The 55,430-nt window shown below is 70.2% G+C and carries 56 protein-coding genes (1 of these 56 running past the window's edge); 25 read left to right on the top strand and 31 right to left on the bottom strand.

The genetic code is table 11. The features are described from left to right. The 3 genes in view from menC to ACWEV3_RS11445 are tightly spaced (at most 14 nt apart) and all read left to right on the top strand, a layout consistent with a single transcriptional unit that may run on beyond the window. Positions 1 to 601: the 3' portion of an o-succinylbenzoate synthase gene (gene menC, locus ACWEV3_RS11455; RefSeq protein WP_452613761.1), read on the top strand. 518 nt of this gene lie to the left of the window's left edge; 601 of the gene's 1,119 nt are visible here — the last part of the coding sequence; the start codon falls outside the window, past its left edge; it ends in the stop codon at positions 599 to 601. Beyond that, positions 598 to 2,031 (top strand): Na+/H+ antiporter NhaC family protein, encoded by a 1,434-nt coding sequence (locus ACWEV3_RS11450; RefSeq protein ID WP_452613760.1) that lies wholly within the window; start codon positions 598 to 600, stop codon positions 2,029 to 2,031. The genes menC and ACWEV3_RS11450 overlap by 4 nt, the downstream gene beginning before the upstream one ends. Before the next feature lie 14 nt (positions 2,032 to 2,045). Further along, positions 2,046 to 3,608: an N-acyl-D-amino-acid deacylase family protein gene (locus ACWEV3_RS11445; RefSeq protein WP_452613759.1), complete on the top strand. Its 1,563-nt coding sequence runs from the start codon at positions 2,046 to 2,048 to the stop codon at positions 3,606 to 3,608. On the opposite strand, the gene ACWEV3_RS11440 is transcribed toward ACWEV3_RS11445, so the two are convergent. From ACWEV3_RS11440 to ACWEV3_RS11430, 3 genes are all read right to left on the bottom strand, one after another. Next, positions 3,609 to 4,418: an SAM-dependent methyltransferase gene (locus tag ACWEV3_RS11440; protein ID WP_452613758.1), complete on the bottom strand. Its 810-nt coding sequence runs from the start codon at positions 4,416 to 4,418 to the stop codon at positions 3,609 to 3,611. Between the two features lie 94 nt (positions 4,419 to 4,512). Next, the gene (locus tag ACWEV3_RS11435; protein WP_452613757.1) at positions 4,513 to 5,724 is read right to left on the bottom strand and encodes a multidrug effflux MFS transporter; all 1,212 of its coding nucleotides are present in this window, start codon (positions 5,722 to 5,724) and stop codon (positions 4,513 to 4,515) included. A 390-nt stretch (positions 5,725 to 6,114) separates the two neighbouring features. Next, entirely contained in the window at positions 6,115 to 6,399 is a 285-nt protein-coding gene (locus ACWEV3_RS11430; protein ID WP_452613756.1) for a WhiB family transcriptional regulator, read from the bottom strand. Positions 6,400 to 6,622: 223 nt separating this feature from the next. On the opposite strand from ACWEV3_RS11430, the gene ACWEV3_RS11425 reads away from it, so the two are divergent. Further along, the gene (locus ACWEV3_RS11425) at positions 6,623 to 6,904 is read left to right on the top strand and encodes a metal-sensitive transcriptional regulator (protein ID WP_093259932.1); all 282 of its coding nucleotides are present in this window, start codon (positions 6,623 to 6,625) and stop codon (positions 6,902 to 6,904) included. 82 nt (positions 6,905 to 6,986) lie between these two features. Here ACWEV3_RS11425 and ACWEV3_RS11420 read toward each other — a convergent pair whose 3' ends face one another. The 4 genes from ACWEV3_RS11420 to ACWEV3_RS11405 all read right to left on the bottom strand — a co-directional run bounded on the left by ACWEV3_RS11420 (position 6,987) and on the right by ACWEV3_RS11405 (position 8,655). Next, the gene (locus tag ACWEV3_RS11420) at positions 6,987 to 7,607 is read right to left on the bottom strand and encodes a DUF305 domain-containing protein (protein WP_452613755.1); all 621 of its coding nucleotides are present in this window, start codon (positions 7,605 to 7,607) and stop codon (positions 6,987 to 6,989) included. A 79-nt stretch (positions 7,608 to 7,686) separates the two neighbouring features. After that, positions 7,687 to 8,046, bottom strand: coding sequence for a hypothetical protein (locus ACWEV3_RS11415; RefSeq protein ID WP_452613754.1), 360 nt, complete (start codon positions 8,044 to 8,046; stop codon positions 7,687 to 7,689). Between the two features lie 26 nt (positions 8,047 to 8,072). After that, the gene (locus ACWEV3_RS11410) at positions 8,073 to 8,354 is read right to left on the bottom strand and encodes a metal-sensitive transcriptional regulator (RefSeq protein WP_093259926.1); all 282 of its coding nucleotides are present in this window, start codon (positions 8,352 to 8,354) and stop codon (positions 8,073 to 8,075) included. A 70-nt stretch (positions 8,355 to 8,424) separates the two neighbouring features. Further along, entirely contained in the window at positions 8,425 to 8,655 is a 231-nt protein-coding gene (locus tag ACWEV3_RS11405; RefSeq protein ID WP_452613753.1) for a hypothetical protein, read from the bottom strand. Between the two features lie 190 nt (positions 8,656 to 8,845). Between ACWEV3_RS11405 and ACWEV3_RS11400 the strand changes: the two genes are divergently transcribed. Continuing rightward, the gene (locus ACWEV3_RS11400; protein WP_452613752.1) at positions 8,846 to 9,199 is read left to right on the top strand and encodes an SAV_915 family protein; all 354 of its coding nucleotides are present in this window, start codon (positions 8,846 to 8,848) and stop codon (positions 9,197 to 9,199) included. Positions 9,200 to 9,264: 65 nt separating this feature from the next. Here ACWEV3_RS11400 and ACWEV3_RS11395 read toward each other — a convergent pair whose 3' ends face one another. Both ACWEV3_RS11395 and ACWEV3_RS11390 read right to left on the bottom strand, forming a co-directional pair. After that, entirely contained in the window at positions 9,265 to 10,023 is a 759-nt protein-coding gene (locus ACWEV3_RS11395) for an SDR family NAD(P)-dependent oxidoreductase (protein ID WP_452613751.1), read from the bottom strand. Positions 10,024 to 10,090: 67 nt separating this feature from the next. After that, positions 10,091 to 10,666, bottom strand: coding sequence for a TetR/AcrR family transcriptional regulator (locus ACWEV3_RS11390; RefSeq protein ID WP_452613750.1), 576 nt, complete (start codon positions 10,664 to 10,666; stop codon positions 10,091 to 10,093). 134 nt (positions 10,667 to 10,800) lie between these two features. On the opposite strand from ACWEV3_RS11390, the gene ACWEV3_RS11385 reads away from it, so the two are divergent. Both ACWEV3_RS11385 and ACWEV3_RS11380 read left to right on the top strand, forming a co-directional pair. Beyond that, entirely contained in the window at positions 10,801 to 11,724 is a 924-nt protein-coding gene (locus ACWEV3_RS11385) for an oxygenase MpaB family protein (protein WP_452613749.1), read from the top strand. 92 nt (positions 11,725 to 11,816) lie between these two features. Further along, a complete protein-coding gene (locus ACWEV3_RS11380; RefSeq protein ID WP_452613748.1) occupies positions 11,817 to 12,839 on the top strand; it encodes a PQQ-dependent sugar dehydrogenase in 1,023 nt (340 codons plus the stop codon). Positions 12,840 to 12,897: 58 nt separating this feature from the next. Here ACWEV3_RS11380 and ACWEV3_RS11375 read toward each other — a convergent pair whose 3' ends face one another. From ACWEV3_RS11375 to ACWEV3_RS11350, 6 genes are all read right to left on the bottom strand, one after another. After that, on the bottom strand, positions 12,898 to 13,641 hold the full coding sequence (locus ACWEV3_RS11375; protein WP_452613747.1) for a ThuA domain-containing protein: 744 nt from the start codon (positions 13,639 to 13,641) through the stop codon (positions 12,898 to 12,900). After that, complete coding sequence (locus tag ACWEV3_RS11370) at positions 13,638 to 14,723, bottom strand: Gfo/Idh/MocA family protein (RefSeq protein WP_452613746.1); 1,086 nt, start codon at positions 14,721 to 14,723, stop codon at positions 13,638 to 13,640. Before ACWEV3_RS11370 ends, ACWEV3_RS11375 begins: the two co-directional genes overlap by 4 nt. A gap of 29 nt (positions 14,724 to 14,752) precedes the next feature. Beyond that, positions 14,753 to 15,550 (bottom strand): carbohydrate ABC transporter permease, encoded by a 798-nt coding sequence (locus ACWEV3_RS11365; RefSeq protein WP_452613942.1) that lies wholly within the window; start codon positions 15,548 to 15,550, stop codon positions 14,753 to 14,755. A 95-nt stretch (positions 15,551 to 15,645) separates the two neighbouring features. Then, on the bottom strand, positions 15,646 to 16,566 hold the full coding sequence (locus ACWEV3_RS11360) for a carbohydrate ABC transporter permease (protein ID WP_452613745.1): 921 nt from the start codon (positions 16,564 to 16,566) through the stop codon (positions 15,646 to 15,648). 214 nt (positions 16,567 to 16,780) lie between these two features. Next, a complete protein-coding gene (locus tag ACWEV3_RS11355) occupies positions 16,781 to 18,064 on the bottom strand; it encodes an ABC transporter substrate-binding protein (RefSeq protein WP_452613744.1) in 1,284 nt (427 codons plus the stop codon). A gap of 95 nt (positions 18,065 to 18,159) precedes the next feature. Next, positions 18,160 to 19,395 carry an ROK family protein gene (locus tag ACWEV3_RS11350; RefSeq protein ID WP_452613743.1) on the bottom strand — a complete coding sequence of 412 codons (1,236 nt, stop codon included), beginning with the start codon at positions 19,393 to 19,395 and terminating at the stop codon, positions 18,160 to 18,162. 160 nt (positions 19,396 to 19,555) lie between these two features. On the opposite strand from ACWEV3_RS11350, the gene ACWEV3_RS11345 reads away from it, so the two are divergent. From ACWEV3_RS11345 to ACWEV3_RS11335, 3 genes are read left to right on the top strand one after another with little or no spacing between them, the layout of a single operon-like run. Further along, entirely contained in the window at positions 19,556 to 20,686 is a 1,131-nt protein-coding gene (locus ACWEV3_RS11345) for a Gfo/Idh/MocA family protein (RefSeq protein ID WP_452613742.1), read from the top strand. A gap of 2 nt (positions 20,687 to 20,688) precedes the next feature. Further along, a complete protein-coding gene (locus ACWEV3_RS11340; protein WP_452613741.1) occupies positions 20,689 to 21,609 on the top strand; it encodes a sugar phosphate isomerase/epimerase family protein in 921 nt (306 codons plus the stop codon). A 7-nt stretch (positions 21,610 to 21,616) separates the two neighbouring features. Next, entirely contained in the window at positions 21,617 to 22,405 is a 789-nt protein-coding gene (locus ACWEV3_RS11335; RefSeq protein ID WP_452613740.1) for a sugar phosphate isomerase/epimerase family protein, read from the top strand. A 122-nt stretch (positions 22,406 to 22,527) separates the two neighbouring features. On the opposite strand, the gene ACWEV3_RS11330 is transcribed toward ACWEV3_RS11335, so the two are convergent. Genes ACWEV3_RS11330 through ACWEV3_RS11320 form a run of 3 tightly spaced genes read right to left on the bottom strand, consistent with a single transcriptional unit; the run spans position 22,528 to position 24,684 of the window. After that, a complete protein-coding gene (locus ACWEV3_RS11330; RefSeq protein WP_452613739.1) occupies positions 22,528 to 24,144 on the bottom strand; it encodes an MFS transporter in 1,617 nt (538 codons plus the stop codon). Then, entirely contained in the window at positions 24,141 to 24,503 is a 363-nt protein-coding gene (locus tag ACWEV3_RS11325) for a VOC family protein (RefSeq protein ID WP_452613738.1), read from the bottom strand. The genes ACWEV3_RS11330 and ACWEV3_RS11325 overlap by 4 nt, the downstream gene beginning before the upstream one ends. 1 nt (position 24,504) lies before the next feature. After that, complete coding sequence (locus tag ACWEV3_RS11320; protein ID WP_452613737.1) at positions 24,505 to 24,684, bottom strand: ribbon-helix-helix domain-containing protein; 180 nt, start codon at positions 24,682 to 24,684, stop codon at positions 24,505 to 24,507. A 58-nt stretch (positions 24,685 to 24,742) separates the two neighbouring features. Between ACWEV3_RS11320 and ACWEV3_RS11315 the strand changes: the two genes are divergently transcribed. Then, complete coding sequence (locus ACWEV3_RS11315; protein ID WP_452613736.1) at positions 24,743 to 25,216, top strand: cupin domain-containing protein; 474 nt, start codon at positions 24,743 to 24,745, stop codon at positions 25,214 to 25,216. Between the two features lie 145 nt (positions 25,217 to 25,361). Here ACWEV3_RS11315 and ACWEV3_RS11310 read toward each other — a convergent pair whose 3' ends face one another. Together ACWEV3_RS11310 and ACWEV3_RS11305 are read right to left on the bottom strand one after the other, a co-directional pair. Then, entirely contained in the window at positions 25,362 to 26,519 is a 1,158-nt protein-coding gene (locus tag ACWEV3_RS11310) for a M20 family metallopeptidase (protein ID WP_452613735.1), read from the bottom strand. Between the two features lie 29 nt (positions 26,520 to 26,548). Then, positions 26,549 to 28,051 (bottom strand): AbgT family transporter, encoded by a 1,503-nt coding sequence (locus ACWEV3_RS11305; protein ID WP_452613941.1) that lies wholly within the window; start codon positions 28,049 to 28,051, stop codon positions 26,549 to 26,551. A 158-nt stretch (positions 28,052 to 28,209) separates the two neighbouring features. On the opposite strand from ACWEV3_RS11305, the gene ACWEV3_RS11300 reads away from it, so the two are divergent. Next, entirely contained in the window at positions 28,210 to 29,229 is a 1,020-nt protein-coding gene (locus tag ACWEV3_RS11300) for an Lrp/AsnC family transcriptional regulator (protein ID WP_452613734.1), read from the top strand. Positions 29,230 to 29,328: 99 nt separating this feature from the next. Further along, positions 29,329 to 29,988: a hypothetical protein gene (locus ACWEV3_RS11295; RefSeq protein ID WP_452613733.1), complete on the top strand. Its 660-nt coding sequence runs from the start codon at positions 29,329 to 29,331 to the stop codon at positions 29,986 to 29,988. 57 nt (positions 29,989 to 30,045) lie between these two features. Here ACWEV3_RS11295 and ACWEV3_RS11290 read toward each other — a convergent pair whose 3' ends face one another. Continuing rightward, the gene (locus ACWEV3_RS11290; protein WP_452613732.1) at positions 30,046 to 30,810 is read right to left on the bottom strand and encodes an SDR family NAD(P)-dependent oxidoreductase; all 765 of its coding nucleotides are present in this window, start codon (positions 30,808 to 30,810) and stop codon (positions 30,046 to 30,048) included. 60 nt (positions 30,811 to 30,870) lie between these two features. After that, positions 30,871 to 32,409, bottom strand: a complete 1,539-nt coding sequence (locus tag ACWEV3_RS11285; protein ID WP_452613731.1) for a PucR family transcriptional regulator — start codon at positions 32,407 to 32,409, stop codon at positions 30,871 to 30,873. Between the two features lie 133 nt (positions 32,410 to 32,542). Here ACWEV3_RS11285 and ACWEV3_RS11280 point away from each other — a divergent pair, with 133 nt between their 5' ends. From ACWEV3_RS11280 to ACWEV3_RS11270, 3 genes are read left to right on the top strand one after another with little or no spacing between them, the layout of a single operon-like run. Next, positions 32,543 to 33,850, top strand: coding sequence for an MFS transporter (locus tag ACWEV3_RS11280; RefSeq protein ID WP_452613730.1), 1,308 nt, complete (start codon positions 32,543 to 32,545; stop codon positions 33,848 to 33,850). 28 nt (positions 33,851 to 33,878) lie between these two features. Continuing rightward, a complete protein-coding gene (locus ACWEV3_RS11275; protein ID WP_452613729.1) occupies positions 33,879 to 35,492 on the top strand; it encodes an amidohydrolase in 1,614 nt (537 codons plus the stop codon). Then, a complete protein-coding gene (locus ACWEV3_RS11270; protein ID WP_452613728.1) occupies positions 35,489 to 37,042 on the top strand; it encodes a hypothetical protein in 1,554 nt (517 codons plus the stop codon). Before ACWEV3_RS11275 ends, ACWEV3_RS11270 begins: the two co-directional genes overlap by 4 nt. Positions 37,043 to 37,047: 5 nt before the next feature. On the opposite strand, the gene ACWEV3_RS11265 is transcribed toward ACWEV3_RS11270, so the two are convergent. The 3 genes from ACWEV3_RS11265 to ACWEV3_RS11255 form a co-directional block, all read right to left on the bottom strand. Continuing rightward, positions 37,048 to 37,851, bottom strand: a complete 804-nt coding sequence (locus ACWEV3_RS11265) for an IclR family transcriptional regulator (protein ID WP_452613727.1) — start codon at positions 37,849 to 37,851, stop codon at positions 37,048 to 37,050. Between the two features lie 135 nt (positions 37,852 to 37,986). After that, positions 37,987 to 38,736 carry an NAD-dependent epimerase/dehydratase family protein gene (locus ACWEV3_RS11260; protein WP_452613940.1) on the bottom strand — a complete coding sequence of 250 codons (750 nt, stop codon included), beginning with the start codon at positions 38,734 to 38,736 and terminating at the stop codon, positions 37,987 to 37,989. Between the two features lie 68 nt (positions 38,737 to 38,804). Next, on the bottom strand, positions 38,805 to 39,593 hold the full coding sequence (locus tag ACWEV3_RS11255; RefSeq protein WP_452613939.1) for an IclR family transcriptional regulator: 789 nt from the start codon (positions 39,591 to 39,593) through the stop codon (positions 38,805 to 38,807). A 146-nt stretch (positions 39,594 to 39,739) separates the two neighbouring features. Here ACWEV3_RS11255 and ACWEV3_RS11250 point away from each other — a divergent pair, with 146 nt between their 5' ends. After that, entirely contained in the window at positions 39,740 to 41,233 is a 1,494-nt protein-coding gene (locus ACWEV3_RS11250; protein WP_452613938.1) for a sodium:solute symporter family protein, read from the top strand. A gap of 1 nt (position 41,234) precedes the next feature. Beyond that, positions 41,235 to 42,374, top strand: a complete 1,140-nt coding sequence (locus ACWEV3_RS11245) for a hypothetical protein (protein ID WP_452613726.1) — start codon at positions 41,235 to 41,237, stop codon at positions 42,372 to 42,374. A gap of 54 nt (positions 42,375 to 42,428) precedes the next feature. Here ACWEV3_RS11245 and ACWEV3_RS11240 read toward each other — a convergent pair whose 3' ends face one another. Further along, positions 42,429 to 43,259 carry a polysaccharide lyase gene (locus ACWEV3_RS11240; RefSeq protein ID WP_452613725.1) on the bottom strand — a complete coding sequence of 277 codons (831 nt, stop codon included), beginning with the start codon at positions 43,257 to 43,259 and terminating at the stop codon, positions 42,429 to 42,431. A gap of 249 nt (positions 43,260 to 43,508) precedes the next feature. Between ACWEV3_RS11240 and ACWEV3_RS11235 the strand changes: the two genes are divergently transcribed. The 5 genes from ACWEV3_RS11235 to ACWEV3_RS11215 all read left to right on the top strand — a co-directional run bounded on the left by ACWEV3_RS11235 (position 43,509) and on the right by ACWEV3_RS11215 (position 47,865). Next, on the top strand, positions 43,509 to 43,646 hold the full coding sequence (locus ACWEV3_RS11235; protein WP_452613724.1) for a hypothetical protein: 138 nt from the start codon (positions 43,509 to 43,511) through the stop codon (positions 43,644 to 43,646). A 267-nt stretch (positions 43,647 to 43,913) separates the two neighbouring features. After that, complete coding sequence (locus tag ACWEV3_RS11230) at positions 43,914 to 46,421, top strand: sensor histidine kinase (protein ID WP_452613723.1); 2,508 nt, start codon at positions 43,914 to 43,916, stop codon at positions 46,419 to 46,421. Between the two features lie 37 nt (positions 46,422 to 46,458). After that, positions 46,459 to 46,875, top strand: a complete 417-nt coding sequence (locus tag ACWEV3_RS11225) for a roadblock/LC7 domain-containing protein (RefSeq protein WP_132481011.1) — start codon at positions 46,459 to 46,461, stop codon at positions 46,873 to 46,875. A gap of 2 nt (positions 46,876 to 46,877) precedes the next feature. Then, entirely contained in the window at positions 46,878 to 47,237 is a 360-nt protein-coding gene (locus ACWEV3_RS11220) for a DUF742 domain-containing protein (protein ID WP_093259859.1), read from the top strand. Positions 47,238 to 47,316: 79 nt separating this feature from the next. Further along, positions 47,317 to 47,865 (top strand): GTP-binding protein, encoded by a 549-nt coding sequence (locus tag ACWEV3_RS11215; protein ID WP_397527200.1) that lies wholly within the window; start codon positions 47,317 to 47,319, stop codon positions 47,863 to 47,865. A 61-nt stretch (positions 47,866 to 47,926) separates the two neighbouring features. On the opposite strand, the gene ACWEV3_RS11210 is transcribed toward ACWEV3_RS11215, so the two are convergent. From ACWEV3_RS11210 to ACWEV3_RS11200, 3 genes are all read right to left on the bottom strand, one after another. Next, on the bottom strand, positions 47,927 to 49,303 hold the full coding sequence (locus ACWEV3_RS11210; RefSeq protein ID WP_452613722.1) for a tryptophanase: 1,377 nt from the start codon (positions 49,301 to 49,303) through the stop codon (positions 47,927 to 47,929). A 33-nt stretch (positions 49,304 to 49,336) separates the two neighbouring features. Continuing rightward, positions 49,337 to 50,347, bottom strand: a complete 1,011-nt coding sequence (locus ACWEV3_RS11205; protein WP_452613721.1) for a tryptophan dimethylallyltransferase family protein — start codon at positions 50,345 to 50,347, stop codon at positions 49,337 to 49,339. A gap of 509 nt (positions 50,348 to 50,856) precedes the next feature. Further along, positions 50,857 to 51,591 (bottom strand): SDR family NAD(P)-dependent oxidoreductase, encoded by a 735-nt coding sequence (locus ACWEV3_RS11200; protein WP_452613720.1) that lies wholly within the window; start codon positions 51,589 to 51,591, stop codon positions 50,857 to 50,859. Positions 51,592 to 51,676: 85 nt separating this feature from the next. Here ACWEV3_RS11200 and ACWEV3_RS11195 point away from each other — a divergent pair, with 85 nt between their 5' ends. Then, positions 51,677 to 52,171, top strand: coding sequence for a MarR family winged helix-turn-helix transcriptional regulator (locus ACWEV3_RS11195; protein ID WP_452613719.1), 495 nt, complete (start codon positions 51,677 to 51,679; stop codon positions 52,169 to 52,171). Between the two features lie 7 nt (positions 52,172 to 52,178). Here the strand turns inward: ACWEV3_RS11195 and ACWEV3_RS11190 are convergent, their stop codons facing one another. Then, complete coding sequence (locus ACWEV3_RS11190) at positions 52,179 to 52,760, bottom strand: peroxidase-related enzyme (protein WP_452613718.1); 582 nt, start codon at positions 52,758 to 52,760, stop codon at positions 52,179 to 52,181. 111 nt (positions 52,761 to 52,871) lie between these two features. Here ACWEV3_RS11190 and ACWEV3_RS11185 point away from each other — a divergent pair, with 111 nt between their 5' ends. Next, on the top strand, positions 52,872 to 53,300 hold the full coding sequence (locus ACWEV3_RS11185) for a hypothetical protein (RefSeq protein WP_452613717.1): 429 nt from the start codon (positions 52,872 to 52,874) through the stop codon (positions 53,298 to 53,300). Between the two features lie 357 nt (positions 53,301 to 53,657). Here ACWEV3_RS11185 and ACWEV3_RS11180 read toward each other — a convergent pair whose 3' ends face one another. Then, positions 53,658 to 55,109: a DUF222 domain-containing protein gene (locus ACWEV3_RS11180; protein WP_452613716.1), complete on the bottom strand. Its 1,452-nt coding sequence runs from the start codon at positions 55,107 to 55,109 to the stop codon at positions 53,658 to 53,660. Positions 55,110 to 55,430 lie beyond the last annotated feature (321 nt).

Raw genomic sequence — 55,430 nt, 5'->3', positions numbered from 1 at the left:
GGTGAAGCAGGTGCGCGCCGCGTTCCCGGCGCTGAACCTGCACGTCGACGCCAACGGCGCCTACCTCGACATCCCGGAACACCGGGCGCTGCTGCGCGAGCTGGACAACTTCGAGCTCGCCATGATCGAGCAGCCGTTCGCGCCGCGCGCGCTGCTGCCGTCCGCGCAGCTGCAGGAGAGCATCGAAACCCCTGTCTGCCTTGACGAATCCGTCGACACCCTGGACGATCTGCGCACCGCGATCGCACTGCGGGCCGGGCGCATCCTCAACATCAAGGCGTCCCGGATGGGCGGGCTGACCACCGCGGTCGCCGCGCACGACCTGGCCCGCGACGCGGGCTGGCCGGTGTGGTGCGGCGGGATGCACGAGTTCGGCATCGGCCGCATCGCGAACGTCGCGCTGTCCAGCCTGCCCGGTTTCACGCTGCCATCGGACGTTTCGGCGTCCGACAAGTACTACGCCCGCGACGTGGTGTTCCCGCCGCTGGTCGCGCAGCACGGGGCCGTCGCCGTGCCCACCACCCCGGGGCTCGGCGTCGAGGTCGACGAGGACTTCATCGCCCAGCACAGCCACCAGACCCACAGAAAGCAGTCCTCATGAGCAATGTGGACAGTGCCGACGCCTCGCCGGGCGCGGACGCCCCCGCCGGACGGTCCCGCGCCCGGTCCCTGACCATCACCTGCAGCGCCATCGCCGGACTCGTGCTGTCCGCGGCCGTCGGGCCGTTCGCGCAGGCGCCGACGCTGTGGGGGCTGGTGCCGATCGTGCTCTACGCGGTGCTCGCGCTCATCGGCATGGACATCATCGTGGCGACCGTCGTGGCGGTGATCTCCGCGCTGCTGATCATGCTGCCGACGCCCGCCGCGGTCGGCGAGCTGCTCGGCGAATCGCTCGGCGAGCAGGTCACCGTGATCGGCCTGGTGATCATGCTCGGCGCCGGGGTCGGCGAGATCCTGCGCACCACCGGCATCGCGGCGACCATCGTGCGCGGTGTGATGCGCGTGGTCGGCGACCGCAGCCGCACCGCCGCGACGCTCGGCGTGATGATCTCCTGCCTCATCCTCGTCGCCAGCCTCGGCACCCTCGCCGGTGCGCTGGCCATCGCCGCTCCGCTGCTGCTGCCGATCGTCGCCCGGCTCGGCTTCACCCGCTCCGCGACCGCCTCGATGATGTTCATCGGCGGCTGCGCAGGCCTCGCGCTCGCGCCGTTCGCCGGTTCCAACGTCGCCATCATGAGCGCGGCCGAGGTCGGCTACCTGCAGTACCTGCTGTACGGGGCGGGGCCGCTGGCGGTGCTGTCGCTGGTCGCCGGGTTGCTGATCGTGCCGTGGATGCAGCGGCGCACCGAGGGCACCGGCGACGAGTACGACGCGGCCGATCTCGGCGCCACCGACGAGAAGCCGGTGCGCGGCAGCGGCCGTGCGACCGCGGCGTTCGGCATCGTCCTGGTCGCCAGCGTCGCGTACGCGATCGTCTCGGGCGCGGGCACCACGTTCCCGCTGCTCGCGCTGCCGGTGCTGGGCATCGTGGCCGGGCTGGCCGGCGGGCTGGGGCCGGTGGAGATCGCCACCCAGATGTACCGGGGCGCGGCGCGGCTGGTGAACGTGTTCCTGCTGTTCTGGCTGCTGGCGGTGCTGTTCGCCGCGATCGACGAGCTGCAGCCGTTCCAGGTCGTCCTCGACACCTACGGCGCCGACCTGCGGGGCCTGCCGCCGTTCGTGTTCGCGCTGGTGATCGCCGCGCTCGGCTGGGTCGGCGTGCCCGGCGCCACCGCGGCGCAGGTGGTGTTGCTGGACAAGGTCTTCGGCGAGCTCGCGGCGAGCGTCGGGGTCACCACCGGCGCCTGGGTCGTGGTGCTGCTGTTCGCGTCCAAGGCGGACACCTACGGGCCGTTCCCCAACGCCAACATGGTCAGCGCGATGAGCCTGGCGCGTTCCACCAACCTGAAGAACACGCTGCTGACCGGCTTCGCGCTGCTCGTGCCGTGCTGCCTGATGTACGCCGCGATCCTGTTCTTCGAAACCAGCTGACCGGGAGAGGCTCCATGTTCGACATCGTGATCAACGGCGGCGACGTCGTCGACGGGACCGGCGCGCCGCGACGGCGCGGCAACGTGGGCGTCGTCGGCGGCCGGATCGCCGAGGTCAGCACCGCGAAGCTGGCCGGGGAGCGGGAGATCGACGCCACCGGGCAGGTCGTCGCGCCGGGCTTCGTCGACCTGCACTCGCACGCCGACTACACCCTCGAAGGACATCCCGGCGCCGCCACGCAGATCCACCAGGGCGTCACGACGCTGATCACCGGCAACTGCGGGCACTCGCCGTTCCCGTTCACCGACCTGGGCCTGATCCGCCGGGCGAGCATCATCGACGACCGCGCGCTGAGCTGGAACTGGCGCGACGCGGCCGGTTTCCGCGAGATCGTCGACGGCGCGGCCCTCAACGTCGGGCTCCAGGTCGGGCACAACGCGGTGCGCCTCGCGGTGCTCGGCGACGTCGACCGCGCACCGGACGAGGACGAGCTGGCGCGGATGTGCGAGCTGGTGAAAACCGCCGCGCGGCAAGGAGTCGTGGGCTTCTCCACCGGCTTGATCTACGCGCCGGGCGTGTTCGCCGACGCCGCCGAGGTGCGCGCGCTGGTCGCCGCGGCGGCCTCGGCGGGCCTGCTGTACTCGACGCACATGCGCAACGAGGCGGCGACGTTGCTCGACGCGGTGCGCGAAGCGATCGAGGCCGCGGAGCTTTCCGGTGCGCGGCTGGAGATCTCGCACCTCAAGGCGATGGGGCCGGAGAACCACGGCAAGGTCGTCGAAGCCCTCGCGCTCATCGACGCGGCCCGGGAACGGGGAGTCGACGTCGCCGCCGACGTCTACCCGTACACCGCCTCCAGCACCTCGCTGGTGTCCCGGTTGTCGGCGTGGGCGGTCGACGGCGGCAAGGACGCGCTCCTGGCGCGGCTCGCCGACGCCGCCGTCCGCGAGCGCATCGCCGCCGAGCTGCGCGCGAGGTTCGGCCGCGACATCGATCCGGAAGGCGTGATCATCGCCGACCTGCCGATCGGCGCGGAGAGCCCGCACATGGGGTTGTCGATCGCGGAGATCGGCCGCCGAACGGGCACCGATCCCGCCGAAGCGGCGCTGCGGGTGCTGGAGGAGCACGCCGCGAACGTGGCGATCGTGAACCACGCGATGAGCGAGGCAGACGTCGAAACGGTGCTCCGGCACCCGTGGGTGTCGGTGGCCAGCGACGGCTGGACCCTGTCCGAGCGGGGCGAGGGCCGCCCGCACCCGCGCAGCTTCGGCACGTACGCGCGGGTGCTCGGGCGCTACGTGCGCGAGCGCGGGGTGCTGACCGTCGAGGAAGCGGTGCGGAAGATGACCGCCCTGCCCGCCTCCCGCGCCCGGCTGACCGACCGGGGCGTGCTGGCGGTGGGCAAGGCCGCCGACATCGCCGTCTTCGATCCCGGCGCGATCGTCGACAACTCGACCTTCGAGCAGCCGTGGCAATTGGCGACGGGCTGCTCGACGGTGCTGGTCAACGGCGTGCCGGCGCTGCTCGACGGCAGCGCCACCGGCCGTCGCGGCGGAGCGGTGCTGACGCCGGGGTGATCAGGGCTTGCGGCCGACCCCGGCGAGGCCGGTGAAGCGCTCAGGGTGCTCGTCGACGTCCGCCTCGGCCGCCGGACGCCACAGCGGCAGCGGCACCACGCCCGGCTCCAGCAGCTCGAAGCCCTCGAAGAACGCCTTGACGTCGGACTTGTGACGCATGGTCATCGGGGTCGCCGTGCGCTGGCGGTAGAGGTCGGCGTGGGACGACGCCACGTCGGGCCGGCCCTCCGGGGCCGCGTGCGAGAGGACCAGGAAGCTGCCGGGCGCGAGCGCGTCCCGGTACCTGGCGACGATCTCGTACGGCCGGGCCTCGTCGCCGACGAAGTGCAGCACCGCGACCATCATCAGCGCCACCGGCCTGCTGAGGTCGAGCAGTTCGGCGACCTCGGGGGAGTCGAGCACCGCGGCCGGGTCGCGCAGGTCCGCGCGGATGATCGAGGCGTTCGGGTTGTCCCGCAGCAGGTTCTTGCTGTAGGCCACGGCGACCGGATCGGTGTCCACGTAGACCACGCGGGCGCCCGGCGCGGCCTGCTGGGCGACCTCGTGCACGTTGCCGACCGTCGGGATGCCCGAGCCGAGGTCGAGGAACTGGCGGATGCCCTGGTCCGCGCAGTGCTGCACGGCCCGCCGCAGGAACGCGCGGTTGGCCTGCATGATCAGCGGCAGCTCCGGCCACATCCTGATGGCCTCCTCGGCCATCTGGCGGTCGATCGCGAAGTTGTGGTTGCCGCCGAGGTAGTAGTCGTAGACCCGGGCCGCGTTGGGCTTCTCGAGATCGATGCTCTCCGGCTCGGTCGGCGTCTGCGGCATCCGGTCCTCCTCACGGCTGGGTGATGACTCCCATCACCCAGCCGTGATGCTAACCCTGTCCGTTATGTCCTGTCTCCAAGGGCGGCCGCGGAGATCACGCCGCGGCTTCGGCGCCCCGGTCGAGCTTGACCACGACGCCGAGGGCCACCAGGGCGACGGCCGCGCCGCCGGTCATGGTGATCGCCATCGCCGGGCCGTCGTTGCCGAGGACGCCGACCAGCGGCGCGATCAGCGCGCCTAGGCCGAACTGCCCGGCGCCGAGCAGCGCGGCGGCGGTCCCGGCGGCCTCGCCGTGCCGGGACAGCGCGAGCGCCGGGGCGTTCGGCAGCACGAAGCCCATCGCCCCCAGCAGCAGCCACAGCGGCACGATGAACCCGTACAGCCCACCGGTCCCGGTGGTGGTCAGGGCCGTGAGCACCAGACCGGCGACGGTCGCGGCCACCAGCGCGCCGGTGACGATCTGCTTCGGCGTGTAGCGGTTGAGCAGCACGACGTTGAACTGGGACGCCCCGATGAGCGCCACCGCGCCGACGCCGAAGACCAGCCCGAACGCCTGCTGGTTCAGGCCGAACTGCTCCTGCAGCACGAACGACGAGCCGGAGATGTAGGAGAACAGCGCCGACATCGCCAGCGCCGCCACGATCGCCAGCAGCACGAAGTCGCGGTCGGTGAGCAGCGTCCGGTAGGTGCGCAGCACCGGCCGGAACTCCGCGACCTGGCGGCGCTCCGTGGGCAGCGTCTCCTTCAGCGCGAAGATGGCGACGATCAGCAGGCCCGCGCCGATGATCGCCAGCGCGCCGAACACGCCGCGCCACGACCCGGTCAGCAGGATGGCGCCGCCCAGCGTCGGCGCGAGGATCGGCGCCACGCCCATCACCAGCATCAGGCGGGACATCGCGGTGGCCGCCGTGCGCCCGGTGAACAGGTCGCGCACCACGGCCAGCGCGACGACCATCGTGGCCGCCGCGCCGACGCCCTGGAGCGTGCGCAGGACGCCCAGGACCGCCACGTTCGGCGCGAAGAGGCAGGCCACCGACGCCACGATGTGCACGGCCGTGCCCGCGATCAGCGGGATCCGCCTGCCGACGATGTCGGAGAACGGCCCGATCAGCAGCTGGCCGAGGCCGAGCCCGAGCAGCGTGCCGGTGAGGGTGAGCTGCACGGTGGATGCGGAGGCCTGCAGGTCGTTGCCGATCGCCGGCAGCGCCGGCAGGTACATGTCGATGGTCAGGGGGCCGAGGGCGATGAGCGCCCCCAGCACGAGGATCACCCGGAATCGCTCGAATCCGGTCGGCTCTTCGGTCACCGGGCGCGCACGGTGTGCCTCCGGTGGGCTCTGCACCGCAACGTTGTCCATCATTGCCTTTCGAATTCACCGCGGAAGATTTCAGGGAATCTGACGCGGGCTTCAGCGATCACGCCGATCCATTTGTTCCCGCTGTCGCGACGAATTCGCTGTGATGCGGGCTACATCGGTCGTGGTCGTCCTGGAATTCGTTGGCTGGTGCCGGATTTCGACCGATTTATGTTAGGGCTGCTAAATATCCATTGTGGACAGAAATGTGATTCGGGAAAATGTCGGATGAATTTCCAGGGGCGAAACGGTGCCGCAACGCAGGGTCGATCCGGCGGCGATTTCGCGCGAAATCGGGGAGGGGGCCGCTGATTTCGCGCGAAATCACCCTCGCCGTCCGCACTAGGCGGCTCGGCTGCTGGCGATGAGGTCCCGCCGCTCGCGTTCCCCCAAGCCGCCCCAGACCCCGTAGGGCTCGCGGGCCTTCAGCGCATGGGCTCGGCACTGCCGCATGACCGGGCAGTCCTCGCAGATGCGCTTCGCTCGCCGTTCGCGGTTCTCGCGGGCGCTGCCGCGTTCGTTCTCCGGGTGGAAGAACCTGCTCGTCTTGACGTCGCGGCAGGCGGCCTGGAGCTGCCAGTGCCAGGCTTCGCTGACCGGTTTGGGCAACCGAGCTGTTGCGGCCACTGCTACCACCTCCGGTGATCTCGCTTTCGCCGGCACCCAGTCGCCCTACCCGGGTCGGCGCCCCGGCACACGTGCCGCCGGGAAGATCGGGCGGGATTCACTTGATCGTTCGCGTACCCGGCCAACGGGTCGTATGTGCACAGTGGACGGTCCGGTCGAGCCGTCCGCCCTGCTACCGGTCGGGGGTACTCTCTAGTCCGGACCGGCGGCGATGGGAGCGGAGATGCACGGATACACCGGGGACAAGGACAACTACCTGAAGCGCTTGGCGCGCATCGAGGGGCAGGTCCGCGGCTTGGCCCGGATGATCGAGGAGGACAAGTACTGCATCGACATCTTGACGCAGATCTCCGCGGCCACCAAGGGCCTGCAGGCGGTGTCGCTGCGGTTGCTGGACGAGCACCTCAAGCACTGCGTCGCCGAGGCGCTGTCCGAGGGCGGGAAGAACGCCGACGAGAAGGTGCGCGAGGCGAGCGAGGCGATCGCGCGGCTGGTCAAGTCCTGACCAGCGCCACCGCCGCGCCGAAGTCGAGGGGTCGGTGAGGGGCACCCGCGACCGGGTCGCGGGTGCCCCTCGCTGCAGGTGGTCAGCCCTGGGGGAGCAGGCCGCGCATGGTGTCGATCTCGGCTTGCTGGGTGTCGATGATCTGCTGCGCCATCTGCTTGGCGGCCGGGAACCGGCCGCTGTCGAGCTCGGTCCGCGCCATGGTGACCGCGCCCTCGTGGTGCTTGATCATCAACGTCAGGAACTGCCGGTCGAACTCCGCGCCGCGAGCCTGTTCGAGCTGCTGCATCTCGGTGTCCGACATCATGCCTCCCATGTCGCCGTGACCCATGGCGCCGTGGTCCATGCCGGGCATGGACGCCGGGGCGCCCCAGTCGCGCAGCCAGCCGGTGAGCGTCTGGATCTCCGGGGCCTGCGCGGCCTCGATCTGCCGGGCGAGGTTCTTGACCTCCTCGGACTGCGCCCGCTCCGGCACCAGCCGGGACATCTCGATCGCCTGCTCGTGGTGCGGGATCATGCCCTGCGCGAACGTGACGTCGGCCGCGTTGTTCGCCGCCTGCTGGTCGGCCCCGGGCTGGGCGGCGCTGGTCGGCGCCCCGTGGCCGGGCATGTTGCTCATGTCGTCACCGCCGCCGCAACCGGCCAGGACGGCCGCCGCCGCGACCGCGCCGATGGCAGCGGTGAGCACGCGTGTGCGCTTCATGGTGTTGTCCTCGTCTTTCGTGAGCTGAAAAGGGCATGCGGAAGCAGGCCACGTGGGTCCGTGGCCGCTCAGCTGCCGATCAGCGCCGAAGCACGCACAACACCGCTAACCGCCGGGGTACCGGGGTGGGCGGCCGGAAGCGGGTGAACGCCGTGATCGCGAGCGGCTTCGGGTTCTCGGCCGAGGCGCTGGCGATGCGGCGCAGGAGGGGGAGCAGGAGCGCGATGAACCCGGCGGCGATCGCCAGGCACAGGTGCAGCAGGCCGTGGTCCGGCGCTGCGGGCGGCTCGCCGTGCTCGGTGGGCATCGCGGAATGCGTGGCTACCGCGGCCGACGGGTGTGGCTGGTCGTGCTGCGCGGGTACGTGGTGCATCAGCACCACGCCGAGCGCGAGGACCACCAGGAGTCCCCATCGCACCAGTCTCGAACGCGCCTGCACGACACCGACCATACCCGGGCTGGGTTTCAGGACCTGACGAGCCGCGCGATCGCGTCGCTGGCCTCGCGGATCTTCTCGTCGGCCTGCCCGCCGCCGTCGGCCACCGCCTCGGCGACGCAGTGCTGGAGGTGTTCGTCCAGCAGTCCCAGGGCCACCGCCTGCAGGGCCTTGGTGGTCGCCGAGACCTGGGTCAGCACGTCGATGCAGTACTCGTCGTTGTCGATCATCCGGGCCAGGCCGCGCACCTGGCCCTCGATGCGGCGCAGTCGCTTGGCGTAGTCGTCCTTGTTCTGGGTGTAGCCGTGCATCACGACCTCCTCGGGGTCCTCGGCGACACCTCCCGTTATACCCCCAGGGGGTAGTGTCGGCAAGGTGGCCTCAGAGGAAGCCGTCCGTCCGGACCGGCTCCTTGGCGGACTCCGGGTCGCGGCTCTCGGTGCGCCGCAGCCACAGCACCCCGCCGAGCTGCACCAGCGTGGCGGCTCCGGTCATCACGGCGGCGATGACGGCGAACGAAGGCCACTCGTAGATGAAGCCGAGCACCACGGCGGCGACGAAGAAAAGCGCCGTGCGCACCAGCAGCACGCTGAGCCGACTCTTGTTGATCACTCCGGGGCACCTTCCTGCAGACAACCGCCCCTGCGAGTGTAGGCGGCCGTCGCGATTGCGAAGTCTCCGCGCGGGGCGGGAACCGCCGGGGAACCGGAACCGTCCTTGCCTTGCGACCGAGATGTGTGGGGAATTCGGTCGGTTCCACTTTTCCAGGTGTGATTTCGCATGTCGTGAACAGGAGATCGTCATGTCGTTCAGTCGCACGGACAGCCACCGGCCGCAGGTCGCGCCGCCGGTGCTCGGGCCGGAGTACAGCGGCCAGGAATCAGGGGACGGGCCCGAGCGGCTCCACGTCCCGGTGCAGCAGGTCGCGGCCGACCGCGCAGAGGCGGGAGTGGCGCTGCGCCGACTCCCCGACGGTCGGCTCGCGCTGCTGGTCTACTCCTCGGCCGAGCTGCTCGCCGAATGCTGCGGCGAGCACCAGTCGTGGATCGCCATCCTGTGGGAGGGCGCCAAGGACCTGGCCGGCGACGCCGTGGACGGTGCCAAGGACAAGGCCAAGGACGCCTGGAACGGCGCCAAGGGCGTGTTCGGCCTGTGAGCCGACGGCCCGTGCGTACTTTGTGTTGCTATGGCAGCACAAAGTACGCACGGGCCCGTGCCGGGCTAGGCGCTGGCGCCGCCGTCGAGGACGAGGTCGTGTCCCACCGTGAAGCCGGATTCGGGGGCGGCCAGCCAGAGCACCGCCGCGGCCGCTTCCTCCAGCGTGCCCACCCGGCCGATGGGCTGCGTCGTCTTCGCGCGCTCCGCGCGGTCCGCCTCGGTTTCGCCCGGCAGCAGGGACATGGTGGTTTCGATCGGCCCGGGGCTGATGGCGTTGATCCGGATGCCCTCGCCGATGTGGTCCAGGGCTGCGGTGCGGGTCAGCGCGCTCACCGCTGCCTTGGTCGCCGCGTACGCGCCCGTTCCCGGGCGTCGCCGGTGCGCGCCGATGTTGGAGGAGGTGTTGACGATGGCTCCGCCGCCGTGCTCGCGCATGTGGGCGATCTCGTGCTTCATCGACAGCCAGACCCCGGTGACGTTGATGGCCATCAGCCGGTCCCAGTCCTGCTCGTCGAAGTCGGCGACCGGACCGGTGGCGAGGACGCCGGCGTTGTTGAACGCCACGTGCAGGCCGCCGTGGCGTTCGACCGCCGTCGCGACGAGGCGTGCGACGTCGTCGGAGTCCGACACGTCGGCGGTGACCGGGCTGCCCTGGCCGCCCGACGCCTCGATGAGCTCGACCGTCTCGGCCAGCGGCTCCGGGTTCCGCCCGGCGACCACGACGGTGGCGCCTTCGCGCGCGAAGGCCAGGGCCGCGGCCCGGCCGATTCCGGAGCCGCCGCCGGTGATGAGGGCGACCTTGCCGGTGAAGCGGGATGTCATGGTGTCCTTCTTTTCAGATCGATCGGTCTTGAATCCGGGCGCGCGAAACCGCTCCGCGTCCGGAGGTTCAGCGAAGCGAGGCCAGCGCCTGCTCGGCGGCGTCGCGCAGGCGCCCGGGGTCGGGGTCGGTCCGGCCGAGCACCCGGATTCCCTGCAGCACGACCAGGATGAGCCGCGCCCCCGCGCGGGGATCGCAGCTCTCGGGGACCTCGCCCTGCGCGCGGGCCCGGGTCAGCGCCGAGGCCAGGGAGGTTTCCAGCACGTCCCAGCTCGAATGGACGCCGCGCGCCACCTGCCGGTCGTGCGGCGCCAGCTCGACCGCCGCGTTGACCACCATGCAGCCGCGCCGGTCGGCCAGCGTCTCGGCGATGTAGGAGTCCATCAGCTCGCGCAGCGCGGGCAGCGCCGGGCCCGGCTGCGACAGCCGTTCCACGACCTCGGGGTCCCGGAGCTGGAGGTACCGGTCGAGGGCCTTCAGGTAGAGCTCGTGCTTGCCGCCGTAGGTGGCGTAGATGCTCGCCCGCGCGATCCCCAGGTGTGCGACGAGATCCGCCATGGAGGTGGCCTCGTACCCGCGCTCCCAGAACAGCTCCAGTGCGCGTTGGAGCGCCGCGTCCGGGTCGAATTCCTTGGTCCTCGCCACGGCCGGAACGCTACCCGGTTCGAGAACGATCAGTCAAATATGGTCTGTCGCTCCAGGCCCGGAAGGGACGATTGACGGCCTGCCGGGGCCGCCATATTTTGAATACAGGTGTCCTCAGTTTTGAAGGGAGCACCATGTCCGAGCCGACCCCGCTGGGACCCGATTCCCTGATGTGGCGCTACTTCGGCGACTGGCGCGGGCTGCTGCTGGCGCTGTGGGCGGGGTCGATGCAGAACATGCACCCGCAGCTCGGCGCGGGCGTCGAGGAGCACTCGCGGTTCTTCGACGAGCGCTGGGAACGGCTCTACCGGTCGCTTTACCCGATCGGCGGCGTGCTCTACGACGGCCCGCGCGCCCGCGAAACGGCCCGGCAGGTGCGCGGCTACCACGACACGATCAAGGGCGTCGACAAGCACGGCCGGCCCTACCACGCGCTGAACCCCGACACCTACTTCTGGGCGCACTCGACGTTCCTGGTGATGCCGATCCTGATCAACGAGCACTTCGGCAAGCCCCTCACCGAGGCGCAGAAGGAGCAGGTCTACGCCGAAGGCGTCCAGTGGTACCGGCTCTACGGCATGAGCATGCGCCCGGTGCCGCCGGATTGGGCGAGCTTCCGGCGCTATTGGGACCACATGTGCCGAAACGTGCTGGAGGACAACAAGGCCACCCGCGACGTGCTCGACATCGCGCGCATCGGCAAGCCGCCCACCATGAAGTGGCTGCCGGATCCGCTGTGGAGGCTCGCCCGGATCCCGATCAGCCGCGGCTTCGTCTGGCTCACCGTCGGCGTCTACGACCCCGCCATCCGCGAAAAGCTCGGCTACCGCTGGACTTCCCGCGACGCACGGCTGCTGCGGCTGCTCGGCCGCGCGCTGGGCCTCGCCTGGCAGCTGGTCCCGTTCGACCTCCGCTACCACCCGCGCGCCCGCGCCGGATGGCGGCGCGAGCGCGGCGAGATCCCGGCCGATGCGCCGCTCGTCGAAACGCCGCCCCGCAACCTCCCGCCGCCCGACCGGCGCGACGACCCGAAGCACTACTCGCCGACGATTGGTTGATACCTCCTCGTGGCGGTATGGCGCGTGGTCGCGGTTTGCTTGGATCGCTGTTGGTGATCCGCCGCCTCACCCCGACAGAAGGAGGCCGCGCGATGATCCGTCGTGCCAGTGCGCTAATCGCCTGCGCCGCAGCAGTGGCGCTGGTGTTCCCGCCGACCGCCTCGGCGGCCGAGGCCACCCCGGTCGCCACCGGGCTCGACATCCCCTGGGGCCTGGCGTTCCTGCCCGACAACTCGGCGCTGTTCACGCAGCGCGACACCGGCCAGATCATGTCCTTGAAGGACGGACGGGTCGCCGAGGTGCAACGCATCGAGGATTCCCAGCCCACCGACGGCGAGGGCGGCCTGATGGGCATCGCCGCGTCGCCGGACTTCGCCTCGGACCAGACGGTGTTCGTCTTCTACAGCACCAGCGAGGACAACCGGATCGCCAAGCTGCGCCTCGGCGAGGCACCGCAGCCGATCCTGACCGGCATCAAGAAGAACCGGTTCCACAACGGCGGCCGGCTGGCATTCGGCCCGGACGGGATGCTCTACGCCACCACCGGCGACGCCCAGGACCCGGACAACGCGCAGGACGTGAACTCGCTCAACGGCAAGATCCTGCGCATGACGACCGACGGGAAGCCCGCGCCGGACAACCCGTTCGGCGACTCGGTGGTCTACTCGATGGGCCACCGCAACCCGCAGGGCCTCGCCTGGGATTCGGCCGGGCGGCTGTTCTCGGCGGAGCTGGGCCAGAACACCTGGGACGAGGTCAACCGCATCGAGGGCGGTAAGAACTACGGCTGGCCGGTGTGCGAGGGAACCTGCGGCAACGACGAGTACGTGGACCCGCTGGTCACCTGGAAGACGTCGGAGGCATCGCCCAGCGGCCTGGCCATCCACCAGGGCAACGTCTACGTCGCGGCGCTGCGCGGCCAGCGCCTGTGGCAGATCCCGCTCGCCGACGACGGCACCTTGGGCGAGCCGAAGGCGCTGTTCCAGGGCGAGTACGGCCGCCTGCGCACGCCCGTCGCGGCCCCGGACGGCACCCTCTGGGTGACGACGTCCAACCAGGACAACAACGGCGATCCCGGCCCCGACGACGACCAGATCCTCAGCATCACCCCGTGACCCGCCCGCGGGCCGCAGGTCTTCCGGCGAACCGGAGGACCCGCGGCCCGCGCTCGATCTACTCCGCGAGGTACCAGTCGCGGGGTGGGTTGGAGACCTTCGGTGGCGTGCGCGGGACTTCGGGCTGGGCCGCCCAGCGGATGCCGTTGGCCAGGACGCGCCGGATCTCCGGCTGGTTGTACACCGGGTAGCGCTCGTCGCCCGGGCTGAAGTAGAAGATCCGGCCGCGGCCCCGGTTGAACGTCACGCCCGAGCGGAACACCTCGCCGCCGGTGAACGAGCTGATGAAGATCAGCTCGTCCGGCGCCGGGATGTCGAAGAACTCGCCGTAGGTCTCCTGCTCGGGGATCACCAGCGGGTTCGGCACGCCTTCGGCGATCGGGTGCGTCGGGTCGACCGTCCACACCACCTCGCGTTCGGCGGCGTTGCGCCAGCTCAGCGAGCAGGTGGTGCCGAGCAGCCGGGTGAAGATCTTGGAGAAGTGCCCGGAGTGCAGCACCAGCAGGCCCATCCCGCCGAGCACGTGCCGCTGCACCCGGTCGACCACCTCGTCGTCGACCTGCCCGTGCGCCTTGTGGCCCCACCACAGCAGCACGTCGGTGCCGGCCAGCACCTCCTCGGGAAGCCCGTGCTCCGGGTCGCTGAGCAGCGCGGTGCGCACCGTCGCGTCCGGCAGCTGCTCGCCGATCCCGGCGGCGATGGCGCCGTGGATACCGCCGGGGTAGTACTCGGCCATCCCGGCTGGGTCCTTTGTGGACTCATGGACGCCTTCGTTCCACACGGTGATGTGAAGCGGGCTCATTCGACGACGATCTCCTTCTTCTCGGCGGCGGACTGGTAGCAGGCGTCGATCACCCGGGCGCGCCTCAGCGCGGTGGAACCGTCGTTTGCGGCCCACTCGTCCGGGTTCCGCAGCACGCGGACGAAGTTCTCCACCACCCCGGCGTGCGCGCGGCCCGGCTCGGCGGGCGGGGTGTAGTCCGCGATCTCGCCGTCGACGTCCCGGTACACGCGCAGGTCGCCGACCTTGGCCTTGGTCGCGCCGACGGCCCGCAGCTCGGCACCGCCGTCGGTGCCCAGGACGCTGAAGTCGATCAGGTCGAGCGGGTCCCGGAACGCCGCCCACGAGGTCTCCAGCACGAGCGTGCCGCCGCCCTCCAGCCGGAGGAACGCCGCCGCGAAGTCCTCGACCTCGAACTTCGAGGCGGCCTCGCTCTTGGCGCTCCACTTCATCTCGCCGATGTCGCGGTGCCCGAGCTCGGCGTAGGTGACGGCGCTGACCGAGGTGACGCGCGGCTCGCCGAGCAGGAAGAGCGAGTAGTCGAGCACGTGCACGCCGATGTCGGCCAGCGGGCCGCCGCCGGACATCTCCTGGTTGGTGAACCAGCTGCCCAGCTTCGGGATGCCGCGCCGCCGCATCCAGGACGCCTTCGCGTAGTACGGGCGGCCCAGGTCGCCGCGGTGGATGATCTCGCCGAGGGCCTGGATGTCGCCGCGCAGCCGGTGGTTGAACACGATGTCCAGCACGCGGCCGGCCGAGCGCGCGGCGTCCACCATCTGCTGGCCCTCGACGCCGTTGCGCGCCAGCGGTTTCTCGCTGAGCACGTGCAGCCCGCGCTTCAGCGCGGCGATGGCGATCGGCGCGTGCAGGAAGGTCGGGACGGCGATGCTGACCGCGTCCAGGCCCGGCAGCTCGATGAGCTTCTCCCAGCTCTCGAACAGGTGCTTCGCGCCGTACTGCTCGCCGAGCGAGGCGAGCAGGTCCGCCTCCTGCCCGGCGATCGCCACGATCTCGACGTCCGGGAGCGCCTGGTAGGCGGCGAGCGCCTGCTGGCCGGCCCAGCCGATGCCGATGACTCCGACCCGAAGCGTGGGGTCACTCATTGGATGTGGCTCCTTAGTGAGAGGTGGGTTCAGCCCTTGATGGCACCGGCTGTCAGGCCGGCGACGATGCGCTTCTGGAAGATCAGGACCACGACCAGCAGAGGGATGGTGACCAGCACCGAGGCCGCGCTGATGGTGCCGATCGGCTGCTCGAACTCGTTGGTGCCGGCGAAGAACGCGATGGCGACCGGGACGGTCCGCGCCGCCGGGGTGGAGGTGAGCGTGACGGCGAGCAGGAACTCGTTCCACACCGAGATGAACACCAGGATCGCCGTGGTGGCCAGGCCCGGTACCGCCAGCGGGAGGATGATCTTGCGGAACGCCTGGAACGGCGTGGCCCCGTCGATCAGCGCCGATTCCTCCAGTTCGAACGGGATTTCGCGGAAGAACGAGGTGAGCACGAAGATCGCCATCGGCAGCGCGAAGGTGAGCTTCGGGATGATCAGCCCGGCCAGCGTGTCGTAGAGGCCGATGTCGCTCCAGATCTTGAACATCGGCGCGGCGATCGCGATGACCGGGAACGTGGTGACGGACAGGACTAGGCCCAGGATCAGGCCCTTGCGCGGCAGCTTCAGCCGCGCCAGCGCGTACGCGGCGAACGATGCGAACAGCAGCGCCAGCGCCGTGGTGACGACGCCGACCAGCACCGAATTCCCCAGCGCGGTCAGGAAGTTGCCGTTGTGGATGACGTCGAGGTAGTTCTGCAGCGACGGATCGGTGGGGTAGAGGCTGCCCGAGGACAGGTCGGCGCCGGTCTTCAGCGACGTGTTGATCAGCCAGTAGAACGGTACCAGCGAGCCCAGCATGACCAGCGCGACGAACACCATCGTCACCGGCCGCAACCGGTTCCGGTCCGCCCGCCCGCGCTGCCGGGGCGCGGCCCGCGGTGGGGCGGGTTTCGGGGTTTCGAGGACCATCGTCATCAGCTCTCCCTGGAGACGTCGCGGATGTTGCCCCCGGCGAAGCGGATGTACACCAGTGACACCACCATCACGGTGCAGAAGGTCAGGATGGACAGCGCCGAGCCCTGCCCGATCAGCCTGCCCTCGCGGAGTTCCTGGTAGGCGAGCATGGACATCGTCTGCGTCCCGTTGGCGCCCTTGGTGAGCACGAACGGCAGGTCGAAGATCCGCAGTGCGTCCAGCAGCCGGAAGATCGCGGCGAGCGCGATCGCCGGGCGCAGCAGCGGCAGCGTGACGTGCCAGAACGTCTGCCACCGGCCGGCGCCGTCGAGGTCGGCGGCCTCGTAGACGTCGGCGGGGATGACCTGCAGGCCCGCCAGCACGAGCAGCGCCACGAACGGCGCGGTCTTCCAGACGTCGGCGACGATGATCACCGCCATGGCGTAGCCCGGCTCCGCCAGCCACACCATGTCGCCGCCGGGCAGCCCCAGCCCGCGCAGGATCCCGGTCACCAGGCCGAGGTTCGACTCGAACATGGCCTGCCAGGTGATGGCGCTGACCACGGTGAGCACGGCGTAGGGGATGAGCAGCGTGGAGCGGAGCAGGCCCCGGCCGCGGAACGCCATGTTGAGCAGCAGCGCCATCGCGACCCCGAGCACCACCTCCAGGCCCACCGAGACGATCGCGAACAGGAACGTCTGCCCGAAGGCGTGCCACCAGGCCGGGGAGACCAGCGCCTCCAGGTAGTTGCCCAGGCCGACGAACTTCGACAGACCCGCCTGCCGCACGCTGTAGACGTTCAGCGAGAGCCAGATCGCGTAGCCGATCGGGACCGCCGCCACCAGGAACATGACGACCAGCGCGGGCGCGACCATCAGCACGGCGGTGCGCCGCTGCTGGTGGTCGACGCGCTGCTTCTTCGGCTTCGTCAAGGTGGTCATGACACCTCATCTGTTTTACAAGCGGCGGTAGCCGCTTGCGGTGTGGGACTCAGCTGGCACCGCCGCGGGTTCTCAGGCGTCTTCTCGCGAGGACAGCCCCGACGTGGTGAATTGGCATTCATGATGTCGGGGATCCCACAGCGAGAAGGCGACGGTAATTCCCGCAGGGGGGCCGCTACCTGCACCGCTATGCAAACCACTGTTGAAATGCTTTCTAGAAGGTTTCCTGGGCGGTCTTGATGTCCGCGGCCATCTTCTGCACGGCGGTCTCCACGTCGACCTGCCCGGCCAGCACCGGGTAGACGTTGCTGTTGATGGCCTTCGAGATCTGCGCGTACACCGGCGACTTCGGCCGCGGCTTGGCGCTGATCACGGACTGCTTCAGCTGCGTGATGAACGGGAGCGCGGCCTGCACCTCGGGGTCGTCGTAGGTGCTCGCCACGACGGGCGCCTGGGCGTGCTTGAGGGCCATCGTCTTCTGGAACTCCGGGCCGGTGGCGTGGTCGATGAACGCCACGGCCCCGCCGACGTTGTCGGAGGCGGCGGCGATGGCCCAGTTCCAGCCGCCCAGCACGGCCGACGGCTTGCTGTTCTCGTCGAACGCGGGCAGCGGCGCGACGGCGGTGGCCGGCCCGGAGGCGGTCTGCTGGATCAGCTTGTACGCGCTGGGCCACTGGCGGAGGTGGCCGGCGGAGCCGGATTCGTAGGCGCGCCGCGAGGCGTCCTCGTCGTAGGTCAGCGAGGCGCGGTCGACGGCGCCGGATTTCACGCCGTCGGCCATCAGGTTCAGCACCGCGCGGGTCTGCGGCGAGTCGATGGTGATGGCGCCGTTCTCGTCGAGCACGGAACCGCCCGCGGAGTACAGCATTTCGAGGAAGTTCACGGTGAGGCCCTCGTACTGCTTGGCCTGGATCTCGACCTTGTTCTGCGGGTCCTGCTTCGCCTGCTCGTACACCTGCTTCCAGCTGGTCGGCGGCGGCACCCGGTCGTTGCGGTAGAACACCAGGCCCGCGTTGGTGTAGAACGGCGTGGCCCAGTAGCGGTCCGCGTAGCGCGAGGTTTCCAATGTGGACGGGATGAAGCCGTCCTTGCGCTGTTCGACCAGCTTGGTCTGGTCCTGCACCCAGCCCTGCGCGGCCCACTCGCTGACCCAGGTGACGTCCATCAGGTAGACGTCGCACTCGGACGAGCCGCCTTCGAGGCGCTGGATGGCCTGCGCCCGCGCGGCGTCGGTGTCCTGGCCGAGCTCGACGTAGCGGGCGGTGACGCCGGTTCCCTTGGCGTTGAAGGAATCCGTCAGCGTCTTGAACACCCCGGTGTCCCGGATGCCGCAGGCGGTCACCTCGCCCGCGGCGCCCTGCGCGGCGGCCGGTTCGACGACCTTCGCGTCGGGCGCCTGCTCGGCGGTCGGGCCGACGGGCGATCCGCCCGCGCAGCCCGCGAGCGCGAGCGCGGTGGTCACGGCGATTGCTTGGGACGCGGCGCTTCTCAGCCTCATCGATGATCATCTCCGCTTCGCGGTTCGGGACATCGGGATCGCGCGTCGGCGTCCCGGTTCCGGGGCAGAACTGCGGCGTGAGACGGCTCAAATAGTTAGCCGCGCGGATGCGGCGTGTCAAGCATCAGCCGATGGATCCCGTCCGGCGACAGCACGTCCTCGATCGCGGCCACGACCGCGCCCGCGAGCCCGGCGGAGCGTCCCAGCGCGCTGTTGACCAGCGACAGGTTCCGGGTGGCCAGCGGCAGTGCGCGCCGGTAGACGACGCTGCGGATGCCGGCGAGCATGTCGTCGCCGGCGGCGGTGATGAGTCCACCGAGGACGATCCGCTTCGGGTTGTAGAAGTGCACCAGCATCGCCACCACCTCGCCGATCGTCGCGGCCGCGGAGCGGACCTGGCGCACGGCCGTCGCATCGCCGTCGCTCAACAGCCGCGCGAGGTCCTCGGTGCTCTGCGGGCCGCCTTCCTCGGTGCGCAGCGCCCGGATCACGGCCTCGGCCGACGCGACGGCCTCCACGCAGCCGACGTTGCCGCACTGGCAGACCACGTCGTCCGCGCCGGGCACCCGGATGTGCCCGATGTCGCCCGCCGCGCCGTCGGAGCCCCGGTGCAGCTCCCCGCCGGCGGACACGATGCCGCCGCCGATACCGGTGCCGATCTTCAGGAACAGCAGGGGAGATTCCTCCGGCGGGAGCGCGCGGGCCTCGCCGAGGGCCATCAGGTTCACGTCGTTGTCCACCGACGCCGTGCAGGCGAACCGCTCGGCCATCGCGTCGCCGACCGGGAAGCCGTCCCAGCCGGGCATGATCGGCGGCCGCACCGGCATGCCCAGCCGCGGATCGACCGGCCCCGGCAGGCCCATCACCAGCGCTTTCACCTCGTCCCGCGCGACCTCGCAGTCGCCCAGCAGGTCGTGCAGGTGCTTGGTGAGCACGTCCAGCGAATGCTCCGGGCCGTCGGCGATGTCGAGCGCCACCTGCCGCTCGGCGAGCACGTCCTGACCCAGATCGGCGACCGCCAGCCGGGTGCTGTGCACGCCGACGTCGGCGGCCAGCACGACGCCGGCGCGCGGCGCGATCGCCAGCCGGTGCGCGGGCCGCCCGCGCCCGCCGCTGCCCACCGGGCCGCGTTCGACGACCACGCCGGCCGCGATCAACGCGTCGAGGTGGCTGTTGACCGTGGACCGCGCGAGCCCGGTGGCGCGCACCAGCTCGACCCGCGTTTCCGCCGCTCCCGACGCGATCAGCCGGGCCAGCCCGCTGTGCACCAGGTTGCCGTCGGCCCGCCCGGACGTCCTCGGCACCGCCAACCGGACCGGTTCCCACCCCATCGTCACTGCTCCCGTCGTGCCATGCGTTCGATTAATGACCGAAAAGAAAATAAATCACAGATCTTGCCGACTTAAAACGGGCGATCTAGTTTTGACCGCGACGAAATTCGGGCGTGAGACACCCGTAGTTGTCAACAGTTCCAACCGAAGGAGGCTCCTCGTGAGCCCTGCACCTTCCGGGCGAGGCGTGGCGATCCTGGGCGCCGGGATGATCGGCGACGTGCACCGCCGCGCGGCGATCCTCGCGGGCGCCGAGGTGGTCGGCGTCCTGGCGTCGTCGCCGCAGCGTTCGAAGCAGGTGGCGGCGGGCTGGGGCGTGGCGGCGTACCAGGACCTCGCCGAGGTGCTGGCCGACGACCGCGTCGAGGTGGTCCACGTCTGCACGCCGAACGCCACGCACGCGCCGTTCGCGGAAGCCGCCCTGCGCGTCGGGAAGCACGTGATCTGCGAGAAGCCACTGGGAATTTCGACGGCGGAGGCCGAGCGGATGACCGCCGCGGCGGCGGGTAGCGGCCTGGTGGCGTCGGTTCCGTTCGTCTACCGCTACCACCCGGTGGTGCGGGAGATCCGCGCCCGGCGGCAGGCCGGCGAGTTCGGCGCCTGGAACCTGCTGCACGGCAGCTACCTGCAGGACTGGATGCTCTCGCCGGACGCGTCGAGCTGGCGGGTCGATCCGGGGCTCGGCGGGCCGTCGCGGGCGTTCGCCGACATCGGGTCGCACTGGTGCGACCTGGTCCAGTGGGTTTCCGGCGAGACGTTCACGGACGTGCTCGCCGAACTGTCCATTGTGGTCCCGACCCGTCCGGCGGCGGCCGGGCCGACCTTCGCCGGGCCCACCGATGTCGCGGGCGACCGGGTCGAGGTCCGCACCGAGGATTCGGCCGCACTGCTGCTGCGCACCGCCGCCGGCGTGCTCGGCTCGGCGACGATCTCGCAGGTCGCCGCGGGCCGGAAGAACCGGCTGTGGTTCGAGCTGGACGGCGCGCTGGGCAGCGCGGTGTTCGACCAGGAGGAGCCCGAGCGGATCTGGCTCGGCGGCACCGACGGCAACCGCATCCTGGTCCGCGACCCCGAGCACGGTTCGCCCGAGCAGCGCCGGTTGTCGAAACTGCCCGCCGGGCACGCGCAGGGGTACGCGCAGTGCTTCGAAGCATTCGTCGCGGACACCTACGCCGCGATCGACGGCGGCAGCCCGGAGGGGCTGCCCACGTTCGAGGACGGCCTGCGATCGGCCCGGCTGGTCGACGCCGTCCTCCGCTCCGCCCACAACCGTTCCTGGACGAAGGTGTGATCATGCAGCTCGGAATGCTCACCGCGTGTCTTCCACAGTGGACGCTGGACCGGATCGCCGGCTGGGCCGCGCAGGCCGGGTACGAGGCCCTGGAAGTCGCCGTCTGGCCGGGCACCGGCGGCCGCGACTTCGAGGCCGCGCACCTGCCGGTGGCCGACTTCGGCCCGCGCGAGGTCGACGAGACCCTCGCGCTGTTCGACAAGCACGGCCTGGCGCTGTCGGCGTTCGCCTACTACGAGAACAACCTCCACCCGGACCCGGCGCGGCGCGAGGAGATCCGCACGCACCTCAAGCACGCGATCGACGCGGCGCAGGCGCTCGGCGTGCCCTACGTCGGCACGTTCGTGGGCCGCGACTGGACGAAGCCGGTGGCCGACAACCTCGCCGAAGCGGAACGGGTGCTGCCGGAACTCGTCGAGTACGCGGGCGAGCGGGACGTGAAGATCATCGTCGAGAACTGCGTGATGGAGGGCTGGCACCCGGACGGCTATCCCGGGAACCTGGCGTACTCGCCGGAGCTGTGGGAGTGGATGTTCGGCCTCGGCCTGTACCTGAACTGGGACCCGTCGCACCTGACGTGGATCGGCATCGACCCGGTCGAGACCATCGCGCCCTACATCGACCGCATCGTGCACGCCCAGGCCAAGGACGTGGAGCTGGACCCGGCGGCGCGGCAGCGCTACGGCGTCTTCGGCAAGGTCGACAAGGGCGGCAACCCCTGGGACATGGGCTGGTGGCGCTACCGCGTGCCGGGCCTGGGCCAGGTCGACTGGCCGCGCGTCGTGGACCGCCTCTACGAGCACGGCTTCACGGGCACGCTGTCGGTGGAGCACGAGGACCCGGTGTGGGGCGGCGACGACGAGCGCATCACCCAGGGCCTGAACATCGCGCACCGGACCCTGCGCCCGCTGATCGTCGGCTGAGCCGGAGGTGGCCTTGCTTTCCGTGCAGCTCTACAGCGTCCGCGAACAACTGGCGGCCGACCGGCACGCGACCCTGGCGCGGCTGGCCGAGATCGGCTTCCGCTACGTCGAGCCGTTCGGCCTCGGCTCCCCGGAGAAGCCGCCGGCCGATCGCCTGGCCGAGGCCCGCGCCCTGCGCGCCGCCCTCGACGCGGCGGGCCTGGTGGTGTCGGCGGTGCACGCCGGGCTGCCCGGCAACGTGGCGGAACTGGTGGAGGAGTGCGCGATCCTGGGCGCCGACACGGCGTTCGTCCCGCATCCGCGCCTGGTCCCGGGCTTCGGCGAGGAGACCTTCGCCGACCCGGCCCGGGTCGACGCCCTCGCCGGAGTCCTGACCGCGGCCGCCGAGTCGGTCTCGGCCGATCTGCGCCTGGGCTACCACAACCACTGGTTCGAATGGGCCGAACTCCCGGACGGCGCCACGGGATTCGACCGCTTCTGGTCCCGCGCGGGCGACGGCGTCCTCGCGGAACTCGACGTCTACTGGGCGGTCGCGGCGGGTGCCGATCCGGCGTCGGTCCTGGCGTCCCTGGGCTCCCGGGCGGTCGCAGTCCACCTCAAGGACGGCCCGGCCCTGCCCGGAGCGCCTCAGACGCCGATCGGCACGGGTGCGGTCGACATTGCTGAAGCGCTCCGGGGTGCATCGGGAATCCGTTGGCACGTGGCCGAAATCGACTCCACCGAACAGGATCCGTTCGAGCTCCTCGCCACCAACGCCAACATCCTGGTGAACGAGGGCCATTCCCGCTGGGCCTAGTGGCTCGTCCCGGAGCATCGGCGGGCGATCGGTTGAGCGGGCAAGCTCGGTGATGTCTTCGGCGACCCTGCCGTAGCGGTGCTCGACGGTCCCCGGCGTGCCGAGGTGTGCCGCCGCAGTTGCTAAGCCGAGGTGCCGGCGTCGACTGCTTCTTGAACGTTTCGCGGGCTGTCGACCTGTCGGGACCGCACCAACAAGCACGAGACGGCGCCGACCGCGATCACGGTGATGGGCAGTACCAGCGTCGGCCGCATCGCGTGGACGACCCCGTGCTCGAACACAGATGCCGCCGCCTGCTGGATGTCGTGGGCGAGGCTCGTCGGCATTCCCGGCGGCGGCTGGAACGCCGCGCCGGCCTGCCCGGCGCCGACCTCCAGACCGCCCTTGGCGGCGTTGTCGAAACCAGCCACGAACTGGTCGCGGACGCTCGCCGGAAGGCCGGCGGCCTGCTTGGCCGCTTCGTCCTGAAGCGAGGCGGCCAAGCGGTTCTGCAGCACAGCGCCGACCGCGGCGCTGCCGATGACCGTGCCGATCTGCCGGATCGTGTTCAGCACGCCAGAGGCGGCCCCGGCCATCTTGGGCTCCACGTCGTACATCGCGACTGTGACCATCGGGCCGAACACGCACCCAATGCCTACTCCGGCCGTGATCAGGGCCGGTTGGAACTCCCACCACGCGCGGCCGACATCGGTGACCCAGGTGAGCCAGGCCATTCCGGCCGCGAACAGGGTCAGGCCGCTCATCAGGATGTACTTGCCGCCGATCCGATCCGCCATCCGGCCCGCGACCGGCGACAGGGCCGCCGACACCACCATCGCCGGCGCCATCACCAGACCGGCCTTGAGCGCGCTGAAGTTCAGCACCGACTGCAGGTAGATCATCACCGGCAGGAACAGGCCGAGCATCCCGACCTGGACTGTCGCGGACACGAAGCTCATCACCGCGAAGTTCCGGTCGTGGAAGAGCGCGAAGGGCAGCAGCGGTTCGCGGTGCTGCCGGATGCCCTGGTGGATCAGGAACACCACCAGCAGCAGCACGGCCCCGCCGAGCAGCGCCCAGATCCCGGCGTTCCAGTCGTACCGCTCACCTTCGGTGAGCGCGAAGGTCAGGCACACCAGCGTTGTTGCGGCGAGCACGACGCCCAGGACGTCCAGCCTGCGTCGGGCGCCGTGCCGGACATCGGGCACGAGCGTGACGGCCATCGCGAGCACGACCGCGCCGATCGGGACGTTGACGAAGAAGATCCATTGCCAGCCGACCGTGCTGACCAAGAGTCCGCCGAGTGTGGGCCCGGCGATCGTGGCCACGCCCGCGACCGCGCCCCAGACGCCGAGCGCCGTGCCCCGGCGCTCGGCCGGGAAAGTGGCGATGATGATCGTCATCGTCTGCGGTATCAGCGCCGCCGCGCCCAGGCCCTGCAGGGCCCGGGCGGCGATGAGCTGGACCGGATCCTGCGACAGGCCGCACAGCACGGACGCCACCGTGAACAGCGCGACGCCCACGACGAACATGGTGCGTGGCCCGCGCACATCCCCCAGCCGACCGAATGTGATCAGCAATGCGGCGAGGGCGAGGATGTAGATGTTGATGACCCACAACACCTCGTCCAGCGACGCGTGCAGGTCATTGATCATGCTGGGGATGGCGACGTTGACGGCCGTCAGATCCAGCAGCGTCAGGAAGAATCCCAGGCTGAGCGTCAGCAGTACCGCCCAGGGATTGCCGCGCCATCGACTCATTCGAATCCCACCATTTGCTCCTCGAGAGGGGCCTGCAGGCTCCACAGCCGCCCGTCCGGATCCCGGACGGTCATCTCTCGGGTCCCGTAGTGGGTGTCCTCGAACGGGGTGACCACCTCGACGGCAGGATCGGGACTGAACCGGTCCGCATCGTGCACCCTCAGCGCGACCTGCACCCCGGGCTCCCGGTCCTCGGGGATCTCCGCAACGACGAGATACGGCCCCTCCCCGTTGCGGAACACGCCGGATCCATCGCCGGTGGAGATCTCCAGTTCGAAACCCAGTGCCTGGAAGAACTTCGCGGCCTTCCCCCAGTTGCGGGTCTCCAGGAACACCGCCTCGATCCCTTCGGTCGCCATGTCATGACTCCTTTTCGGAAGTGTGCTGTCGCTGCTCGTGGGCGTCGTCGAGGTAGGCGCGCAGCGCGTCGGCGACCAGCGCCGACAAGGACATGCCTTCCTCGATCGCGTGATGCTTGACCTGCCTGATCAGCTCCACCGGCAGGTACACGTTGAACTGCTTGACCTCCGCATCACCCATGAAGCGATGCTAGCATGCTAGCAAGCTACTGAGCTAGCCATCTGGAAGAGGGTTGCACATGTCTGTTTTTGCGGCGGGCTCGCACGCCCCGGTTGTCGTCCGGGCCGGCGATGCCGAGCATTTGCCCGAAATCGGTCACCACCTACTGGCTGACGCCAGTGCCACCAACGGTGCGCTCAGCGCTCACCGCATCCAGCTCGCCCGCGGTGCCGACGGCGCGGTCCCGCATCGGCACAACCACTCGTCCGAACTGTTCTTCGTCGTCGACGGAAGGCTCGAGGTGCTCGTGGGCTCGGAGATCATCACCGCTGGCTCGGGTGACTTCCTGGTCGTCCCGCCGTGCTGTGATCACGCCTTCCGCGCCGACCCGAACAGCACCGCCGACGCCCTGATCGCGATCACCCCTGGCGTCGAACGGTTCGACTACCTTCGGCAGGTCGCCCGGATCCGCCGGGGCGAAGCCGACCGCGACAGCCTGCTCACCGAGCAAAACCGCTACGACACCCATTTCGTCACCAGCACTGCCTGGTGATCTTGCACGCCATCAGAGCGGCGTAGTGGTCCTCGCGAGGCTTGGTAGTGCCATCCCGGCAGAGCACCGTGGTCAAACGTTGTTCCCATGTTGCGGCGACACGTGCGGGCTTGGCGCCGGCTGCCAGCGCCAAGCCCGCAACAACTCACGACGCGTCGTCGGCGATTCGCCGCAGCAGTCCGGCGACGAGTGCGACCCGGTCCGGGATGTCGTCGACGATCACGTGCTCGTGCAGGGCGTGCGCGCCGTCGCCGCTGGCGCCGAGCCCGTCGAGCACCGGAAGACCAAGTGCGGAAACGAAGTTCGCGTCGCTGCCGCCTCCGACGCTGATCGGTTCGAGCGGCGCGCGCACGGACGCGGCGACCTCGTCGGCGAGGCCGAACAGCCGCCTGCTCTCCGGGCTGAGCCGCATGGGCGGGCGGCTCCACTTCCCGTCGACCTCCACCCGCACCCGCGGGTCGCCGGCGCGGAGCCCGGCGAAGACCGCGTCGATCCGGTCGGCCTCGGCCTCGTCGCTGATCCGGATGTCGACGAGGCAACTGGCCCTGCCCGCGATGACGTTGCGGGCGGTGCCGCCGCTCATCGTGCCGACGTTGATCGTGGTGCCGCGCTCGTGGTCGGCTTCGCCGGCGAGCCGGTGGATGATCTCGGCGAGCGCGTGGACCGCGCTCGCGCCGCCGGTGGCGTTGTTCCCGGAGTGGGCCTCCACGCCGTGCGCGGTGACGGTGAAGATCCCGACACCCTTGCGCTCCGCCTTGACGTCCCAGCCGACGCCCGGTTCCAGCACCAGCGTCGCCGAGCAGTCCGGCGCCGCGCGTTCGATGTGGGGGCGGGACATCGGGCTGCCGAGTTCTTCGTCGCCGTTGAACATGAACCGCACGGTCGGGCACGGCAGATCGAAAGCGCGCAGCGCCAGCAGCGCCCAGACCCCGGTGACGAGGCCGGTTTTCATGTCGTAGACGCCCGGCCCGGTCGCCGTCCCGTCCTCCCGCACGGCGAACGGCCACCCGTCCACGGTTCCCGCGGGCCAGACGGTGTCGTAGTGGCCGATCATGAGCACGGGCGCTTCGGTGGAGCCGGCGTAGGTCACCTCCAGCAGGTCACCGTGCTCGGCGTGTTCGTGCCGAGTTAGCCGGGACGGTGCGCCGAGCCGGTCCCGCAGCCACGTCGTGATCGAATCGGCTGTCTCGTCCAGCAACGCTTTCTCGCTGCTCGGCGACTCGTGGTGCACCAGCATCGACACATCGCCGAGCAGCTCGTCCAGCCTGTCTCGGCACCACGCGGACAACGGCTTCGCGGACAAATCGTGCGCCTTCCTGCGTTGGGGGTGGTTCATCGGACGGGAACGCCGGGGCCGAGCGGGATGCCGAGCGCGTACCAGGCCAGGAACATCAGGACCCAGACGCACAGGTTGACGAGCGCCAGCGGCAGCACGAGCGACATCAGGGTGCCGATCCCGGCGGACGGGCGGTAGCGGCGGATGAATCCGAGCGCGATGACGAAGTACGGGCTCATCGGCGTGAGGCTGTTGGTCGGCGCGTCGGCGACGCGGAACAGCGCCTGGGTGGTCTCCGGGTGGATGTCCAGCAGCATCAGCATCGGCACCAGCACCGGGGCGACCAGCGCCCACATCGCCGAGCCGCTGGTGAGCAGCAGGTTCAGCGCGCTGATCAGCAGCACCGCGCTCACGAAGATCACCACGGGCGGCGCGTCGATCGAGTCCAGCACGCCCGCGCCGGAGATCGCGATGACCTGGCCGATGTTGGTCCACTTGAAGTACGCGAGGAACTGCGAGACCGCGAAGAACAGCACCAGCACCGGGACCAGTTCGCGCAGCCCCTGACCCATCAGCTCCGGGAAGTCCTTGGCCGAGCTGATGGTCTTCACCGCCAGGCCGTAGACGGTGCCGATGACCATGAAGAACAGCATCATGATCACCGCGACGTTCTCCATCAGCGGGGAGTCCACGATGGAGCCGCCCTCGCCGCGCAGCGGCGAGCCGCTCGGCAGCACGGCGAGCACCACCGCGGCGAGGAAGAGCGCCGCGGCGATCAGCGCCCGCCGCACCCCGGTGCGCTCGGCGGCGGACAGGGACATGTCGGGCAGCTCGTCGACACCGGTCAGCTCCGGCTCGACGGCGTTCATCGCGGCGACCCGGCGGGCGACGACGAGCTCGGTCACCACGGTGATCGAGACCGCCAGCAGCAGCGAGGACGCCGCCGAGAAGTAGTAGTTGGACACCGGGGTGACCAGGTAGTCCGGGTCGATGGTGTGCGCGGCCGACGTGGTGAGGCCGGCGAAGACCGCGTCCGACGCCTCGATCACCGGGCTGATGCTGCTGGCCCCGCCGACGGCGACGTAGGCCACGACCGCGCCGATGATCGGGCTGCGGCCCACGGCCCGGAACACGATCATGCCGAGCGGGATCATCACCACGAACGCGGCATCCGAGGCCAGGTGGGCGAACATCGAGGTCAGCGCGACGGAGAAGGTGACCAGTCCGGCGGGCACCTTGGCCAGCGCGGCCCGCATCATCGCCGCCAGCAGCCCGGTCTTGTCCGCGATGGCCACGCCGAGCATGACCACCACGATCATCCCGAGCGGCGGGAAGTTCACGAAGTTCTTGATCAGGTCGCCGAGCATCATCTGGACCCCGGCGCCGGAGACGAGGCTCTTGACCCCGACCTCCTTGCCGTCCACCGGGGAGATCGCGGAGACGCCGAGCGCGGCCAGCAGCCAGCTCGCCAGCACCACCACCGCGCTGAGGATCACGAAGAGCCAGAAGGGATGCGGCAGCTTGTTCCCGACCCGGTCCACCACGTCGAGCACGCGCATCACCAACGACGTCACCGAACGTCGTCGAGTCGTCACCTCGCTCAAGGGCCCCTCCACTTACGTCAGACGGTGATTTGATCCAGCATCCAATATTCATATGCAGACTTGTGTCAAGTAAGCTACGAAAGCGGGATAACCGTTCAACTTGAGGTGAGGTTGTGCAAACACTGGATGACGCGGACCTCGATCTGGTGGCCGCGCTGCAGCTCACGCCCCGGGCGCCGCTGAACGCCGTCGCGGAGATCCTGGGCACCTCGGCGAGCACCGTCGGCCGGCGAATCCAGCGGTTGCAGGAGAGCCGGCTCCTGCGCTTCATCTCGACCGTGCACTGGTCGCTGATCCTCACCGCCAACCCCTACGTGGTGTGGATCAAGTGCGAGCCCGGCACGACCTCCGGTGTCGCGGCAGCGATCCAGGAGGTGTCCGAGGCCCAGTCCGTCGTGATCATCAGTGGTGACGCGGACATCTACTGCACCATCTACCCGCTGGCAGGAACGGACCTGCGCCGCCTGCTGACCCACACCTTGCCCGCCATCCCGGGCATCGCGTCCATCGAGTCGCACCTCGTGCTGCGCACGGCGCGCCAGGCCGTGGCGTGGCACCTGGACCGGCTCACCGGCGAGCAAACCGCTGCGCTGCGAGAGCACGCCGACGCCGACCCCAGCTCCCCACCGGAGAGCGTCGGGCCGCTCGGCGAAGCCGAGTTCAACACGCTGCGCCTGCTCGTCGACGACGGCCGGATCACCGCGGCGCAAGCCGCCCGCGAACTCGGCGTCAGCCGGTCGACCGCGTACCGGCTGATCCAATCGGTGCTGGAAGCAGGCGCCGCCCGCCCCCGGGTGGAGATCGAACCAGCCGTCCTCGGCTTCCCGCTCACGGCGCTGATCACCCTCGATGTCCAGCCACAGCACATCCCCGCGGTGCTGGCAGCGCTGGGCGCGGAGTCGTCCGGACGGTTCACGGTGATGACGGCAGGCCCGGCATCGATCACCCACCACGCGGTGTTCCGCGACGAAGACCACCTGTCCCGGTTCGTCACCGAAGACATCGGCGCGCTACCCGGTATCAACGGCCTGAACATGTCGACGGCGCTCGCGGTCCTGCGCCGCCAGTGGATCAACCGCGACAACGACGTGCTCCTCGGAGACCGAGTGCACGACGTCCTGTCGCGCCCCTGACCGCCGCCCGGTGGTCGTGAGCGTTCGTGCCGGAACGAGCACTCACGACTGGTAGGTTCGGTCGCCGGAACGATCGGGGGCCGGTGGACAGCGGGGCACGTGGCGAACAACAAGCGGAAGAAGCAGAAGCGCGGCCCTGCCGGCCGGACGACCACAGCTCCGGCCCGGTCGATTCCGGAGCCTGACGAGGTTTCCGAAGAGCGTTCGTCCAACCCGAAGCCGCCATGGCTCGTTCTCGTCCTGGCGCTGGGTTGTTTCGCCGTCATCAAGCCGGATATCTGGCTGACGTGGTCGCGGGACCAGGCGCCGGAGTGGGCCCAGAACGGCGCGCTCGCGGTCGGTCTCGTCGCGATCTGGCTGATCCTGCGCGGCCTGTGCGCCACGCAGTGGCTCGGCGCGTCCCGCGTCCGGCCGGCCCCGGAGCTTCGCTCCACCCGCCAGCTGGTCGAACTGGTGCTGTCGCGAACCGCGATCTGCACCCTCGCCGGAACCTTCCTGGCCCTGATGGTCGCCGGCCGAGCGGAAGCGGCGGGAGTCAAGGTGACGAGCCTGATCAGCGACCTGGCCACGGTCGGAGCACTGGTCGGTCTCGCATCCTGCGCGCCGCGCAGCGTGATCCAGAGCATCCGGACCTTCAAGCTCCTCAAGGAGAACGACCGCCGCAACTGGGTCCGAGCCCACCTGACGCTGGCGATCGTCGACCTGATGGTCCTCTTCGAACTCTGGAACCTGATTCGCTCGGTGCTGTTCAACAGGTGAGGGGCACCCTGCCGTGGCCGGCGGCGCGGGGGGCCGCCGCCAGCCACGGCTGTCTTCTCACTGCGCGGTGAAGCCGCCGTCGATCGACAGGTTGGCACCCGTGATGAAGCTGGCTTCGTCGCTGAGCAGGAACGCCGCGAACGCGGCGATCTCCTCGGGCTTGGAGATCCGGCCCATCGGGTGGAGACCGGCGATCTGCGCCTCGCCTTCCGGAGTCGCGCCCATCGTGCTGCGGAACGCCGGGGTGTCGACCGCGCCGCTGGCGATCGAGTTGACGCGGACGCCCTGCTGCGCGTTCTCCAGCGCCGCCGACTTGGTCAGGCCCACGACGGCGTGCTTCGCGGCCACGTAAGGCGAAATGCTGCCCATGCCGACCACGCCGACGTTGGAGGCGTTGTTGAGGATCGCGCCGCCTCCGGAGGAGAGGATGGCCGGGATCTCGTACTTCAGGCCGTAGAACACGCCGTCCAGGTTCAGACCCAGGTCTGCCCGCCAGCCTTCCGAGGGGATGTCCTGCACGGGGCCGAACGCGCTGATCGCGCCCGCGTTGTTGAACGCGCCGTCCAGCCGGCCGAACTCGTCCATCGCCGCGCGCACCAGCGCCGCGACCTCGCTCTCCACCGTCACGTCGGTAGGCACGAACAGCGCCCGGCCTCCGGTGCCGCGGATGTCGGCCGCCAGCTGCTCGCCGACGTCCTTGCCCCGCGCACCCAGGACCACCGCCGCGCCCTCGGCGGCCAGCCGCCGGCTCGTGGCCTCGCCGATGCCTGAGGTCGCCCCGGTCACCACGACCACTTTGGACTCGAAACGTGCCGTGTTCATCTCTTCCTCGATCGCTTCGCCGTTTTCTCGGACGAGCCCAATACTTCCGGCGAAGGCAGATCAAGTCTGGCGGTAATCGGCCGTCGCGTCCGGACGCTCCAGAGTGGTCGCGAGCCAGAGCTCCAGGCGGTCCTGGGGGTGGTCGAGGGAGCGGTTGGTGACGCGCTCGGCGGTGCGCAGGCGGGAGCGCAGCGTGTTTCGGTGGATGTCGAGCTTTCGCGCCGCCGCCTCCAGGTTCTGGCCTTCGTCCAGGAAAGTCCGCACGCAGTCCACGAGGCTCGGGGTGCCCGCGCGGCGGCGTTCGTCCTGACGGCGCAACGGTTCCAACGCGGAGTCGACGAAGCGGTCGACCGCCGGGCCGTCGAAGACGCCTTGGAACAGGGTGCTCGCGGCGAGCTCGTCGGCGTGCCGGTAGACGTCTTCGGAGCGGGAGATCGCACTCGTGGCGCGGTAGATCGTCGCGGGCAGCTCGGTCCGGTCCCGGGCGGTCGCCGCTCCCGCGCGAACCTGCCCGGCCCGCGCGTTCAGCCGCTCGGTCAGCGCGCGGCCGGTCCTGGGGTTCGCGTCGGGGAGGACGACGACCAGAGCCTCCGGTAGCGGGCAGACCACCAGCCGTTCCTCCAGCGCCGTGTCATCGATGACCTCGGCGAGGGTGTCCAGCACGATCCGCGCCAGCTTCGGCGGCTCGGCGCCGCCGGCGCGCAGCGCCACCACCTCGTAAGGCGGGGGAGGCAGCGGGCACGCGTCCTCCAGCCGGTCCCACAGCGTCGCCGAGTTCTCCTCCAGCGCGGCGGCGAAGAACGCTGCGCGCTGCTGGTGGGTCTTCGCGTGCGCCGAGCGCACGCCTTCGACGCCGACGCCGACGAGGTTGGCCGCGTGGTTGGCGAGGATCCGCACGTGCGCGGCGACCGGCGGCGCGGACGCCACCGCGAGCCAGCCGCTCGGGCTGCCCGAGATGCCGGTGCTCGCCACGTGGATCTCCCAGTCGCCGAAGGTCGTTCCGAGCGCTCCGCGCGTGCCGCGCCGCACGGCCGCGCGCACCGCCTCGTGCCAGTCGCGGCGCTCCGGCGGCTCCGTCGCGCGCACGTGACCGGCGGAGTCGAGCAGCAGCACCTCGCCACCGGTGCCGGCGGCGAGCTCGCGCACGATCCCGGCGGGCCCGGAGCGCAGTGCCGCCCGAGCCATCGCGTCCTGCGCCTTGAGCGCCTGCCGCTCCTGGCGGGAGCGGTGGTCGGCGTACCACTGGGCGACGGCTTCGGTGATCGCGATGAACGGCGTGCTCTCGATGGCCGCGACCACCGGGAAGTCGCATTCGTCGGCGGCCTCCAGAACTGCGGGTGGGAGCTCTGTGCGGATCTCGCCGGGCGGGAAGCCGAGGCCCGCGCACCCCGCGTCGGCCAGCCGCCGCACGTAGTCGCGCTGGCCCCGCGGGTCGTCCGGCAGGCCGAGCCCGACCGTCAGCACGAGCTCGCCGCCGCGCAGCCACGGCACCGGGTCGGTCAGCTCGATGACGTGCGCCCAGCGCACCTCCCGGTGCAGCCCGCCCGCCCCGGCCAGCAGGCGCAGGTCCAGTCCCGGCAGGCCCAGGACATCCGCCATCCGCAGCGCCATAGATCAACCCTTGTGCGAATCGCCCAACTCAGACTGCGAAAGTGTACGGTTCGCCCAGGGTGTTTTTCCGCCTGCGGTCCTACAGTCGCTGCACTCGCTCCCAGCGCCGACGGAGGACTTCATGAGCGATTCGACCGCGTCACCGCGAATGGCCGTCAGGGCCGCGTTCGCATCGTTCGTGGGCACGACCATCGAGTGGTACGACTTCTACGTCTACGCCACCGCCGCCTCGCTGGTGCTCGGCAAGCTGTTCTTCCCGACCACCGCCGACCCGTTCGTGGGCATGATGGCCTCGTTCGCGGTGCTGGCCGTCGGGTTCTTCGCCCGGCCGCTCGGCGGCATCGTGTTCGGGCACTTCGGCGACCGGGTCGGCCGCAAGTCCGCGCTGGTCACGACCCTGTTGATCATGGGTGCGGTGACGTTCCTGGTGGGCCTGATGCCGACCTACGACACCATCGGGCCGTTCGCGCCGATCGCGCTCGTGGTGCTGCGGTTCATCCAGGGCCTCGCGGTCGGCGGCGAGTGGGGCGGCGCGGCGCTGATCGCCGTCGAGCACGCGCCGGAGCACCGCAAGACCTTCTTCGGATCCTTCCCGCAGATCGGCAACTCCGCCGGGGCGCTGCTGGCCACCGGCGCGTTCAGCATCGTGTCGGCCTTCGGCGAGGAGGCGCTCCTGAGCTGGGCGTGGCGGATCCCGTTCCTGGCGTCGGCGGTGCTGGTGCTGGTGGGGCTGGTGATCCGGCTGCGGGTGGAGGAGTCCCCGGTGTTCGCCGAGGCCCTGCGGGAGCAGGACACCTCGAACGAGGCCCCGGTCAAGGAGGTGCTGCGGACCTCGTGGCGGTCGGTGCTGATGGGCATCGGCGCGCTGCCGGTCGCAGTCGGCGGCTACTACATCGTCACGACGTTCCTGCTCGCCTACGCCACCACGCCGGAGATCGGCGTGTCCGAGACGGTGATGCTCAACGCGCTGAGCGCGGCCGCGTTCCTGGAGATCGTCGCGACGCTGATCACCTCCTGGTTCGGCGACCGCGTCGGCGCCCGGCGGATCGTGATCGGCGGGCTGATCGCGGTGGCCGTGCTGGCCGCGCCGCAGTTCCTGGTGGTGCCCAGCGGGAACGTCGCGCTGATCGTCGCGCTGCTGCTGGTGATGCGCGTCGGCATGTCCGGCACCTACGGCCCGCTGCCGAAGATCATGGCGGAGATGTTCGAACCGCGCGTCCGCTACACCGGCATCTCGCTGTCCTACCAGATCGCCGGGGCGGTCTTCGGCGGCTTGGCGCCGATCGCCTGCACCGCGCTGCTGGCGGCGTTCGGCACCCCGATGCCGGTGGTGGTGCTGCTGGTGGTGATGTGCCTGGTCGCGATCGCCTGCACGGCCAAGGCCCGGCAGGTCGACGACGAACCAGCCGCCATCACCCAGCGCGCCTGAAGTTCCCGAACGATTCGAAAGGTCAACCGTGTCCACTTTGGTCATCACGCACGCCGACGTCCGCACCGTGGACGAGCGTCGGCCGCGCGCGGAGGCCGTTGCCATCCGCGACGGCAAGATCCTGCTCTGCGGCGCGGAATCCGAGGTCCGCGCCGCGGCGGGCCCCGGCGCGGTGGAGCTCGACGCCGGCGGCCGGACCGTGGTGCCCGGGTTCATCGACCCGCACAACCACCTGCTGTCCACCGCGGAGTCGCTGGCGGCGGTGAACGTGCGCAGTCCCGGGGTGTCCAGCGCGGCCGACCTGGTGGCGGCGATCGCGAAGGCGGCCGCGAGCGCCCCGGCGGGCCAGTGGATCCGGGCGTTCGGCATGGACGACGCGAAGTACCCGGAGGGCCGGGTCACCCGGACCCAGCTGGACGAGGCGACCACCGAGCACCCGGTGATCATCTACCACGTCTCCGGCCACCAGGCGGTCGTCAACAGCGCCGCGCTGAAGTGGCGCGGCATCGTCACCGACGTGGCCGACCCGGCGGGCGGCGCGTTCGTCCGCGACGAGGGCGGCCGGCTGACCGGCATGGTGCTGGACAGCGCGATGGAGCTGCTGCTGCCGCTGGCCGCCGACATCGGCTGCCACGGTCCCAACTTCCACACCGACCTGCCGCACGAGCAGCTGCTCGGCTGGCTCGCCGATGCCCGCGACAACTACCTGTCCGCCGGCGTCACCACGGTGTGCGACCCGCAGGTGTCCCGGCGCGAGATGCTGGTCTACCGGGCGGCGAAGGCCGTGGGCGCGCTGCCGCTGCGCACCGTCTGCATGCCGCTGTCGCACCAGCTCGACGGCCTCACCGCGCTCGGCCTCGCGGGCCCGTTCGGCGACGACTGGCTGCGGCTCGGGGCGATGAAGTTCTACTCCGACGGCAGCCTGCTCGGCGGCACCGCGCTGTTCCGCGAGCCGTACGGGGAGCGCGGCGAGTTCACCGGCAGCTCGTACTGGCAGCCCGAGCAGCTCACCGACCTGCTGCGCCGGGCGTCGGAGGCGGGCTGGCAGGTCGCGGTGCACACGCAGGGCGACCTCGCGATGCAGAACACCATCGACGGGCTCGTGGAGGCCGTGCGGGTGGCCGGCGACGACCCGCGGCCGCGCATCGAGCACTGCGGCTACCCGACCCGGGAGCAGGTGCGGATGCTCGCCGATCTCGGCGCGGTGGCGGTGAACCAGCCGAACTTCCTCTACGACAGCGGCACCGACTTCGTGCGCCGCCTCGGCCCCGAGCGCGCGCACCGGCTGCAGCCGATCCGGGAGGAGCTGGACGCCGGCGTGGTGCCGGTGCTCTCCAGCGATTCGTTCGTCTCCAGCCTGCGCCCGATGGAGACCATCGCCAACGCGGTCTGCCGGCGCACCCGGGAGGGCGGTGAGATCGGTGCCGCGCAGGCGATGAGCCTGGACGAGGCGCTGCGCGCGCACACCCTGGACGCCGCCTACGCCCTGCGGCTGGAAGACCGCCTCGGTTCGCTCGCGCCGGGCAAGCTCGCCGACCTCGTCGTGCTCGACCACGACCTGCGCACCACGGCGGACGAGGACCTGCGGAAGGTCGACGCGCACTGCACGATCCTCGACGGAGAGGTGGCGTACCGGGCATGAGCGACACCGCGAAATCCGCCGCGTGGGATTGGGTGGACCGCAACCGGTCCCGGCTCTCCGAGTGGCACGGCCGGATCTGGGAGCTGGCCGAGCCCGCGTGGCGGGAGTACCGCTCGGCGGCCTGGTACGTGGACCTGCTGCGGAGCGAGGGCTTCGAGGTCGAGGAAGGCAGCGGCGGAATGCCCACGGCGTTCTCCGCGACCTGGCGCAACGGCCCGGGCCCGACGCTGCTGACCTACGCCGAGTACGACGCGGTGCCGGGCAACTGCCAGGCAGGCACGCCGCGCCCCGAACCGCGCTCCGGCGTCAGCCCGCACGCGCCCGGGCACACCGACCCGCACTCGGCGTTGGGCATCAGCACCCTGGGAGCCGTCCTGGCGGCGAAGGAAGCGATGCAGCGCAACGGGATCGGCGGCACGATCCGCTACACCGGGGAACCGGCCGAGAAGGTGCAGGGCTCCAAGGTCGTGCACGGGCTGCGCGGCTACTACGACGACGTGGACGCGATCATCAGCTTCCACCCGTTCTACATGCTGCCGCTGTGCAACACGGTCCGGTGGGACACGCACTGCGGCGCGTACTACAGCCGAATCTACAGCTTCCGCTGCGACGAACCGGAAACCTGGGGCGTCGCGGACCCGGGCAGCCCGATCCCGGCGTCCCACTCGGCGGCCCGCGCGCCCGGCGCGAACGCCGCGCTGATGACGATGTACTCGCTGACGAAGTCCACACAGGACTCGATGGCCCCGGCGTTCGGTGGCTGGTCGCTGTCCGAGGCGATCCTGAGCGCGGGCAACGCCACCGCGGACAACCTCCCGGCGGGGATCGCCCAGATCCAGTACTCCTGGCGCTGCCCGGACATCGCCACGGCCGAGCAGGTGCTGCGGGTGCTCGACGCGAACGCGGAGGCGGCAGCCCGCACGGCGCACTGCCGCCTCGAAACCCGCTGGGTGTCGCGGAACCGGCCGGGCCTGGCCAACCACGCGATGGCGGAGGTGGCCTACCGGAACCTGGCGCAGGTCGGGCCGCCGGAGTACGGCCCGGAGGCGGTCGAGGTGGCGCGGGAGGTGCAGCGCTCGCTCGGCGTCGAGCCGACCGAGAACCCGCTGCTCGCCGAGTGCTCCCGGCTGGTCGAACCGGTCGAGGCGGAACGCCTGCTGCGCGAGAACATCCCGCCGGCACAACGGAACTGGACGTCCGACGACTACGTCGAGATGACCCACTACGCCCCGACGGCCCGCCTCTACATCGCCCGCCCGGCGCTGGCCCCGATCGACGGCCGCCCCACGCCGAGTTGGGCGATGAACGCCCTCGGCGGCATCCCGGCGACGATCGACCCGACGATCATCTGCGCGGCCAAGACGATCGCCGGAACCCTCCTGGACCTGGCCCGCAGCCCGGAGACACTGGCGGCGGCCAGGGCGGAGTTCGAGGAGCGCCGCGCGGAGGCGCCGGATCCGTTGCTGCCCAAGGACTTCGAGGCCCCGCACGACTACCCGTGGCCGGAGTACGTGACCACCGCCCGAGGTTCGGGCTGGCAAGGAGCCTGAAGGCGTCAGCGGATGCCTTCGCGGCGGAGGCGTTGGGCGAGCTGTGCGGTGACCTTCACCAGGAGCTCGCCCACCTTCCGCGCCTTCGCGTCCGTCGTCTGCTCGATCGGCATCGAGCAGCTGATCGCGTCCGTGCCCGGGATCCGGTAGGGCACCACCGCCGCCACGCAGCGGATGCCGGGCGTGCCCTCCTCGACTTCCGCCGCGTAGCCGCGTTCCTGCGCCGTCGCGCATGCCTCCAGGACGCCGTCCAGCGACACCAGGGTGTTCGGCGTGAGCGCGGGAAGCGGGTCGGGGAGCAGCTCGGCCACCTCTTCGCCTGTCAGCTCCGCCAGCAGTGCCTTGCCCAGGGCGGTGGCGTGCGCGGGCAGCGTGCGGCCGATCTTGGACGTCAGGTACGTCGAGTTCGCCGACTCGCGGGTTTCCAGGTAGATCACCTGGTTTCCGATCAGGCGGGCGTAATGCGTGGTGAAGCCCGTCCGCTCGCGCAGCTCTTCAAGCGCTTCGGTGGCGTAGCGGATCGCCGGGTCGCGGTCGAGGTAGGCCGTGCCGCAGATCAGCGCGCGGACGCCGAGCCGGTACCGGGTGTTGCTGGAATCCGCCTCCAGCCAGCCCGCGTCGAGCAGCGTGCGCAGCAGCCCGTGCAGGCTGGAGCGCGGGAATCCGGTCTGGACGTGCAGATCGGACAGCGACAGCCAGGACGGTTGCGCGGCGAAGGTCTCGACCAGGTCGATCGCGCGGCGGGCGGACTTCACGCCGGCGGCGTCGGTACCGCCCGCCGCGCTGGAAACATCGGCAGGCTGAGGCATCCCCGCATCCTCCTTCGCTCCACGGCAGTGCCACGATCCTAGCCAGCCGAACGATCCGTTCGCATACATGAATACTGTTCAGGCAGTCGGCCGGTCCCGGTGCACGGAGGATGGCAGTTTCAATTGAAACTGCGGTCAGTTCGGCTCGCCGAGGGCGGCGGTGGTGAACGGGCCGCCCAGGTAGCGGGCCGAGGCGTCGGACGGGGCGGCCTCCGCGGCGAACCGCTCCGAGTCGTCCTGCGGGCGGTAGCCCAGTTCCGCCGCCTCGGCCAGGGAGCAGACCCCGCGGGTGTTGGCCGAGACGCCCCAGATCACGCGGTAGCCCGGCGACGGATGGCCCAGGCACGCCTCGAAGAGGCGGCCCGCGTCGTCGGGGGAGAGCCACAGCGACAGGGCGCGCACGTCCGCCGGGCGCTCGAAGCAGGCGCCGATGCGGATGCAGATCACGTCGATGCCGAACCGCGAGTGGTACAGGCTGCCCAGCGCCTCGATCGCGGCCTTGCTCACGCCGTAGTAGGTGTCCGGCCGCGCGGGCGAATCCGCGGGCAGGCCGTCCGGCCCCGCGTCGGCGACCAGGCGGAACCCGGCGGCGTGGTTGCTGGAGGCCAGGATCACCCGGCCGACACCGGCTTTCCGGGCCGCTTCCAGCACGGTGCGCGTGCCGTCGATGTTCACCGCGAGGGTCTCCGCCCACGAGTTCTCCCGGCTGTGGCCGCCGAGGTGCACGATCGCGTCGACGCCCTCGCAGGCGGCGGCCATCACATCCGGGTCGGTCAGCGTTCCGGTGACCGCCTCGACGGCTTCGCCGGGCTCTGCGGGCGGCAGCGGCGCGCGGTCGAGCAGCCGCAGGACGCGGCCCTCGCGGCGCAGCCGGGACCGCATCATGGTGCCGACGACCCCGGCCGCGCCGGTGATCAGAATGCGTTGCTGCAACGTGGCTTTCCCTTCTGCGTTCAGCGGATTCCGGCCCGGCGCAGGCGCTGGCCGAGTTCGGCGGTGGTGCGCGCCAGCAGCTCGGCGACGTGCCGGGCGTCGGCGTCGGTGGCCTGGTCGGTGGGCATCGAGCAGCTCATCGCGTCGGTGCCGGGGATGCGGTAGGGCACCACGGCGGCCACGCAGCGGATCCCAGTGGTGCCCTCCTCCAGTTCCGCGGCGAAACCGCGGTCGCGGATCAGCGCGCATTCCGCGTGCAGGGCGGGGAGTTCGACGATGGTGTTCGCGGTGAGCGCGGGCAGCGGGCCGGCGCAGAGCGCGGCGACCTCGTCGCGGGTCAGCTCGGCCAGCAGCGCCTTGCCCAGGGCGGTGGCGTGCGCGGGCAGCGTGCGGCCGACGCGGGAGATCAGGTGCACCGAGCGCCGGGACTCGCGGCTTTCCAGGTAGACGACCTCGTTGCCGTTGCGGCGCGCGTAGTGCGTGGTGAACCCGGTTTGCTCGCGGACCTGCTCCATCGCCTCGGTCGCGTAGGGCACCACCGGGTCGCGGTCGAGGTAGGCGGTGCCGCAGATCAGCGTGCGGATGCCGAGCCGGTAGCGGGTTTCCGTGCGGTCGGCCTGCAGCCAGCCGGTTTCCAGCAGGGTGCGCAGCAGGCCGTGGAGGCTGGAGCGCGGGATGCCGGTGCGGGCGTGCAGTTCGGCCAGCGACAGCCAGGATTCGTGCCCGGCGAAGGTTTCCAGCAGCTCGATGGTGCGTCGCGCCGACTTCACCCCGGCCGAATCCGTCGTGGTGGCGATGCGGGCCGGCATGCCGACCTCCTCCCCGGGCAGCGCCCAGACGCCGGTTGACATGTGATCGCGGTCATACTAGCGTCCTCCGGCATGTTTCCGATAGTCGAATTAATTCACAAACCTATTATCCATTCAAGTATGTGAACGCCGAAGGGATCGGCCAGGTGCATGCTCTCGACTGGACAACGGTGTGCGGCTACTTCGGCCTGATGCTGGTCATCGGCTGGTGGTCGCACCGCAGGGTCAAGACCGACAAGGACTTCTTCATCGCCGGCGGCCGGATGCCCTGGTGGCTGGCCGGGATCTCGCACCACATGTCCGGTTACAGCGCCGTGCTGTTCGTCGCCTACGCGGGCGTGGCCTACACCGACGGCATCACGGTCTACTTCTGGGGATTCGCCAGCATCGGCATCGGCGTGGCCATCGGATCGTGGCTGTTCGCGGCCCGCTGGAACCGCCTGCGCGCCCGCTTCGGCGTGGCGTCGCCGCTGGAATTCCTGGCCCGCCGCTACAACATCCCCACCCAGCAGGTGCTGGCCTGGAGCGGCTCGTCGCTGAAGGTCTTCGACGTCGCGGCCAAGTGGTTCGCGGTGGCGGTGCTGCTGCACTCCTTCGCCGGGCTGCCGCTGATCTGGGGCATCGTCATCACCGGCACCGTCACCCTGCTGTACTGCACGGCCGGCGGCCTGTGGGCCGACGCGCTGACCGACTTCGGCCAGTTCGTCATCCAGGCGGCGGCCGGGATCGTGATGATCTGGGCGGTGCTGGCCGAACTCGGCGGCGTCTCTGGGTTGTGGACGCTCTGGGACCGGCTGCCCGCGGGGCACACCTCGCCGGTCACCGGGCAGTACACCACGGTGTTCCTGCTGGTGTACGTGCTGGTGAAGACGCTGGAGTACAACGGCGGCATGTGGAACCTGGCGCAGCGCTACATGGCCGCGCCCGACTCCCGCGCGGCCCGGCGCGGCGCGGTGCTCTCCGCCGCCCTGTACCTGGTCTGGCCGCTGGTGCTGATGTTCCCGATGTTCGCCGCGCCGCTGTTCGTGCCGGACCTCGCCGACCCGACCACCTCGTACGCGGCGATGACGCAGGCGCTGCTGCCGCCGGGCATGATCGGGCTGGTGCTGGCCGGGATGTTCTCGCACACCATGGCCATGGTCGCCTCGGACGCCAACGCGATCTCCTCGGTGATCACCCGCGACATGCTGCCGGTGCTGTGGCGGAAGGCGCGCGGGTTCGACGAGTTCCAGCGGTTGCGCACCGGCCGCATCGCCACCTTCGGCTTCATCGCGCTGAGCATGGTCGTGGCCACCCAGGCGGAGCACCTCGGCGGCGTGCTGTCCATCGTGGTCTCCTGGGTCGCGGCGCTGATGGGCCCGATCTCGGTGCCGCTGCTGCTGGGCATGCTGCCGTGGTTCCGGCGGTGCGGCTCGCGGGCGGCCATCGTGTCCTGGGCCGGCGGGCTGCTCACCTACGGCGTCCTCTACTACGGCCTCGACGCCGGTCCCACCGCCACCGTCGCCACCCCGATCCTGGTGTCGCTGGCGCTGTACGTCGGCCTGGGCCTGATCGCCTCGGAGCGCACCGAGCGGGTCGACGAGATGCTCGAAGCCCTGGACCAGGAGTCGGCCGCGGCCGCACCGGCGGAGGTGGGCTGACGTGCACGTGACGGGTTACGCCTATCCGTGGGACGTGGGGCCGGAATTCGCCGACCGGGTGCGGGATCTCGGCGTCGACGAGGTCGCGGTCGCGGTGTCCTACCACAGCGCGCGGGCGGCGACGCCGTGGTCGAAGCAGGGCACCAGCGTCACCGCCCGGCACGCGGCGCTCTACCGGCCGATCCGCGACGGGTGGGGCAGGCTGCGGCCCGCGCCCGCCGACTGGGTCGACTCCGCCGACAGCGCCGGAGACGCGATCCGCGCTCTGGCGGCGGCCGGGATCCCGGCCGCCGCGTGGCTGGTGCTGACGCACAACTCCTCGCTGGGAACGGAGTTTCCCGAGTTCGCGGTGCAGAACTGCTTCGGGGAGACCTATCCCTGGGCGTTGTGCCCGGCTCAGGAGGAGGTGCGGGCGTTCGCCGCCCGGCTGACCGCGGAATCCCTGGCGGAGCTGGATGTCCGGTCCGTCGTGCTGGAGGCGTGCGGGCAGCTCGGCGCGATCCACCAGCACCAGCACGAGAAGACCGACGCGGTGTGGCCGCCCGCCGCGGCCCGGCTGCTCTCGGTGTGCTGCTGCGCCGCGTGCGCCGCCGGCTGGGCCGAGCACGACGTGCTGCCGGAGGCCGCCCGCGCGCTGCTGCGCGAGGAGATCCGGCGGCTCATCGCCGAAGGCGACCTCACCGCCACCGAGGACCGGCTGCCCGGCGAACTCCGCGCGGCGTTCCTGTCGACCCGGCAGCGAGCGACCGACCGGCTGCGGCAGGACGTGCTCAAGGAGATCGGCGGCGACCGGCGCGTGGTGCTGCACGGCGCGATCGACCCGTGGGTGACGGGAGCGCTGCCGGGGCTCACCCCGCAGGCCGTCCACGACGTCGACGCCGTCGTGCTGCCCTGCTGGGTGCCCGGCGCGGCGACGATCGCGAACGTCGCCGCCGCGGCCGGATCGATACCGGGCACAGTGGACGTCGGCGCCTACGTGACGGCGGCCGGGCCCGAAGTGCCCGATATCGCCGGGTACGTCCGGGAGCTGGGGCGGGCCGGCGCCGCCGAGCTGCACCTCTACCACCTCGGGCTGGCCGGGCCCGCCCGCTGGCCGGACCTGCGCAGAGCCGTGAAGCAGGCCCACGGCCGGCCGGAATGAGCCGGCGGGAACGACACCGGTCGCGAATTCGGGAATTGCCGCACGAATTGCGAATCAGCCGGTGCTCACCCGGAAGTCGCGGAACTGCGCGTGCACATCCCGGCTCGGGCCCCAAGAAGTGTCGTGACCGCCGAAGAACGTGGAGAAGAAGATTCCCGAGAACGGGATTCCGGCGACGTCCTGGATGCCCTGCTCGCGCAGCACTTCCTGGCCGTCGTACCGGATCGCGATGGTGCCGCTGTTGCGGTCCACCGACTGCTCCACGGTGTGCCACTGGCCGTCGGCCTGCCACGCCCACGAGCCCAGCCCGACGTCCTTGCCGTAGCCGTCGCCCTGCGACGGGTCGTAGACGTACACCGTGGCCTTCGGCTCGTCGCTGCGGATCCGCCACATGTACCGGGTCGACCACGCGTCGCCGTGCTGGCCGCCGCTGGCCTGGCCGGGCGGCCCGCCGTAGAGGCCGGGCAGCTTGCCGCCGCGTTCGCCGAAGTCCCAGTCGCTGGGGAATCGCACCTGGTAGCTGAGGTTCAGGACCGCGGCGTCGGCCAGGTCGTCGCGGCCGATCGAGCGGAAGTCGGTGTAGAACTGCCCGCCGCCTTCGCTCGGGCAGTCACCGCACGACGGCGCCGACGAGCCCTTGCCGTAGAACACGTCGAGCTCCTCGCCCTGCGGCCGCATCCGGTCGAAGCCCCAGTCGCCCTCGGCGACGAAACCCCACCGCTGCTTCCAGGAATCACCGGGGAAATCGGCGAATCCGCCGGTCCACGGCTCGGCCGCCGGCGCGCCGGGAGCCGCGGCCGCGGGCAGGGCGGCCAGCGCCAGCACGGCAACCAGCGACAACCCGGCCAGACCGCTCATCCGCCGGAAAGCACGTCGTTTCCTCACGTCGTACACCTCGCATCCGATTCGACGTCGACCGGGCGGCGGTACGGTCTGCCGGGAGAATCCCGGCAATCGCAAAGCAGACACCAGAAAAGGGCGATCGGTCAAGCCCGGCAACGGTTTCCGCCCCGAATTTCCGGTGCCGTTCAAGAATGTGATCGCGGCATTGACGATTTTCCCGCGCTGCGCCACGCCTGTTCGGCGTCGACCGGTTTTCCCCGGCGGTGGCGGCCCGCCGCACGACCGGTTCCGGTGGCGAAGGGCATCGTGCTCGACCGATCCAGCAACAACGTGATCGACGACGTGGAGGTGCGCGGCGCCCGCGACGAGGGCTTGCACTTCCGGGCCACCGGCTCCGACACGCCCGGGTGCGGCCCTTCGCCTCTATAGGCCACCGATCCGGTTACAAAACAGGTCCGGTTCGGTGAACTTTCACGTTCCGTACGCGATGTGCTCGGAGTTACGACTAGAACGCGTGACTCCGATCTCGATCGAGTGATCTTGATCCGATACAGTGCGTTCGCACCAGGGGGACACGGACGTGGAAGTGGAGAGGAGCGCCCCGCGGATACCACTGCGCCATGACACGCGTCCGCACGACGTTCAGATCGTCTCGCCCGGGCGCGGGCGGGACAAGACGATGGAAAGTGCTTGGAAGTGACAACCCAAAACGAGTCTTTCGCACCCCCTGGAGAAGCGAGGAGACGCCGGGCGAAACGCTCCGACACCTCGATCAGATCCCGGCTCACGTGGGCGGTCGCCATCCCGTGGGTCGTCGTCGGCGTCCTCTGGGTCTTCGGCTGCTCGCTGTTCGCCTTCGAGGCCATCTACACCCAGCAGGTCGCCGCCAGCGTCCGGCAGATGTCGCTGCCCGCGGTGACGGCCCTGGACCACGTGCAGCGGGAACGCCTGCGCAGCCTCGAAATGATCACGCGGCCCGGCACCGGCAGCGCCGAACTCGCTGCGCAGCAGAAGGAAACCGACGAGGCGCTGGCCGCGATGCAGGCGGAGGCCGGTTCGCTCATCGACTCGGCCCCGGCCGAAGTCCAGCAGCCGATGCGACAGCTGACCGGCTACTTCGAGCGGCTGCCCGACCTCCGAGCCCGGATCTCCAACGGCCAGGCCTCGGCCAACGAGATCAACGAGTTCTACAACGGGCTGTTCGACACCGCCACCGGCCTGTTCGACGTCCAGTCCCGGATCGTGCCGGACCCCGAAACGCTGCAGGGCGGTCTCGCCGCGACCTCGCTGTTCCGGGCCTCCGACATGTTCTCCCGGGAGGCGGCGCTGGTCGGCACCGCGCTGACCGCCAATGAGCTGACGCCCGACCAGTACCGCCTGCTGGTGAACTACATCGACGCCCACCACACGACGATGGCGGTGAACGCCAACAGCGTCCTGCCCGGCGTGCGGGCCGACTACCAGCGCCTGGTCGAAAGCCCGGCCTGGAAGCAGTTGGTCGACGCCGAGAACCGGATCATCGCCCAGGGCTCGTTCAAGGGCGGCAACCCGCCGGTGCGGCCGGACGAATGGCAGCGCATCACCAACGAGGTCGGCGCCGGCATGTCCGACCTGGTGTTCAAGCAGGCCGACGAGGTTTCGCAGGGCGGTGTCGCCAGCGGTACGGCCACGCTGTGGAACGTGCTGTGGGGCAGCCTCGCCGCCCTCGCCGTCGCGGTCGTGTCGTTCCTCTTCGCCCGCCGCGTCTACCGCACGGTCGTCGACGAGGCGCTGCTGACCCGGCTGCAGGACCTGCGCACCGAGTCGCTGGCGATGGCCGAGAAGCTGCCCGACGTCGTGCGCCGGCTGCGCGACGGCGAGTCCGTCAACGTGGAAACCGAGATGGTCCCGCTGGCGCACTACGGCACCGACGAGGTCGGCCAGGTGGCGCAAGCCATCCAGCTGTTCCAGGAGGAAGCGGTCCACGCGGCCGTCGGTGAAACCCGTGCCCGGCAGGGCGCGCGAGTGGTGTTCGTCGGCATGGCGCACCGAATCCAGCGGCTGCTGCGGCACATGCACGGCACCATCGACCAGCTGGAGCGCAACGAGGAGAACTCCGCGCAGCTGGCGAAGCTGTTCGACCTGGACAACTCGACCACCCGCGCCCGGCGCACGGTCGAGAACCTGCTGGTCCTCGGTGACCAGCAGCCGGGCCGCCGGTGGAGCCGGCCGGTCGCGCTGATGGACGTGCTGCGCTCGTCGGTCTCCGAGATCGACCAGTACTCGCGCGTGGTCATCGGGCACGTCCCGGAGGTGATGGTCAACGGCGCCGCCGTCGGCGACGCGATCCACCTGATCTCCGAGCTGATCGACAACGCGACCGCGTTCTCGCCGCCGAACACCCAGGTGCACGTGGACGCCACCGCGGTGGCGCGCGGTGTCGCGGTCGACATCGCCGACCAGGGCCTCGGCATGGACCCGGGGACCCGCGACCGGGCCAACTCGATGATGTCCGAGCCGCCGGAGTTCGACCGGCTGGTGCTGGAGAACAACAAGGCCGAGCAGCTTGGCCTGTTCACCGCCGCGCGACTGGCGCACCGCCGCGAGATCGCCGTGGAGTTCGGCATCTCGGCCTACGGCGGAACCCGCGCCACGGTGCTGTTCCCGGACCGCATCCTGGAGGCCGACACGGCGGTCACCACCAGCAACGGTGGCGGCGCGTTCCCGCCGCTCAGCAATGGTGGGAACGGCGCGCTGAACGGCAACGGGAGTGGCGGCGGTCACATCAACAGTGGCGGCAAACACCAACTCGCCGAACCGGCGGTGGTGCCGCGGCCGCGGGAGTTGAGCTGGAATGGTGTCATGACCGACCAGCCCACCCAAGCGCCCTCGGCACCGGAGCCGAAACCGGCTGAAACCACTTACGAGTGGCCCGCGTCGGAGCCGATCCCGCAAGCGAACCCAGCCACGACGCAGTTCGAGCCCCTGCCGCCGGAGCCGACTCCGGCTCCGGCCCCGGCCCCGATGCCTTCATCGGAACGGCGGCGGGCTGCGGGCGGCCGTCCGCCGCTGCCCAAGCGCGTGCCGCAGACCCACCTCGCGGATGGGCTGCGGGACGACCCGGACCAGGAGGAGCAGGCCATCGTCGCCTCTCCGAGCAAGCTGGCGGGCTTCCGGCGGGCGTTCCGAGGCGGCTTCGGCGACACGCCCGACGACCGCTCGTGAGCAGACCAGACAAAGAGCAAGTGTGTGTGAGGTGGGCATGACCGAAACAGCTTCGAAACTGAGTTGGTTGCTGGACGACTTCGTGCAGGGCGTGCACGGCGCGGACCACGCCGTGGTGTTGTCCAACGACGGTTTGGTGATCGCCAAGTCGGCCGGGCTGGACCGCGACTCCGCCGACAAGCTGGCGGCCGCGTCGTCGAGCATGCGCAGCATCGGCAAGGGCGTCAGCAAGGACTTCGGCCGCGGCGTGGTGGCGCAGACGCACGTCGAGATGGAGCGCGGCTTCCTGTTCATCTCCGCCGCCGGCAACGGTGCCTGTCTGGCCGTGCTCAGCGCGTCCGAGGCGGACATCGAGCTGGTGGCCTACGAGATGGGCCGGCTGATCACCCGGGTCGGCACCTTCTTGTCGGCCGCTCCGCGGGAACTTCGCGGCGTGGCGGCGGAAAGGTTCTGACCGTGGACGAGGCGTGGTATGACGATGAAGCGGGCCCGATAGTCCGCCCGTACACGATCACGCGCGGTCGCACCCCCGGCAAGCACACGCGGCTCGACACGGCGACGCAGGTGATCACCGCCGAGCCGCGCCCGGAGGCGCCGAGGCTGGAGCTGGCCCCCGAGCACCGGCTGATCCTGGACGCGTGCATGCGTCCGGTGTCGCTGGCGGAGCTGAGCGTCATGCTGACCCAGCCGTTGGGCGTGGTCCGGGTCCTGTGCGGCGACCTGCTCGACCATGGCGCCGTCTTCGTGCGCTCGCCTCGTACAGAAGTCAGCCGAGACATCTTGGAGCAGGTTTACCGTGGGCTTTGCAGACTCTAGATTGGCCGGAGGCCGGTCACCCCAGAACAGAGACGGCGGCTCGTCGTCCGACCGCGGCGGCGAGTCCAACGCGGCGCCGATTCCCGTGAAGCTGGTCGTCGCGGGCGGTTTCGGGGTGGGGAAGACGACCCTCGTCGGTGCGGTGAGCGAGATTCCGCCGCTGACCACCGAAGAGGAGATGACCGTCGCCAGCGAAGGCGTCGACGACCTCACCGGCGTCGAGCGCAAGGAGACCACCACGGTCGCGCTGGACTTCGGGCGCATCACCATCTCGGAAGAGATCGTGCTGTACCTGTTCGGCGCGCCGGGCCAGAACCGGTTCTGGCCACTGTGGAACGACCTGGCGCTCGGTGCGGTCGGCGCCGTCGTGCTGGTCGACACCCGGAAGCTGGAAGAGGCGTTCGCCTCGGTGGACTTCTTCGAGCGGCGCGGCATCCCGTTCGTGGTGGCGGTCAACATCTTCGACGACGCGTACCACTACGAGCCGGAGGAGGTGCGCGAGGCGCTGGTCATCCCGCCGGAGGTGCCGATCGTGATCTGCGACGCCCGCGACCGCGAGCTCGCGAAGAACACGCTGATCACGCTGGTGCGCCACGCGATCGACCGGGCGCCGGCGGACGTCGGCTGAGGTGTGCGGCTAAAAAGGGGCGTGGCCGGGATCTTCCCGGCCACGCCCCTTTTTCGGTGTTTCAGACCGCGATCGGTTCGGTTCGGCAGCGGAAGTGCCGCAGCACCTGCGGCGCGTGGCTGATCCGGTAGCCCGGCACCCGCTCGGGGTTCTTGGCGATCCCGGCGAGGATGTCGGCCACGTACTCCAGGTGGCTGTGGTCGTAGACGCGGCGCGGCAGCGCCAGCCGGACGAGTTCGAACGGCGCCGGGGTGACCAGCTCGTTGTTCGCGTCCAGCTCGCCGAGGTACAGCGAACCCAGCTCGGCGGCGCGGATCCCGCCCTCCCGGTACAGCGCGCAGGCCAGCGAGTGACCGGGGAAGTGGCGCGGCTGCAGGTGCGGCAGCAGGCGGCCCGCGTTGAGGTAGATGCCGTGCAGGCCCGACGGGCGCACCGTGTCCACCCCGACTTCGCGCGCGCGGTCGGCCAGGAACGCGGCCTCCCGCTCGCGGTCGGCGAGGTAGTGCGGGTCCAGCACCTCGCGCAGGCCTTGGGCGAGCTGCTCCAGGGTGTGGCCGGTGAGGCCGCCGTAGGTGCGGAAGCCCTCGGTGGCGATGATGTCGACCTCGCAGCGGTCGGCCAGGTCGGTGTCGTGCAGGCCGATGAACGCGCCTTCCGGCGACAGGCCGTCCTTCTTGAGGCTCGCCACCGCGCCGTCGGCGAGCTCGAACGCGCGCCGCGCCACGGCCCGCGGGCTCCACTGCTCGTAGCCGGGCTCCCGCTGGGTGACCAGCCAGGCGTTCTCGGCGAAGCGGGCGGCGTCCAGGATCAGCGGCACGCCGTGCGCGCGGGCGACCGCGCTGATCGCCTCCAGGTTGGCCATCGACACCGGCTGCCCGCCGCCGCCGTTGTTGGTGATGGTGACCAGGATCTGCCCGACGCGGTGGCCGTCCGGCCCGGCGAGGACGTTGCGCACCGCCTCGACGTCGATGTTGCCCTTGAACGGCAGATCGGCGTCGAGGTCCTGCGCCTCCGGGCAGGGCAGGTCCCACGCCGCGGCGCCCAGCCGCTCCACGTTGGCCCGGGTGGTGTCGAAGTGGGTGTTGCTGAGGCTGATCTTGCCGGGGCCGAGCAGCGCGGTGAACAGCACTCGCTCGGCGGCCCGGCCCTGGTGCACCGGCATCACGTGCCGGTACGGCACGATGTCGCGCACCGATTCGCGGAACCGGTAGTACGACTCCGCACCCGCGTATCGCTCGTCCGCCCGCTGCGCCCAGGCCTGCTGGTCGACCGACACCGCGCCGGTGCCGGAGTCGGACAGCAGATCGATGCTGACCCGGTCGGCCTGGATGTTGAACGGGTTGTGCCCGGCGCGGTCCAGTTCTTGGATCCGCTGTTCCCGAGTGGTGATCGGGATCGGCCGCACGACGGCGGCGACGAATGGGCGGAGGTGCGGCATGTTGGCGTTGCTCCTCAATGGATTCGGAGTGGGTTACCGGTCCCGCCGGGGCGTCCCGCCGTACGCCTCGGAGGAGACGTACACGGTGGTCCCGGTCCGGTTCGGGCTCAGCCGGAGCGACACGTGCGCGAGCAGGCCCGCGTTGTCCTCCAGCCGCCGATCCGTGACCGCATCGATCACCTCGTCGACCACGGCCGGGTCGATGCGGTGCATGCGGAGATGTTGCTGCACCCGTTCCCGCGCGACGGCGTCGTTGGGCACGTAGTCGCGGATCGGCAGGTAGAGGCTGTAGTTGCTGGGCTTCTCGTGGTCCCCTTCGACGAAGGAGTAGCTGGAGATCAGCGGCCGGCCGGTGAAGACCTCGGTGCCGGGGGCGAGCACCGAGCACAGGTGGCGCGCCAGCGCCGGGTCGATGCAGGGCACGGCGGAGGCGGCGAACTCGGCATCGGCGGGCCGCGCGGCGTGCTGGCTGACGTAGAGCTTCACCCGTGACTGCGGGCTGTGGTCCAGGTCGACGGCGAAGAACGTCAGGCGGTCGAGCTCGCCGCGCTGCAGCGCGTACTTGCTGATCGTCGAGTAGGCCTCGGGCAGCCCGAGGCGGGCGAACGCCTCTTCCACCAGGTGCGGGGCCGACTCCGCGCCGCACACCTCGGGGTTGAAGTACACCTTGAACTTCGGCGCGCCGTCGGGGGTGAAGATCAGCGAGAACCACCAGGAGAACTTGCCCTGCGGGGAGGCGCTGGAGAAGAGGTCCTGCACGGAGCGCAGCCGGTCCAGGGACAGGTCGTACCGGCCGGCCAGGGAGTCGATCAGGTCGCGGGCGGCCTGCAGGTTCGCGGCGGGGCCGGGGGCGGCGGGGATGGTCTCGGCGAGGATCCGGAGGTGCCGCGAGCCGTTGTCCTCGAACTGGACGGAGAACTCGACGGGGGTGTTGTCGTCGGCCACATCGGACGGCCACAGGGGAGGCTGGGACAGCGGTCTGGACCGGGTGGCGGAGAGGACGTCCCCTAGTAAGCGGACGGGATCGGTCTCATCGATGCCCACTATGCGACAGAGGTTCTGCAACTGGTTTCCGGCTACTTCACCCAGCGTGGCATCGACAGCGCGCATTGGAACCCCGATCCGTGCGATTTCGTCATGCGACAAGTTTCGGATTCAAGTGACGGCCGGTCACGATAATACGCCGATTGCAGGCTCGCCACCCCTCGAGGGGTGATCTTTCGCATCCCCTAATCCACCTGACGGAACTCGACGCGAATACGTAGCGTTACGGCAGCTTGTGGCCACATCTCCGAGATCAACTTGTAATGAAACGAAGGTTCACTAAGCGGATTGAAACTGCTAGGGACTCCAATTGGAACTCTCGCTAATCACGGCCGGTAACTATTTCGAAGTTCATCCCGGCTTGACTGTTCCGGAAGGCCGTGTTCACGTCCGATTGGTTGGCTGAGGCAACAATGGATTGGTCGTAATGTCGACAATCTCGACAATTGCGAACCGGAATCCGGGTCGGCCCCGGCGAGTGGTGGGCTCACCCGCCGGGGGGTCCGGTGTCACCGGCCGAGGTGCATGCCGCCGCTGACGTGCAGGACCTGGCCGGTGATGTGCGAGGCCTCGGGCGAGGCCAGGAACGCGATGAGCGCGGCGACCTCGTCGACGCGGCCGAGGCGGCCGTCGGCGGACCGCGAGGCGACGAACTCCCGGCGCGCGGCGGGGAAGTCGCCGCCGCGGAAGAAGTCGGTGCCCTCGGTCGGGCCGGGGGAGACGACGTTGGCGGTGATGCCGCGGGTGCCGAGCTGGAAGGCCAGTTCGGACGTCCAGGGCTCCAGCGTGGCCTTGACGGCGCCGTAGCTGCCCTGCCCGGATCGCGCGGTGACCGAGCCCAGGTTGACGATGCGGGCGTCGTCGGCGAGCCGGGGCAGCAGGGCGTGCGTGACGAGCACGGCGCTGAGCACGTTCGCCTCGAAGTTGGCGGACCACGAGTCGCGAACGGCCTTGAGGTCGTCCGCAGCCGGAGTGCCGTCGACGAGATCGGTGTTCCCGCCGGCGGCGTTGACCAGCACGTCGACCCGCTCGGGGAGCTCGCCCAGCGCGGCCTGCAAGGCGGCTGGATCGGTGGCGTCGACCGGCACCGCTCGCGAGGCCGGGCCGAGTTCGGCGACCGCCTCGGCGAGCCTCTCGGGGCGCCGGCCGAGCAGCACGACCTGATCACCGGCGGCCACCAGGCGGGAGGCGGCGGCGCGGCCGATCCCGGTCCCGCCGCCGGTGATCACTGCATTGCGAGGCATGCTTCCTCCTAGTTCTTTAGGTCTAAAGACTGACTCGATGCTAGCTCGTCTTTAGGCCTAAAGACAACCGATCTAGACTGGGCGCATGAGCAGCGACGCCGTGGACGAGATCGTCGACCAGTGGGCGCGAGAACGCCCGGGCATGCCGGTGGACTCCATCGGGGTGGTCGCCAGGATCCTGCGCATAGCCAAGCTGCTGACCGACGAGCGGCGCCGGGTGCTGGCCGAGCTGGGCATCGACAACGCGATCCTCGACCTGCTCGCAACGCTGCGCCGCGCCGGATCGCCATACCGGCTGAGCCCGGCCGAGATCGCGGAGAACTGCCTGGTCAGCGGAGGGGCGATCACGCAGCGCGTGACCAGGGCGGAGGAGTCGGGCCTGGTGCGGTCGCAGCGGTCGGCGTCCGGCAAGCGGACGGTGACGGTCGAGCTGACGCCGCGAGGGCACCAGGTCATCGAACGGAACATCGAGGTGCTGATCGGCCGGGAGCGGCAGCTGCTCGCCGGGATGTCGGCCGACGATCAGCGACAGCTGGAGGGGCTGCTGCGCGACCTGCTGGCCCAGATGAGCCGGGACTGAGGCGAGCTCACTTCTCCCGGGGCACGCGACCCATCAGGAAGAACTCGTCGTTCGGGCGAAGCGCCATCAGGTGCGCCAGCCGGTTGGACATGGCGAAGAACGCGGTGATCGCGCCGACGTCCCAGATCTCGTCGTCGGACAATCCCGCAGCGCGGGCCGCAGCGAGCTCGCGCTCGCCGAAGCGCGCCGAGTCCTGCGCGACGGACAGGGCGAGGTCGACGATGGCTCGCTGCCGGTCGCTCAGCGACGCTCCCCACGGGTTTGCGGCCACCAGGTCCGCGAGCTGGTCGTCCTTCGCCCGCACCCGGAGGATCGCGCCGTGCGCAACGACGCAGTACGTGCAGTGGTTGGCCGCCGAGGTGGCCACCACGACGAGTTCCCGCTCGGCCTTCGACAGGCTGGAGTCGCGTTCCATCAGCGCGTCGTGGTAGTCGCAGAACGCGCGAAGCTCGGCCGGCCGGTGGCCGAGCGCGAGGAACACGTTGGGCACGAACCCGGACTTCTCCGCGATGGCGCCGATCCGGTCCCGGAGGTCCTCGGGGAGGTCTGTCAACGGAACCGACCCGAACCTGCTGATCTCGTTGCCCATGCGGGCACGGTATTACTGCGGCGGCGAACAGTCGATGGCGTCGGGGCTGAGGTCGGACGGGCTCCGGTAGACTTCCCCGGCCAGGGGCGAAGAGTGGAAGCGAGAGTCTTGATGGCACGTGATGGGGACCGTGGCGGTTCTTCGGGGGTCCTGAGCCGGATCGATCGGTTCGTCTGGATCCCCGTGGTGCCGATGCTGGTCCTGGCGTTGGTGACGACGCTCATCGGAGTGCCACTGCTGGGCTTGATGCTGCTGATCGCCGCACTGGTGCTGGTGGGCTTCGACCTGTGGGTGAACAGCCGCCGCAAGTCCTACCGCCCGCGCCGCGAGCCGGAACCGCCCCGCCGCCGCGAGCCCGCCCGAGAGCCTGCCCGCAGGCCGGCGCGCCAGGCCCCGCCCCAGCGCGCGGCAGCCCCGCGCGGAGGCGCGGCCCGGAACAACGCAACGCGCGTCGCCAACCAACCGCGACGCAACCCGGCAGGTCAGGGGTCCAGGCAGCAGCAGCGCCCCGCAGGTGGCCGTCCCGGACCCCGCCGCTGACCGTCACCCGCCCAGTCGCTTCGGGGCGCGGGCGAGCAATGCCCAAGCTCCCGAACATCGGCAGTGCGAGCGACGGTGCCGCTTGATCGTTGTTCTATTGCGGTGGTGAATGAACCGGCCGTTTGATCAAGGAGAAGAGCGCGGGCGACGAGATCGCCACGACAACAGTGTCGGCCGATCTCGCAGGGGCGCGACGGTTCGGATCGATCACGACGCGGATCTTCTCGTCACTACGTTCGAATTACGGAGCGTTAACTGCTGTTGAGCGGCCCGTTGCTGTTCTCGGCGTCATTGGCTCAAGTGGCGCTCTAGTAAGCCTCAAGCGTCAACTGGAACGATCTGAACTGCATTCGGGCGTCATGGTTCGCCCGCCGGGTCCCGTGGTGTGGGGATGAGCTCCCGGAGGTACTCGCGGTGTTGGGTGGGCAGTGCTCTGCCGCCTGGTCTGGGTGTTCGTCTGGGGTCCACTGTGGTCGGTGGGATGAACTCGGGCCTCCCACCACGCATGGCGATGTCCCAGCGTTGGTTGTGAAGCGTGCGGTGATGGTGACCGCAGAGCATCACCATGTTGTCCACGTCGGTCGCACCACCGTCGACCCAATGCTGAACGTGGTGCGCTTCGGGTGTCCCCGGCGGCCGGTCACACTCCGGGAAGGCGCACACGCCATCGCGTCGGAGTAGTGCGGCGCGGATGTGGGTGGGTGCGGTGCGTTTCGCCCGGCCCACATCCAGGGGCAGACTCTCACCGCTGAGAACCATCGGCAGGATTTCGGCGTCGCAGGCGATGCGGCGGGCGTTGTGGGCGGTGATGGCGCGTTCGGTGTTGAGTGTGCCGGGCATGCCGTCCTCGCCGATGATCTCCAAGCCCCGCTTGAGGTCGTCGAAGTCGATGGCGATGGTCATCTGCGGCCGCTGCCCGCCGGTGCGGGGCATCCCGTCGTGGTCCAGCGCCAGATCCAGCAACGCGGCGAACCCGTCGGCGTTCCGCTGCCCGGCCGTGCGGGGGTCTTTCTCGCCGTCGATCTCGGGTCGGGGTGCGGCCAGCGGTTGCATGAGCGCGGCGAATTTCGCCCCGGTCTCGCGGTCCAGTTTCGCTTTGATGACGGTCATGCCGTCCCGGGTGGTGCCGTAGTACAGCTCTCGTGCTTCGTGCTGGGTTTCCTCGTCGCGGTAGGCGCCGTCTTGGTCGAGGAGGTAGCGGATGCGTTCGGCGAGTTTCTCCAGTTCCCTCGGCGGCATCGTCCGCGCATATCCGGCGAGGGTTGTTTCGACCTTGGCGACTTGGTGACAGCGCGCGTACTCGGGCAAACGGCGGATTCCGTTGACGATGACACGCGCGTGTTCCAGCCCGATCGCGCCTTCGGCCAGGGCTTGAGCCGTATCGGGCAGATCAGGGGGCATAGCCTCGCCATATTGGGTCCGTCGGTCTTCGACGTTGCGGGCGACTGTGACGCGGGTTTTCGCGTCACGCGGGTCGATGTTGAGCAGCCCCTGCAACCAGACTTGCAGCGATCGGGCGGTGGTCTCGGTGTGGATGGCCCGATGGTCGGCTTCGGCGATGTATTGCAGCTGTTCCCACATCAGCACCCGCATCTCGGCTTCTAGCTCTTGGATGCGGGTCGCGAGTTCGGCATCGGTGCACGACACCGCCGACTGCTGAGGCATGGCCTGCACAGTCGTGTCCTGGGTGTTCAGTAGCGGTGTCATGCCACAATTGTCCCGCACTAGAACACGTGTTCGCACTGTTTTTATGGTCGCTTGATCAGGTGAAACACCCCGCCACAGGCGACGAAAACCGCGCGGTGTCAAGGGAAACGGTCACGACACGCCGAAGGCGACCCGCATCCACTACCAAAGCCACCGCGCCGCCATCGGCAAGGCGCTCCGCACCCGGAGACCAGGGCTGATTTCCCGCGAAGTCGCGCCATCCCAGCAATGGCCGGACCCCTGTGACGGATCACCCCGAAACCAAAACTCCACCGGCCTCAACAAACCCGAAAACGCCCACCCCGCAACGCAAGCCGCGAACGGGCCAGCCCACTCCGGGCCATCCCCGCGATACAAAGCCGCTCTGGGGCTGCGGGTCGGATGTCAAGCCTGAAACCCCGAAGGGGCGGCCGCGAGGCCGGG

The organism is Saccharopolyspora sp. NPDC003752 (genome assembly GCF_053605825.1).
This window is presented reverse-complemented; position numbering and strand designations above follow the sequence as displayed.

Bases quoted from the DNA above. Each gene is read 5' to 3' on its own strand.
- ACWEV3_RS11450 (WP_452613760.1), top strand. From the start codon at position 598: ATGAGCAATGTGGACAGTGCCGACGCCTCGCCGGGCGCGGACGCCCCC.
- ACWEV3_RS11445 (WP_452613759.1), top strand. From the start codon at position 2,046: ATGTTCGACATCGTGATCAACGGCGGCGACGTCGTCGACGGGACCGGC.
- ACWEV3_RS11440 (WP_452613758.1), bottom strand. From the start codon at position 4,418: ATGCCGCAGACGCCGACCGAGCCGGAGAGCATCGATCTCGAGAAGCCC.
- ACWEV3_RS11425 (WP_093259932.1), top strand. From the start codon at position 6,623: ATGCACGGATACACCGGGGACAAGGACAACTACCTGAAGCGCTTGGCG.
- ACWEV3_RS11420 (WP_452613755.1), bottom strand. From the start codon at position 7,607: ATGAAGCGCACACGCGTGCTCACCGCTGCCATCGGCGCGGTCGCGGCG.
- ACWEV3_RS11410 (WP_093259926.1), bottom strand. From the start codon at position 8,354: ATGCACGGCTACACCCAGAACAAGGACGACTACGCCAAGCGACTGCGC.
- ACWEV3_RS11400 (WP_452613752.1), top strand. From the start codon at position 8,846: ATGTCGTTCAGTCGCACGGACAGCCACCGGCCGCAGGTCGCGCCGCCG.
- ACWEV3_RS11395 (WP_452613751.1), bottom strand. From the start codon at position 10,023: ATGACATCCCGCTTCACCGGCAAGGTCGCCCTCATCACCGGCGGCGGC.
- ACWEV3_RS11385 (WP_452613749.1), top strand. From the start codon at position 10,801: ATGTCCGAGCCGACCCCGCTGGGACCCGATTCCCTGATGTGGCGCTAC.
- ACWEV3_RS11380 (WP_452613748.1), top strand. From the start codon at position 11,817: ATGATCCGTCGTGCCAGTGCGCTAATCGCCTGCGCCGCAGCAGTGGCG.
- ACWEV3_RS11375 (WP_452613747.1), bottom strand. From the start codon at position 13,641: ATGAGCCCGCTTCACATCACCGTGTGGAACGAAGGCGTCCATGAGTCC.
- ACWEV3_RS11370 (WP_452613746.1), bottom strand. From the start codon at position 14,723: ATGAGTGACCCCACGCTTCGGGTCGGAGTCATCGGCATCGGCTGGGCC.
- ACWEV3_RS11365 (WP_452613942.1), bottom strand. From the start codon at position 15,550: ATGGTGTTCGTCGCGCTGGTCATGCTGGGCTCGCTGGTACCGTTCTAC.
- ACWEV3_RS11360 (WP_452613745.1), bottom strand. From the start codon at position 16,566: ATGACCACCTTGACGAAGCCGAAGAAGCAGCGCGTCGACCACCAGCAG.
- ACWEV3_RS11355 (WP_452613744.1), bottom strand. From the start codon at position 18,064: ATGAGGCTGAGAAGCGCCGCGTCCCAAGCAATCGCCGTGACCACCGCG.
- ACWEV3_RS11350 (WP_452613743.1), bottom strand. From the start codon at position 19,395: ATGGGGTGGGAACCGGTCCGGTTGGCGGTGCCGAGGACGTCCGGGCGG.
- ACWEV3_RS11340 (WP_452613741.1), top strand. From the start codon at position 20,689: ATGCAGCTCGGAATGCTCACCGCGTGTCTTCCACAGTGGACGCTGGAC.
- ACWEV3_RS11330 (WP_452613739.1), bottom strand. From the start codon at position 24,144: ATGAGTCGATGGCGCGGCAATCCCTGGGCGGTACTGCTGACGCTCAGC.
- ACWEV3_RS11325 (WP_452613738.1), bottom strand. From the start codon at position 24,503: ATGGCGACCGAAGGGATCGAGGCGGTGTTCCTGGAGACCCGCAACTGG.
- ACWEV3_RS11320 (WP_452613737.1), bottom strand. From the start codon at position 24,684: ATGGGTGATGCGGAGGTCAAGCAGTTCAACGTGTACCTGCCGGTGGAG.
- ACWEV3_RS11315 (WP_452613736.1), top strand. From the start codon at position 24,743: ATGTCTGTTTTTGCGGCGGGCTCGCACGCCCCGGTTGTCGTCCGGGCC.
- ACWEV3_RS11305 (WP_452613941.1), bottom strand. From the start codon at position 28,051: ATGCGCGTGCTCGACGTGGTGGACCGGGTCGGGAACAAGCTGCCGCAT.
- ACWEV3_RS11290 (WP_452613732.1), bottom strand. From the start codon at position 30,810: ATGAACACGGCACGTTTCGAGTCCAAAGTGGTCGTGGTGACCGGGGCG.
- ACWEV3_RS11285 (WP_452613731.1), bottom strand. From the start codon at position 32,409: ATGGCGGATGTCCTGGGCCTGCCGGGACTGGACCTGCGCCTGCTGGCC.
- ACWEV3_RS11280 (WP_452613730.1), top strand. From the start codon at position 32,543: ATGAGCGATTCGACCGCGTCACCGCGAATGGCCGTCAGGGCCGCGTTC.
- ACWEV3_RS11270 (WP_452613728.1), top strand. From the start codon at position 35,489: ATGAGCGACACCGCGAAATCCGCCGCGTGGGATTGGGTGGACCGCAAC.
- ACWEV3_RS11265 (WP_452613727.1), bottom strand. From the start codon at position 37,851: ATGCCTCAGCCTGCCGATGTTTCCAGCGCGGCGGGCGGTACCGACGCC.
- ACWEV3_RS11260 (WP_452613940.1), bottom strand. From the start codon at position 38,736: ATGATGCGGTCCCGGCTGCGCCGCGAGGGCCGCGTCCTGCGGCTGCTC.
- ACWEV3_RS11255 (WP_452613939.1), bottom strand. From the start codon at position 39,593: ATGCCGGCCCGCATCGCCACCACGACGGATTCGGCCGGGGTGAAGTCG.
- ACWEV3_RS11225 (WP_132481011.1), top strand. From the start codon at position 46,459: ATGACCGAAACAGCTTCGAAACTGAGTTGGTTGCTGGACGACTTCGTG.
- ACWEV3_RS11210 (WP_452613722.1), bottom strand. From the start codon at position 49,303: ATGCCGCACCTCCGCCCATTCGTCGCCGCCGTCGTGCGGCCGATCCCG.
- ACWEV3_RS11200 (WP_452613720.1), bottom strand. From the start codon at position 51,591: ATGCCTCGCAATGCAGTGATCACCGGCGGCGGGACCGGGATCGGCCGC.
- ACWEV3_RS11195 (WP_452613719.1), top strand. From the start codon at position 51,677: ATGAGCAGCGACGCCGTGGACGAGATCGTCGACCAGTGGGCGCGAGAA.
- ACWEV3_RS11190 (WP_452613718.1), bottom strand. From the start codon at position 52,760: ATGGGCAACGAGATCAGCAGGTTCGGGTCGGTTCCGTTGACAGACCTC.
- ACWEV3_RS11185 (WP_452613717.1), top strand. From the start codon at position 52,872: ATGGCACGTGATGGGGACCGTGGCGGTTCTTCGGGGGTCCTGAGCCGG.